Source organism: Vibrio sp. R78045, from assembly GCF_042466085.1.
Classification (GTDB): Bacteria; Pseudomonadota; Gammaproteobacteria; order Enterobacterales; family Vibrionaceae; genus Vibrio; species Vibrio cyclitrophicus.
In genome coordinates, this window is record NZ_JAXHBS010000013.1 from 230,687 (window position 1) to 288,357 (window position 57,671).

The 57,671-nt window shown below is 43.1% G+C and carries 50 protein-coding genes and 3 pseudogenes (2 of these 53 running past the window's edge); 29 read left to right on the plus strand and 24 right to left on the minus strand.

Annotated features, from left to right (window positions below; genetic code table 11):
* The 7 genes from SJY39_RS11540 to SJY39_RS11570 form a co-directional block, all read right to left on the minus strand.
* Positions 1–1,054, minus strand: the 5' portion of a protein-coding gene (locus tag SJY39_RS11540; protein WP_016793645.1) for an alpha/beta fold hydrolase. Its footprint begins 239 nt before the window's first position; the window shows 1,054 of its 1,293 coding nt (coding positions 1–1,054); the start codon lies at positions 1,052–1,054; its stop codon lies beyond the left edge, outside the window.
* 385 nt (positions 1,055–1,439) lie between these two features.
* Entirely contained in the window at positions 1,440–2,177 is a 738-nt protein-coding gene (locus tag SJY39_RS11545; protein ID WP_016766781.1) for a DUF3726 domain-containing protein, read from the minus strand.
* Entirely contained in the window at positions 2,174–4,015 is a 1,842-nt protein-coding gene (locus tag SJY39_RS11550; protein WP_016766780.1) for a hypothetical protein, read from the minus strand. Before SJY39_RS11550 ends, SJY39_RS11545 begins: the two co-directional genes overlap by 4 nt.
* Positions 4,016–4,293: 278 nt before the next feature.
* Entirely contained in the window at positions 4,294–5,901 is a 1,608-nt protein-coding gene (locus tag SJY39_RS11555) for a BCCT family transporter (protein ID WP_016786459.1), read from the minus strand.
* Positions 5,902–6,129: 228 nt separating this feature from the next.
* A complete protein-coding gene (locus SJY39_RS11560; RefSeq protein ID WP_016766778.1) occupies positions 6,130–7,125 on the minus strand; it encodes a membrane dipeptidase in 996 nt (331 codons plus the stop codon).
* A gap of 210 nt (positions 7,126–7,335) precedes the next feature.
* Entirely contained in the window at positions 7,336–8,796 is a 1,461-nt protein-coding gene (locus SJY39_RS11565; protein WP_016793644.1) for an aldehyde dehydrogenase family protein, read from the minus strand.
* Positions 8,797–8,995: 199 nt separating this feature from the next.
* Entirely contained in the window at positions 8,996–9,394 is a 399-nt protein-coding gene (locus SJY39_RS11570) for a RidA family protein (protein ID WP_010429168.1), read from the minus strand.
* Positions 9,395–9,551: 157 nt separating this feature from the next.
* Here SJY39_RS11570 and SJY39_RS11575 point away from each other — a divergent pair, with 157 nt between their 5' ends.
* From SJY39_RS11575 to SJY39_RS11620, 10 genes are all read left to right on the plus strand, one after another.
* The gene (locus SJY39_RS11575) at positions 9,552–10,433 is read left to right on the plus strand and encodes a LysR family transcriptional regulator (RefSeq protein WP_016766776.1); all 882 of its coding nucleotides are present in this window, start codon (positions 9,552–9,554) and stop codon (positions 10,431–10,433) included.
* Between the two features lie 792 nt (positions 10,434–11,225).
* Complete coding sequence (locus tag SJY39_RS11580; protein WP_016793643.1) at positions 11,226–11,627, plus strand: hypothetical protein; 402 nt, start codon at positions 11,226–11,228, stop codon at positions 11,625–11,627.
* A gap of 1 nt (position 11,628) precedes the next feature.
* Positions 11,629–12,399 carry a F0F1 ATP synthase subunit A gene (atpB, locus tag SJY39_RS11585; protein ID WP_016793642.1) on the plus strand — a complete coding sequence of 257 codons (771 nt, stop codon included), beginning with the start codon at positions 11,629–11,631 and terminating at the stop codon, positions 12,397–12,399.
* Between the two features lie 46 nt (positions 12,400–12,445).
* Positions 12,446–12,682, plus strand: coding sequence for a F0F1 ATP synthase subunit C (atpE, locus tag SJY39_RS11590; protein WP_004730405.1), 237 nt, complete (start codon positions 12,446–12,448; stop codon positions 12,680–12,682).
* Positions 12,683–12,736: 54 nt separating this feature from the next.
* Entirely contained in the window at positions 12,737–13,207 is a 471-nt protein-coding gene (locus tag SJY39_RS11595) for a F0F1 ATP synthase subunit B (RefSeq protein ID WP_004730401.1), read from the plus strand.
* 11 nt (positions 13,208–13,218) lie between these two features.
* Positions 13,219–13,770 (plus strand): F0F1 ATP synthase subunit delta, encoded by a 552-nt coding sequence (locus SJY39_RS11600; RefSeq protein WP_009844933.1) that lies wholly within the window; start codon positions 13,219–13,221, stop codon positions 13,768–13,770.
* Between the two features lie 9 nt (positions 13,771–13,779).
* On the plus strand, positions 13,780–15,321 hold the full coding sequence (gene atpA / locus SJY39_RS11605; RefSeq protein WP_016793641.1) for a F0F1 ATP synthase subunit alpha: 1,542 nt from the start codon (positions 13,780–13,782) through the stop codon (positions 15,319–15,321).
* 47 nt (positions 15,322–15,368) lie between these two features.
* Positions 15,369–16,238, plus strand: a complete 870-nt coding sequence (gene atpG / locus SJY39_RS11610; RefSeq protein WP_016793640.1) for a F0F1 ATP synthase subunit gamma — start codon at positions 15,369–15,371, stop codon at positions 16,236–16,238.
* A 44-nt stretch (positions 16,239–16,282) separates the two neighbouring features.
* Complete coding sequence (atpD, locus tag SJY39_RS11615; protein WP_004730394.1) at positions 16,283–17,668, plus strand: F0F1 ATP synthase subunit beta; 1,386 nt, start codon at positions 16,283–16,285, stop codon at positions 17,666–17,668.
* Positions 17,669–17,683: 15 nt separating this feature from the next.
* Positions 17,684–18,127 (plus strand): F0F1 ATP synthase subunit epsilon, encoded by a 444-nt coding sequence (locus tag SJY39_RS11620; RefSeq protein WP_010429133.1) that lies wholly within the window; start codon positions 17,684–17,686, stop codon positions 18,125–18,127.
* 157 nt (positions 18,128–18,284) lie between these two features.
* Here the strand turns inward: SJY39_RS11620 and SJY39_RS11625 are convergent, their stop codons facing one another.
* The 5 genes from SJY39_RS11625 to SJY39_RS11645 form a co-directional block, all read right to left on the minus strand.
* Positions 18,285–18,863: an RNA-binding S4 domain-containing protein gene (locus SJY39_RS11625; RefSeq protein ID WP_010429130.1), complete on the minus strand. Its 579-nt coding sequence runs from the start codon at positions 18,861–18,863 to the stop codon at positions 18,285–18,287.
* A 119-nt stretch (positions 18,864–18,982) separates the two neighbouring features.
* Positions 18,983–20,632 (minus strand): microcin C ABC transporter ATP-binding protein YejF, encoded by a 1,650-nt coding sequence (gene yejF / locus SJY39_RS11630; RefSeq protein ID WP_016793639.1) that lies wholly within the window; start codon positions 20,630–20,632, stop codon positions 18,983–18,985.
* A 9-nt stretch (positions 20,633–20,641) separates the two neighbouring features.
* The gene (locus SJY39_RS11635) at positions 20,642–21,664 is read right to left on the minus strand and encodes an ABC transporter permease (protein ID WP_010429111.1); all 1,023 of its coding nucleotides are present in this window, start codon (positions 21,662–21,664) and stop codon (positions 20,642–20,644) included.
* Positions 21,665–21,695: 31 nt separating this feature from the next.
* Positions 21,696–22,784, minus strand: a complete 1,089-nt coding sequence (locus SJY39_RS11640) for a microcin C ABC transporter permease YejB (protein ID WP_010429108.1) — start codon at positions 22,782–22,784, stop codon at positions 21,696–21,698.
* Between the two features lie 10 nt (positions 22,785–22,794).
* Entirely contained in the window at positions 22,795–24,690 is a 1,896-nt protein-coding gene (locus tag SJY39_RS11645) for an extracellular solute-binding protein (RefSeq protein ID WP_010429105.1), read from the minus strand.
* Between the two features lie 356 nt (positions 24,691–25,046).
* Here SJY39_RS11645 and SJY39_RS11650 point away from each other — a divergent pair, with 356 nt between their 5' ends.
* Positions 25,047–26,108, plus strand: a complete 1,062-nt coding sequence (locus SJY39_RS11650) for an endonuclease/exonuclease/phosphatase family protein (RefSeq protein WP_016766768.1) — start codon at positions 25,047–25,049, stop codon at positions 26,106–26,108.
* A 115-nt stretch (positions 26,109–26,223) separates the two neighbouring features.
* Here SJY39_RS11650 and SJY39_RS11655 read toward each other — a convergent pair whose 3' ends face one another.
* Entirely contained in the window at positions 26,224–26,844 is a 621-nt protein-coding gene (locus tag SJY39_RS11655; RefSeq protein WP_016793638.1) for a porin family protein, read from the minus strand.
* A 441-nt stretch (positions 26,845–27,285) separates the two neighbouring features.
* Here SJY39_RS11655 and SJY39_RS11660 point away from each other — a divergent pair, with 441 nt between their 5' ends.
* The 7 genes from SJY39_RS11660 (at position 27,286) to SJY39_RS11690 (ending at position 34,064) form a co-directional block, all read left to right on the plus strand.
* Positions 27,286–27,600: a winged helix-turn-helix domain-containing protein gene (locus tag SJY39_RS11660; RefSeq protein ID WP_081275641.1), complete on the plus strand. Its 315-nt coding sequence runs from the start codon at positions 27,286–27,288 to the stop codon at positions 27,598–27,600.
* Positions 27,601–27,801: 201 nt separating this feature from the next.
* Positions 27,802–28,221 carry a D-ribose pyranase gene (rbsD, locus tag SJY39_RS11665; RefSeq protein WP_029203033.1) on the plus strand — a complete coding sequence of 140 codons (420 nt, stop codon included), beginning with the start codon at positions 27,802–27,804 and terminating at the stop codon, positions 28,219–28,221.
* 100 nt (positions 28,222–28,321) lie between these two features.
* The gene (gene rbsA / locus SJY39_RS11670) at positions 28,322–29,827 is read left to right on the plus strand and encodes a ribose ABC transporter ATP-binding protein RbsA (protein WP_016793636.1); all 1,506 of its coding nucleotides are present in this window, start codon (positions 28,322–28,324) and stop codon (positions 29,825–29,827) included.
* Complete coding sequence (rbsC, locus tag SJY39_RS11675; RefSeq protein ID WP_009844905.1) at positions 29,824–30,816, plus strand: ribose ABC transporter permease; 993 nt, start codon at positions 29,824–29,826, stop codon at positions 30,814–30,816. Before rbsA ends, rbsC begins: the two co-directional genes overlap by 4 nt.
* A gap of 121 nt (positions 30,817–30,937) precedes the next feature.
* Positions 30,938–31,816 (plus strand): ribose ABC transporter substrate-binding protein RbsB, encoded by an 879-nt coding sequence (gene rbsB / locus SJY39_RS11680; RefSeq protein WP_016788188.1) that lies wholly within the window; start codon positions 30,938–30,940, stop codon positions 31,814–31,816.
* Positions 31,817–32,009: 193 nt separating this feature from the next.
* Complete coding sequence (rbsK, locus tag SJY39_RS11685) at positions 32,010–32,954, plus strand: ribokinase (RefSeq protein WP_010429073.1); 945 nt, start codon at positions 32,010–32,012, stop codon at positions 32,952–32,954.
* 108 nt (positions 32,955–33,062) lie between these two features.
* Positions 33,063–34,064, plus strand: a complete 1,002-nt coding sequence (locus SJY39_RS11690) for a substrate-binding domain-containing protein (protein ID WP_016788187.1) — start codon at positions 33,063–33,065, stop codon at positions 34,062–34,064.
* Positions 34,065–34,207: 143 nt separating this feature from the next.
* Here SJY39_RS11690 and SJY39_RS11695 read toward each other — a convergent pair whose 3' ends face one another.
* Complete coding sequence (locus SJY39_RS11695; RefSeq protein ID WP_010429067.1) at positions 34,208–34,633, minus strand: lysozyme inhibitor LprI family protein; 426 nt, start codon at positions 34,631–34,633, stop codon at positions 34,208–34,210.
* A 37-nt stretch (positions 34,634–34,670) separates the two neighbouring features.
* A complete protein-coding gene (locus tag SJY39_RS11700) occupies positions 34,671–35,318 on the minus strand; it encodes a hypothetical protein (RefSeq protein WP_016789883.1) in 648 nt (215 codons plus the stop codon).
* A gap of 312 nt (positions 35,319–35,630) precedes the next feature.
* Here SJY39_RS11700 and SJY39_RS11705 point away from each other — a divergent pair, with 312 nt between their 5' ends.
* From SJY39_RS11705 to SJY39_RS11715, 3 genes are all read left to right on the plus strand, one after another.
* The gene (locus SJY39_RS11705; protein WP_016785140.1) at positions 35,631–37,211 is read left to right on the plus strand and encodes an EAL domain-containing protein; all 1,581 of its coding nucleotides are present in this window, start codon (positions 35,631–35,633) and stop codon (positions 37,209–37,211) included.
* 192 nt (positions 37,212–37,403) lie between these two features.
* The gene (locus SJY39_RS11710; protein ID WP_016793635.1) at positions 37,404–39,866 is read left to right on the plus strand and encodes a CHASE3 domain-containing protein; all 2,463 of its coding nucleotides are present in this window, start codon (positions 37,404–37,406) and stop codon (positions 39,864–39,866) included.
* A 203-nt stretch (positions 39,867–40,069) separates the two neighbouring features.
* Positions 40,070–40,468, plus strand: a complete 399-nt coding sequence (locus SJY39_RS11715) for a hypothetical protein (RefSeq protein WP_016766759.1) — start codon at positions 40,070–40,072, stop codon at positions 40,466–40,468.
* A 67-nt stretch (positions 40,469–40,535) separates the two neighbouring features.
* Here SJY39_RS11715 and SJY39_RS11720 read toward each other — a convergent pair whose 3' ends face one another.
* Together SJY39_RS11720 and SJY39_RS11725 are read right to left on the minus strand one after the other, a co-directional pair.
* Positions 40,536–41,087 (minus strand): hypothetical protein, encoded by a 552-nt coding sequence (locus SJY39_RS11720; RefSeq protein ID WP_016793634.1) that lies wholly within the window; start codon positions 41,085–41,087, stop codon positions 40,536–40,538.
* A gap of 134 nt (positions 41,088–41,221) precedes the next feature.
* Positions 41,222–42,166 (minus strand): RDD family protein, encoded by a 945-nt coding sequence (locus SJY39_RS11725; protein ID WP_010429046.1) that lies wholly within the window; start codon positions 42,164–42,166, stop codon positions 41,222–41,224.
* Positions 42,167–42,273: 107 nt separating this feature from the next.
* Here SJY39_RS11725 and SJY39_RS11730 point away from each other — a divergent pair.
* Both SJY39_RS11730 and SJY39_RS11735 read left to right on the plus strand, forming a co-directional pair.
* Positions 42,274–42,464, plus strand: a pseudogene (locus tag SJY39_RS11730) (IS110 family transposase); the annotation flags it as partial.
* Between the two features lie 4 nt (positions 42,465–42,468).
* Positions 42,469–42,662, plus strand: a pseudogene (locus tag SJY39_RS11735) (IS110 family transposase); the annotation flags it as partial.
* A 12-nt stretch (positions 42,663–42,674) separates the two neighbouring features.
* Here the strand turns inward: SJY39_RS11735 and SJY39_RS11740 are convergent.
* Positions 42,675–43,127 carry a hypothetical protein gene (locus SJY39_RS11740; RefSeq protein ID WP_016785136.1) on the minus strand — a complete coding sequence of 151 codons (453 nt, stop codon included), beginning with the start codon at positions 43,125–43,127 and terminating at the stop codon, positions 42,675–42,677.
* A gap of 527 nt (positions 43,128–43,654) precedes the next feature.
* On the opposite strand from SJY39_RS11740, the pseudogene SJY39_RS11745 reads away from it, so the two are divergent.
* Positions 43,655–44,008, plus strand: a pseudogene (locus SJY39_RS11745) (DUF4870 family protein).
* A 213-nt stretch (positions 44,009–44,221) separates the two neighbouring features.
* Here the strand turns inward: SJY39_RS11745 and SJY39_RS11750 are convergent.
* The 3 genes from SJY39_RS11750 to SJY39_RS11760 all read right to left on the minus strand — a co-directional run bounded on the left by SJY39_RS11750 (position 44,222) and on the right by SJY39_RS11760 (position 46,380).
* Positions 44,222–44,524 carry a hypothetical protein gene (locus SJY39_RS11750; protein WP_010429037.1) on the minus strand — a complete coding sequence of 101 codons (303 nt, stop codon included), beginning with the start codon at positions 44,522–44,524 and terminating at the stop codon, positions 44,222–44,224.
* 170 nt (positions 44,525–44,694) lie between these two features.
* A complete protein-coding gene (locus tag SJY39_RS11755; protein ID WP_010429033.1) occupies positions 44,695–45,261 on the minus strand; it encodes a hypothetical protein in 567 nt (188 codons plus the stop codon).
* Positions 45,262–45,372: 111 nt separating this feature from the next.
* Positions 45,373–46,380, minus strand: coding sequence for a hypothetical protein (locus tag SJY39_RS11760; protein ID WP_016792432.1), 1,008 nt, complete (start codon positions 46,378–46,380; stop codon positions 45,373–45,375).
* Positions 46,381–46,499: 119 nt separating this feature from the next.
* Here SJY39_RS11760 and SJY39_RS11765 point away from each other — a divergent pair, with 119 nt between their 5' ends.
* The gene (locus SJY39_RS11765; RefSeq protein WP_016793631.1) at positions 46,500–47,525 is read left to right on the plus strand and encodes an IS110 family transposase; all 1,026 of its coding nucleotides are present in this window, start codon (positions 46,500–46,502) and stop codon (positions 47,523–47,525) included.
* A 379-nt stretch (positions 47,526–47,904) separates the two neighbouring features.
* On the opposite strand, the gene SJY39_RS11770 is transcribed toward SJY39_RS11765, so the two are convergent.
* The 3 genes from SJY39_RS11770 to SJY39_RS11780 form a co-directional block, all read right to left on the minus strand.
* On the minus strand, positions 47,905–48,351 hold the full coding sequence (locus tag SJY39_RS11770) for a DUF4262 domain-containing protein (RefSeq protein ID WP_016788902.1): 447 nt from the start codon (positions 48,349–48,351) through the stop codon (positions 47,905–47,907).
* Positions 48,352–48,471: 120 nt separating this feature from the next.
* Positions 48,472–49,098 (minus strand): hypothetical protein, encoded by a 627-nt coding sequence (locus SJY39_RS11775; protein ID WP_241805178.1) that lies wholly within the window; start codon positions 49,096–49,098, stop codon positions 48,472–48,474.
* Between the two features lie 411 nt (positions 49,099–49,509).
* Entirely contained in the window at positions 49,510–52,065 is a 2,556-nt protein-coding gene (locus SJY39_RS11780; RefSeq protein WP_010429002.1) for a molybdopterin oxidoreductase family protein, read from the minus strand.
* A 501-nt stretch (positions 52,066–52,566) separates the two neighbouring features.
* Between SJY39_RS11780 and nirB the strand changes: the two genes are divergently transcribed.
* The 4 genes from nirB to SJY39_RS11800 form a co-directional block, all read left to right on the plus strand.
* Complete coding sequence (gene nirB, locus SJY39_RS11785; protein ID WP_016793629.1) at positions 52,567–55,158, plus strand: nitrite reductase large subunit NirB; 2,592 nt, start codon at positions 52,567–52,569, stop codon at positions 55,156–55,158.
* A 249-nt stretch (positions 55,159–55,407) separates the two neighbouring features.
* Positions 55,408–55,752, plus strand: a complete 345-nt coding sequence (nirD, locus tag SJY39_RS11790) for a nitrite reductase small subunit NirD (RefSeq protein WP_010428996.1) — start codon at positions 55,408–55,410, stop codon at positions 55,750–55,752.
* A 141-nt stretch (positions 55,753–55,893) separates the two neighbouring features.
* Positions 55,894–57,363, plus strand: coding sequence for a NarK family nitrate/nitrite MFS transporter (locus SJY39_RS11795; RefSeq protein WP_010428993.1), 1,470 nt, complete (start codon positions 55,894–55,896; stop codon positions 57,361–57,363).
* A gap of 233 nt (positions 57,364–57,596) precedes the next feature.
* A protein-coding gene (locus tag SJY39_RS11800; RefSeq protein ID WP_016793628.1) for a bifunctional protein-serine/threonine kinase/phosphatase crosses the window boundary here: on the plus strand, positions 57,597–57,671 show its 5' end (the start). 1,716 nt of this gene lie beyond the right edge of the window; the window shows 75 of its 1,791 coding nt (coding positions 1–75); it begins with the start codon at positions 57,597–57,599; its stop codon lies beyond the right edge, outside the window.

Here is a 57,671-nt window from a genome sequence, read left to right on the forward strand (position 1 = left end):
AGTCCGACTTCTCGGCCAACATGTTTGCCGCTTCACGTAATGGTTTCAGCGTTTCTAGTTGGTCGAACATCCATGGGTACACCATTTCTCCGGTAAACCAGAACTCACCACCTGATTGGTAGTTAAAGTGTGGGTACTGCTCGCGTACTCGGTGTGCAGACCAGTTAGACGCTGCACCTTGGCAGTAAATAGATTCATGCAAAATCGCGTAGATTGGATTCGTCAGGTAGCCCTGCTCTTGCTGCATTTGATTTAAGAAGCTGTAGCTCAGCTGCTTATTTCCGTTCACTTCAACAAACGCACTCTCCAGTGTGAAGTACATAGGAAGGTTTGCTTCGCCGCCACCTAGATTAATACCGATCAACTGGAACTGTTCAACGGTAAACACCTGACCGTTTGGCAGCCTCACATCATTGCTAAGCAAGTAATCAGAGATTTCACGACACATAGCTTGAGCTTGTGGGAACTGAGCAAAAAAGGCTCTGTTTTTGTCTTCTACACGCTTGTAAGTCGCACGATAAACATCGTCAGCTTCGCGTTCAATAGAAGGAATGCCGCCCGTCACATAACAACGCTGCAAGCTCTGTGGGGACAGCGACAAATAGCTCAGTGTACAGAAGCCACCAAAGCTTTGACCAATTGTCGACCATTGTTTAATACCAAACTGTTCACGAATCGCTTCAGCGTCACGAACGATATTGTCGGCTCTGAAATGCGTTAAGTACTCAACTTGTTGCTCTGGAGACAGATGGGCCAACGTTTCATGGCTGATAACCGTGCTGTTGCCTGTACCACGTTGGTCCAGAAGCAGAACACGATAGTTTTGTAATGCACGCTTTAGCCAACCTGATTGACCGCTCACTCGTGGAGATGGAAAGCCTGGACCGCCCTGAAAGTAGATAAGCCACGGCAGTTCTTGCGAATCTTTAGCGAGATCAACTAGCTCACGTGCGAAGACTTGGATCTGTTGTCCATCTTTAGCTTGATAGTCAAGTGGCAACTCAAAAGAGTGCTGACGATACAGGGTGGTTCCATCAATAAAGTTAGCTTGCACGCTTCATTCCTTTTTATCTGATTCTAAAGTCATCGGTACGAATAAAAACGGTGCCCTTTGGGGCCCTAGTTAGCAAGATACGCATAGTGGCTTGTAAATGAAACCGTTTGTTTAACATGAATGTGAAAGTGCTTCGTTTAATTGTTCAATTACCTCTCAACGGGTAACAACGTATGTCAAAACAGTCAATTTAGAATAGGTAGATCCAGCGAGAGATCAAAAGAATGAGGTAAAGCAGACCCAAAGCGTGAGGCAAATAAAAAGAGCTTAACGAGGTGAGGATTCGTTAAGCTCTTTGGTTTTATCTGTGTTGATAAACTAACTCGCTTATTTGCCGTTAATCTATCGAACCTGTTAGTTCTAATGAACCTAATAAATCTAGCGACTACGAAGCCGTCAGTTCACCTGCACCTTGAGTCGAGCGTTCGCTGCTCTGAACTAGGATTGCGGTAGCGGTCTCTTTCAGTGCCGCCCACTCCCCATCATCAACCTCAATGCCATCGTTCCACGCTTTCTCTTGAGTTTTAAAAAGCGCTTCTGATTCAATGTGTGTGGGGTAGCCATCTGACAAACGTTCAATATCGAAATCCTGGACGGAAAGTTCGATGGTCATATTGTGGATATGTTCGTACGATGTCAGTGGCAAATCTGATAAAAACAGTTCTGGAGCAACGCAACCACGATTAAGCACATACAAAGTGCTCTTAGGGCTAGAGCCGTTATCCCAACGTGCCATGCACGCGATACCTTTCGCAGCCAGTTTTACAAGCTCGCTGTACGCTAACCAACGGTTGTGGCAGTTATTTAGCTCAATTTTCAGCGTCTTCTTACCAACCATTTTTTCAATCGAATAGTCCATAATCACAGGAAGATGACAAGCCAAACTAGCCTTGTGCAGGTCGACTTCAACCGTATTATCACTGCGCAGTTGAATATCTACAGGGCGGTCGTCCTCTAGCCCGATGAAGTTGCTCGCACTGTTAAAATGACGAACACCATCCAAACCGACCATTTGTAAATCTGCCACCATGTTCGCTATCACATCAGCTTCACCACATGTACGACGCATGCCTAAAAAGGCTTTATTGACGGCCGCTACCAGTTCATTGTGAGAAACGATCATAACGATTTACCTCCATGTTGGCCTTTCGCATTTGTACTGTGAGTTAGTGTGCCGTGAGTAGATGTGCTGTGAATTGAAACATTTTGAGAAACAGACAGTTCAGCTTCACTTGGTAATACAGGGAACACCCATTCGTCCTGATGAATCTCATCAAGCAGTGGCGCACCTTGGAAAAACGTCACTCGTACCCAGCGATCTGAGCGAGGATCAAATTTTGTTGCACCAAACATCGCAAGCTTACAGCGCAACAAGTGCATTGGGGGTGAATCTTGGTGAAGCACATTCATTTGAATGTCACCCATCGCTTTGTTACCCAGCGTCCACACACGGCGCGCAATTGCACGATGCTGCGGCTGTTTAACAAGGAATTCAGCCAATGAAAGCTCTGGCGCGAATTGCAATAAAGCATGGTACAAACGATAAGCTTGACGGCCAATATCCAACGGCAGTTCACGCTCCTCACCTAGCTCTTCGCCTCTAACACCGAGTCTTGGCTCTTCTTTGTCTTGAGAGCGATACCAGAACCAGTAGTTGTTTTCTGCTTTAGTAAAGTCGGTCGTGATCGCCCAACGGTACTTTTCTTCTAGTACAACAAGAAGGTCTTGAATCTTTTTGCCGCTAGGAAGCGACAGTGTTTCGCTGCAATTCATTTGCTCTTGATGGGCGTCCACTAATTCTGGGTACAATTCCATCAAACATGAGATAAGGATTTCTTGGGCTTCCATACTCATTTGCTTAGATTGCTCGACTAACTGCGACCATGTATCACACTGGCTGACAGACGTTTCTAGCGATTGCTCTGTTTCCTTCAAATCATCAACAGCGGCTTTGTTCAGCTCTTGCTGTGTTTCATTGATGGTAACAACTTGTTCTAAATGACAAATCGCTTTTTTAACTAATGTACGTAGTGGCTCGATCAACGCCGTATCAGTCTGACTCGCTAACACTTCAGCTAATGCATGCTCACGGGTCGTCATCCACTGATCGACAATACTTGGGTGGTTAATCAGGTATGGCGCCATGCCTAAACCTGTCGCATTACCAACGCCTAGGTAGCGTTGTAATCCACGATGTAAAGAAATCGCTTGTTCGCCACCTTGTTGCTCTGCTAGATAATGAACCCAATCTAGGCTGAACTCTCGCAGCATATACACCGCACACATTTGAGCGCTAAACGACTGATTGAAATCTTCATTTTTCTCTAAGATTTTAAAGTCAGCAATGCCAAATTTGCCATTACCGTAAACTGCAGTAGTTCGTAGGATGTAGCCCACTTCAGCCAGTTCTTTGGGTGTTGGTTGAACACCTTTAGCCAAGTGACTAACGATATGTTCAAACACACGCACACTTTTATTTGCACGCGCTAAAACAAGCACATTGTTAGGATTACGTCCCGCTTCTTGAAGCGGTACATTGGCACGAAGTCTTTCAAGTAGGGTGACATCAACATCACCAAGAACAAGCGCAAACGTTACGTCCCACTTTTCAGCAATTACACGGTCATTTCGTTCGTCGTCTGCAATTTCATCGCAAAAAACAACCAAATGATAGACATGGTTTGTCGTCGATAGCTTATAGATAACGTGACCAAAACCTCGAGCGTCTAATTGCCACTCATGTTTCGTCACTTTCCATTCTTGCTGCGCCATTTTACGAATCAGAGTTCTAACGAAGCTGATGCGTGTTTGGTGCATTGCACCTAGCCTTTCCGGTGCCATGACGACAGTCGCATCACGTAGTGCTGATTCAGTGTAGGTAGAACGATGTGCATCCATTTTGCTCACCACCTTATAGTTATAGGATTTTGCTAGCCATTCAGAACCGATCGTTGCCATCATTTGAAGCATTCGTTGTTACAGTATGCTGGTTAGCTTTCACGTTATGTGGGGCAAGCGAGCTCGCCCCTTATTATTTGTCCTGACTAGATCGATTGACCTAAATACTTTGCCGTCCGGTGTATTTTCACCAGTTCGGGTTTGCTGTTCTTTTCGGAATTTGCATAAGCCTTCTTTCAAAGGCTGATTTGTTCTTATTTAATCCGTTTCTTGTTTTACAGAGCTCTTGTCTTACAGAGCCATATCTTTATTGAACATTATCTTTTATAGACTTAGGCTTTTTATAAACCCTGTTCTTTTGCCATCTTGATTGCGATTTGAGGCGCATTCCAGAGCGATGGCAGTAAGATTATGGACACTGGTACCGCTGTGATTACGATGAACGATTGCAGCGCTGAAATACCGCCAGAACCTAGGGAAATCAGAATTAATGCTGTTACCCCCATCATCACCCCCCAGAAAGTACGAATAATTGCGTTAGGCTCAGTCTCTCCACTAACGACCACACTGATGGTGTAAGTCATCGAGTCACCGGTTGTTACGATGAAGATCGTGGTTAAGATCAAGAACAAAATCGAGATAAGCATTGGCATTGGTAGTTGCTGAGTTACAGCCAGTAGCGCACCGGGTAAGTTGAAGCCTTCGAATGCTTTACTTACGCTGCCTGGGTCTGCGATTTCGAACGCAAGGCCTGAGCCACCAACAATCGTGAACCAGAAACATGTTACAAACGGCGCAATAAGACTGATGGTTGATACCAACTGGCGAATACTACGACCACGTGAAATACGTGCGATGAAGATTGCCATCATTGGGCCGTAACCTAAGAACCAACCCCAGAAGAATACTGTCCACCAGCTTAACCAACCTTCGTCACCACGGTATGTTGCCATTGGGATGAAGTTATCTATCATGCTACCTACACCTTGGATGTAGCCATTGAAAATGAAGTTTGTTGGGCCGAAGATCAGGATATAGACCATCAATGCCATTGCTAAAATTACGTTGTAACGGCTTAGCATTTGCATCCCGCGGTTAAGACCACTTAATGCAGACAATGTGTAAAGAACGATAGCGAACAAGATGATGATCAACTGTGTCGTGAAGCCATCAGGAATACCAAACAGTTCATTCAGAGCATAGCTGACTTGCAAGCCTAAGAAACCGATCGGACCGATAGTACCCGCCGCTACAGCGACAATACAACATGCATCAATCAGCGCACCAGTGTGACCTTTCAGTGCTCTTTCACCCAAAACTGGGTAAAGCAAAATACGAGGTTTAAGAGGCAAGCCTTTGTCGTAGTGAAGGTGCATAACCACGATAGACGTTAAACTGCCAACGATAGCCCATGCAAGGAAACCCCAGTGCATGAATGATTGTGATAGAGCATTCACCGCGCCTTGTTGTGCGTTTTCTTGTGCGCCATATAATGGTGGGGGGCTAACGTAGTGAGCGATAGGTTCTGCTGCTGCCCAAAATACACCGCCGCCTGCAAGTAACGTACAGAAGATGATAGCCATCCAACGGAAACCATCCATCTCAGGTTTAGCAATGCCACCTAGGATAACCTTGCCTGTTCGCCCTGCCGCTAGACCAAGACCAATAAGAAAAGTCAGAAGAAGAAGCATTTGCCAGTAAGGCCCGAATACTTTTACAGACCATGCAAAGCCCGTATTTACAAGGCTTGATAACAGCTCGCCGTCAAATAGAGCAAGTGCAACGAACAGAGCGATAAAACCGCCGCTGTACCAAAGTGCTGGGTTGGTTAATCCCAATTTGTCTGACGTAGATTCAGACTGTTTGGTGTTGCTTGTTTTGCTACTTGCTGTGTGTACTTGACCCGCATTTAAGCTTGAAGGTTTCACGCTATTGGTTAAATCAGACATACTCTGACTCCAGAGGTTTCTTTGCAGCTGTCATTTGAATGATGACTACAAGGGTGTATTTAACACCTGCCCTATTGTTTTTTGTGTTGGGCAGGCTAATCCATGTTTGGGTTACCGCGTTGCGAAATAGACCGTTGTTCCTTTTAAATAGTGAAATTGGTTAAAACAGCATTTCCAAATGAACGTTAATTAGAAGTCTGCTAATTCGATGATGGCTTGAGAGAGCGCTTAACCCTTGCTTTGAGGCTCTAGGCCATCTTTCAAGAAATTAAACCAGTTTTCTCCCAAGACTTGCCCAGCTTCAGACTCGCTGAAACCATGACGCATCAATCCGTTATAAATATTTTCCATACCCGCACTACCACAAAACCAAGGCAACGCATCTGGCCAACCTGAGTTGTTTGCAGAGCCTTCGCCGTAGTCCATTGCTTTAGACCAACGACCATTTCTCATCCATTCAAGAACAGCTTGAGGTTGGTTTAAACAAAGGTCACTACCAATTCCCAGGTGCTCTACGCCGACCATATCAGCTGTCGTCGCAACCATTTGGCAGAAGTTTTCCAAAGTACATTGACTGCCGTTTGGTAGGTGGAATGGGTATAAACTGAATCCGATTAAACCACCGCGTGCAGTTAAGGCTTTAATCACATCGTTTGATTTGTTTCGTAGTGCATCATGAGCAAACGTTGGGTTCGCGTGGCTGATACAAATAGGACGAGAAGATAGGTCAATCGCCTCAAGCGTTGAACGCTCGGCACTGTGAGACATATCGATGATCATGCCCACTCGGTTCATCTCTTCGATAGCTTGCTTACCAAATCGAGTAATACCCGTATCGTTCTTCTCGTAGCAACCCGTCGCTAATAAGCTCTGGTTGTTGTACGTCAATTGCATGATCAGAAGGCCTTGCTTACGCATCACTTCGATAAGACCAATCTCATCATCGATTGGAGAACAGTTTTGAGCACCAAGGAAAATGCCGACTTTGCCGGTCGCTTTTGCAGTCTCAACATCAGCCATTGAGTTAATCGGCATGATAATGTCTGCATTCTGCTCAAATCTTAGGTTCCACTCTGCAAAGCGAGATAAGGTTTCACGAGCTGTCTCGTGGTAAACCGCGGTAGCGTGAACTGCTGTAATGCCGCTCGCCTTTAGTGTTTGGAAATATTCTCTGTTCCAATTGCAGTATTGCAATCCATCTATAACAATCCGTTGCTGGTACATAACCACTCCTATTGAAAGCTCAGTGTTCTAGCTCGGTTTTGAAAACACACTCAAATAACATGTTTTCAAAAATGGGTTAAATCACTTGTCTAAGTTCGTTTGCTGCTTTGGTTTGAATGTTGGCCCGACTCTGTGAATCAGACCAATTCGTTAGCTGGATAGCTAGGGACTTAATATCTTCAGCTATCCAATTCTTATATGGAAAGCTGGCTAGTAAGGACGCTGGTAAGCTGTCTTCACTACTGTGTAGAACTCTTTCGCATACTGACCTTGCTCACGAGGACCGAAGCTAGACTCTTTACGACCACCAAACGGTACGTGGTAATCTGTGCCCGCTGTTGGTAGGTTCACCATCACACAACCTGTTTGCGCTTGTTGCTTGAACATTGCGCTAGTACGTAGGCTTTGAGTAATGATGCCGCCCGTTAGACCAAAGCGAGTATCGTTGGTTGTCGCGATAGCTTCTTCTAGGTCGGCGACACGAATCACGCTTGCCATGGGTGCAAACACTTCTTCTTGGTTCACTTCCCAATCGTTCTTAGTATTCAAGAACAGCGTTGGAGACATGTAGAAACCTTCGTGTTTCATGCTTAGGCGCTCGCCACCAAATGCCAGCTCACCGCCGCTTTGACGTGCTTTCTCAACCCAACCTAGGTTTGCTTCAAGTTGGTTTCCGTCCACAACAGGGCCCATGAACACGCCCTCTTCCAGTGCGTGACCCACTTTCAGCTCACTCATACGCTTAATCAGTGCTTCAACGTACTGGTCGTGAATGCTATCCATAACCACTAGACGAGAAGATGCTGTACATTTTTGACCTGCGCCAGAGAACGAACCTGCGATAGTCGCATCAACAGCTGTTTGGATATCAGCATCATCAGCAACCACAAGTGCGTTCTTACTACCCATTTCTAATTGGCAACGAACGAAGTTTGGCGCTGTAGCCGCCGCAACCTTACGACCTGTATCAACAGAACCAGTAAAGCTCACACCGTTCACTTCTTTAGAGTTGATCAGTGCATCACCTACTTTCGAACCACTACCCAGTACAAGGTTAAACGTACCTGCAGGCATACCTTGACGGTGGATGATTTCAGTTAGTGCAACCGCACTTGCTGGCGTTAGGTTTGCTGGTTTCCAGATAACGCTGTTACCGAAAGCAAGCGCTGGAGCGATTTTCCAAGCAGCAGTCGCTGTCGGGAAGTTCCAAGGAGAGATGATGCCGATAACACCCACCGCTTCACGAGTCACTTCTACAGAAACGCCTGGGCGTACTGATTCTGCGTTGTCGCCAATTTGACGAAGCACTTCAGCCGCAAAATACTGGAAGAACTGACCTGCACGGTAAATTTCACCACGACCTTCAGCAAAAGGCTTACCTTCTTCACGAGAAAGCAACGTACCTAGCTCGTCACAACGTGCAATCAGCTCATCACCAATTGCTTGAAGTACCGCTTGCTTGCGTTCAATCGGCGTTTTTTCCCACTCTGGTTGAGCGTGCTTCGCCGCTGAAATCGCCTGTTGAACTTGGTCAGCACTTGCTTGTGCGAAGTTACCGATGTTTTCAGAAATATCTGATGGGTTAATGTTCGCAACGGTGCTTACACCCGCTTGCCATTCGCCGCCAATGTAAAGTGCGTTTTCTGCTTGAACATTCTGTAATAGAGTCATCATTCTGTCCTTGTAACGGTTAGGTTGCGGTTGAGTCTGGCAACCATCTGGTTAATTAATAAACTGTTAATATTCAGGTAATTAATTGCTAAAATAAGTCGTACATTTTGTATCTAGAGTGAACCCGTTCGCTTGTATCAATAAAACACTTCAATTCAAAAGAGTTTTGACCTGCAAATAGCCTTAGTTCACAGTCCGATTATTCAGGTTGAGACGCCGATGCATAAACAACGAATTCAACCAACATTTCTTCTCTTGCTAACCCTGCTACGACAACCGCAGCACGGTTTGGATAAGGTGCATTGAAGTATTCTCCGTATACGCTATTTACCGTTTTTAGATATTCACGGTCTGTCACGTAAATCAGAACTTGCAGCACTGAATCCATAGATTCGCCTGCACACTCCAACGTATGAACAAGGTTGTTAAAAGTCTGACGCGTTTGCGCTTCGATACCGCCGTCTACTACTGCGCCAGTTTCATCAATTGGAATCTGCGCTGTGTATAGAGTGCCGTTATTAACGATTGCCCACTCTAGTGGTGCTTTTGAAGCGAAAAGCTCGGTTTTTACTGGGTGTTTTTTAGTTTGTGCGTTCACGATTCCATCCAACTTTGTAACAACTATGTTTCAAGATGGTTAAATACTGCACCTTGACGACTGATAAATCTAACGGTAAATTTTGTGCATTTGATAAATAAAATCTATCACCTTGCGAAAAGTAAGGTATAGCAAGGGCTAGAGAAGGATCAGTGCCATGAGTATTAAGCTACAACAGTTAAAACATTTTGTTTTAGTGGTCGAAGAAGGCGGATTTCGAGCGGCATCTCACCGAGCAAATCGCTCGCAAGCGGCACTTTCTACATCGATAAAAGAGCTAGAAAAAATACTCGGTCAGCCACTGTTTGAAACAGGCAACAAATCAACCCTGACACCTTTCGGCGAAATATGCCTGCCAAAAATCATTCAATTCCTTAATGTTTACAAAGCATTAGACAACGACTTACGCGCAGCCGCGGCAGGACAACAAGGAAGAGTTAGAATAGCAAGCGTGCCATCAGTAGCGGCGAAATTAATACCTAGCGTTTTAGGGGCCTTTTGTGAGCAGTACCCTAATGTAGAAGTCAGCTTGATTGATGATAATGCGGCAGGTGTGGAAGCGAGATTATTGTCTGGAGAAGTGGACGTTGCCTTAGGAAATAGCTCCCATTTAGAAGAAGAGAGCATCGATTTCACGCCTTTACTTTCCGATCCTATCGGTGTGGTGTGCCTCAAAGACAACCCTATTGCCTCTCAACAGGAAGGAATCGAATGGCAAACGTTGTTAAAACAGCCCTTCATTCGTAACGGAACTTGTACCCTGCTCGACCCAACACCTGCGCGAATGCTCAGCGAACAAGCCCTGTATTCAGTAGAGAACATCACTTCCCTGTTTTCGGTGTTAGAGCTCGGAATAGGCGTGACCACGCTGCCTAGACTGGCTTTCCCGACCAATGAAACCCGCTTGGTGTGGATTCCATTGATTGACCCGCCTTTACAGCGTCAAATCGGTATTTTCAGATTGTCTGATCGTACGATCTCGCCACAAGCGCAAGCTTTTCATGACTTATGTATTCAATATCTAAGTTATGAGGCCTAATAGAGGGACATGATTGAATTTGTTTGCTTAAAAATCGGTTGATAGAGCAACACATCAAGAAATTCCAGTTCGAATCTCCAGACTTTTGACCTTTCTATCTTGAGCTTAGTGCCCTAACCTTCAGATTTTTGCCCTATCTTCAGCTCCTTACATCCATGTGAGGAGCTGAATTTCTTCCATAATATTCATCTTAAACGCCGATTTATCCGTTTCGAATAGTTTGAAAGACGTTAAGAATGAAGTCGTGACAAACTATTTTGAAAAATAACCACTTCTAGATAGAGAACGCCGTATAGATAAATCACTCAATGCACGAAGGCTTTCATCGCTGACTAAAACTGGCTTTATCCACTTGTAAAATGGCACTCAATAATCAACTCATAAATGACGCTAAGTGTTTGAATAATAATAATTGATAAGCTCGTAATCGGCCAAAATAACTCTCTAAATTCTACTAAAACCCCCCTCTTACCATTGAAAATAAAGCATCTGAAATTTTCATGAATATACTAATAGAACTATTACTTTCATAAATGAAAAATACATCTTTCAAAAATGGAATTATTGATGTCGATATTTGTCGTTTTGATCACATAATTTTAGGCGTAATTTATATTTTGTCGAAACGATAGCGAATTAGTTTATATCCGTTTAATTTCTTCAAGCGATATAAAACCAGAAAGGGTTTTTCTTTAAAGCAAGTCAAGTGTTATCAACAACTGAAATGTCGTAACAAGTTAAATTTAAACTGTGTTTTATATTTACTTACACTGTTTAACATAAGGTTTTATTATGAGGCTTAATGGGATAAGTAGCGACATCCTTGTTGCCGCTAAAAGAGTTGTTCTCTGCCAAATAGTATTAGCCATCGGTGTGGTTTTATATGAAGTGTTTTTTGGTAATAAAGTAGATATGGAATCATCAGCTTTAGGGATCGTCATCGCGATGCTACCCCCGCTGTTTGGATTTATATATGCAAGCCTAAAGGTGCGTAAGAACCCTAATTATAGTTTACGTGACTTAATGCAAATGAGTCGTGTCGTGAAAATAACCTATACGTTCTTAATGTTTATCCTGGCATTCCAGTTTTTTAAATTGGATAACCCAGTAATATTATACGCGTACATTTTCACAATGATTGGGTACTTCTTAACACCATTTATTACTGCCTCAACAAGATCGGAGTACGTGTAGTATGGATCAAGTCACTACCGCTCACGAATACATAGAGCATCACTTAACCTTCTTAACTACAGGTGATGGTTTCTGGGCGTTCAACATTGACTCAATGTTGGTATCTTGGATCACGGGTTTACTGTTTATTGGAGCTTTTCGATATGTAGTGACCAAGGGCACTAGCGGTGTTCCAGGTCGTTTTCAATGTTTTATCGAGCTTATCTTTGATTTCGTTAACAACCTAGTCAAAGAGATTTTTCAAGCGGAGGATAAATTAATAGGGCCACTGGCATTAACCACTTTTGTTTGGGTGTTGTTAATGAATGCAGTCGACCTTTTTCCTATAGATTTAATACCAGGGTTAACTCGTGTAATGGGTTTAGAACACTTTAGAGATCTACCGACAGCGGATGTAAATATCCCAATGTCGATGGCACTCGGTGTGTTTATTTTATTGTTAACTTATACGTTTAAAAATAAAGGTTTGAAAGGCTTTATCAAAGAGCTAACTACTCAGCCATTTGATAACCCTCTTTTATATCCTGTTAACTTTGTTCTTGAATTAATAACATTAATTTCAAAGCCAATATCGCTAGGCTTACGATTATTCGGAAATATGTATGCAGGCGAGATGATATTCATCCTTATCGCACTAATGCCTTGGTGGATGCAATGGGCACTAAGTGTTCCATGGGCCTTATTCCACATATTAATCGTATTCTTGCAAGCATTTATATTTATGGTACTGACCGTTGTTTATTTAGCAATGGCAACAGAAGAACACCATTAATTAATAACTAAAAAATTAACTAACACATTATTTATCGGAGATACAAATGGATATCGTAAGCGCAGTTTTATATGTAGCAGGTGCATTACTGATCGGTTTAGGTGCAGCGGGTGCAGCATCTGGTATTGGTAACTTAGCAGGTAAATACCTTGAAGGTGTTGCTCGTCAACCAGACCTTACTCCAATGCTTCGTACTCAATTCTTCATCATGATGGGCCTTGTTGATGCTGTACCGATGATCGGTGTTGGTATCGGTCTATACATCATCTTTGCCGTTGCTTAATTGAAAGCTTTGAAAAGATCGATTTGTAAATAATCAAGATTTAGTGAGGAAGGTATGAATTTAAATGCCAGCATGTTTGGTCAAGCAATCTCATTCGTGATTTTTGTTTGGCTATGCATGAAATATGTATGGCCCCCTCTCACCGCGATGTTAGACGAGCGCCAAAAAGAAATCGCTGATGGTTTACGCCACTCAGAGAATGCAGCGAAAGAGCTAGAACTAGCAAAATCAAATGGCGCACAACTCGTCGCAGATGCGAAAAAAAATGTGACCGAACTGATTGAGCAAGGCAAAAAACGCCGCAATGAAATCATCACCTTAGCTCACCAAGAAGGTGAGCAAGAAAAAGCGCGCATCTTAGAGCAAGGTAGAGCTGAGCTAGAAGGCGAACGTCAAAAGTTACGCCGTGAACTTCAGGCGGATATGGCAGACGCTGTTATTCAAAGTGCACAGAAATTGATCAGCAAGAACCTAGATTCTGAAACGAACCGAGCGTTAGTTGATCAAATGATAAGCGAACTCTAAACGGAGGCAATATGTCAGATTACACCAATATTGCTCATCCCTACGCTAAAGCATCGTTCGACTTTGCTTTAGGTGAAAACAAGTTACAAGAGTGGCACTCAATGCTGTCCATTCTTGTGACAGTAGCGGAAGAAGAAACGATCGCTAAGCAGATTTCATCAGCAGAAGGTGTTCACACACAGCAATCTGAAGAACTGGTCAATCTCATCATTCACGTATGCCAAGGACTCGTTGATGACCACGTCATTAATCTCATTAAAGTCTTGGCTGAGAATGGCCGTCTTGCAGTGATCAGAGACTTGTTTAACTTGTTCAGCGACCTAAAGGACGAACATGAACGTGTAATCCCTGTCACTGTCACCAGTTCAGAATTGCTTACACAAGATCAAGTTACATCACTCACTGCTGCACTTGAGAAGAAATTAGAGCGTCAGGTTGAAATGGAACAGGTTATTGATGACTCGCTGGTTGGCGGGATCGTAATCAAGGCGGGTGAAACCGTCATCGATGGTTCTTTGAACACATCAATTAACCGATTAGCTCATCAACTTCACGCGAGATAGGTAACAATTATGCAATTAAATTCAAATGAAATCAGCGACCTGATTAAAGATCGCATCTCGAAATTTAATGTGAGCACCGAAGCTCGCAACGAAGGCACTATAGTCTCGGTTCGTGACGGCATCATTACCATAAACGGCCTTGCGGATGTCATGCAGGGTGAGATGATCGAGCTTCCAGGTGGCAAATACGCTCTTGCTCTTAACCTTGACACGCACTCAGTCGGTGCCGTGGTTATGGGTCCCTACACTGACCTGTCTGAAGGTATGAAAGTGAAAGGGACAGGTCGTATCTTGGAAGTACCAGTAGGTAACGGACTTCTTGGCCGTGTAGTGAACACACTAGGTGAGCCAATCGATGGCAAAGGCCTAGTGAGTTGTGACCGACTCGACCCTGTAGAAGTAATTGCGCCCGGCGTAATCGAGCGTAAGTCCGTCGATCAGCCAATTCAAACCGGTTATAAAGCCGTTGATACCATGGTGCCTATCGGTCGTGGTCAACGTGAACTTATCATCGGTGACCGTCAAACTGGTAAAACAGCGTTAGCTATCGATGCGATCATCAATCAGAAAGATTCTGGCATCAAATGTGTGTATGTGGCTATTGGCCAGAAAGCATCTACTATCGCAAACGTTGTTCGTAAACTCGAAGACCACGATGCACTTAAAAACACCATTGTTGTTGTGGCATCAGCTTCAGAGTCTGCCGCGCTTCAATACCTAGCCCCTTATGCGGGTTGCACCATGGGTGAATACTTCCGTGACCGCGGCGAAGATGCACTGATCATCTACGATGACCTATCAAAACAAGCCGTTGCTTACCGTCAAATCTCATTGCTACTGAAACGCCCACCGGGTCGTGAAGCCTTCCCTGGCGACGTATTTTACCTTCACTCACGCCTACTAGAACGTGCTGCACGAGTGAATGCGGAATATGTAGAGAAGTTTACAAACGGTGAAGTGAAAGGCCAAACAGGCTCACTGACAGCACTTCCTATCATTGAAACTCAAGCGGGTGACGTATCTGCGTTTGTACCAACCAACGTAATCTCAATTACTGATGGTCAGGTTTTCCTACAAACCCAACTGTTTAACTCAGGCCTACGCCCTGCTGTTGACCCAGGTATCTCGGTATCTCGTGTAGGTGGCGCAGCTCAGTGCAAGATCATCAAGAAACTGTCTGGTGGTATCCGTACATCGTTAGCTCAATACCGCGAATTAGCCGCATTTGCTCAGTTCTCTTCTGACTTAGATGACATGACGCGTAAGCAGCTTGACCATGGTGAGCGTGTAACCGAACTGATGAAGCAAAAACAATACTCTCCAATGTCTGTCGCTGAGCAAGCAACAGTTATCTACGCAGCAGAAAAAGGCTATTTGGCTGACGTAGAGTTGCACAAAGTTGCGCGTTTTGAAGAAGAGTTAATTGCTTACGCAAAAGGTCAAAACCCAGAGTTGTTCGACACCATTAACGCTAACGGTGACTACAACGATGAAATTGATGGCGCTCTTGCAAAGCTTCTCGGTGACTTTGTAGCGTTGAAAGCTTGGTAAACGCTCCGGTTTGTTGGCTGGAAATCAAAACAAATTAGGAGCAGATAATGGCAAATACTAAAGAAATTCGCACCAAGATAGGCAGTGTTAGTAACACTCAGAAAATCACCAGTGCAATGGAGATGGTTGCGGCAAGTAAGATGCGTAAGGTTCAAGACAATATGACGCTAACACGTCCATATGCCGAGAACATGCGCAAAGTTATCTCTCATGTCGCATCAGGGTCGCTTGAATACCAGCACCCCTATCTTCAACAGCGTGAACCAAAACGTGTTGCTTACATCATTATTTCGTCCGATCGGGGCTTATGTGGTGGCTTGAACTCGAACTTGTTCAAGAAAGTGCTAGAAGAAATGGAACAGTGGCGTACCAAAGGTGTTGAGGTAGAGACCACCTTAATTGGTTCAAAAGCTATCTCATTTTTCCAACGCAGCGGCAATGTTATCGCGCAGACGTCAGGTCTTGGTGACGCACCTAAATTAGAAGACATCTTAGGTACAGTTAACGCGATGCTAGGGCATTACGACGACGAAAAAATCGACAGTTTGTATCTCGTTTATAACCAGTTCATCAACACCATGGTTCAAGAACCAACGACCTTGCAGTTGCTGCCCCACCCTTCAGATTCTGAGGCCGATGGAGGCGCGAAAAAAGCACGTCGTTGGGACTACATCTACGAACAGGCACCAAGAGACATCCTCTCTGAGCTGTTACATCGATACATTGAATCACAAGTGTATCAAGGCATCGTAGAGAGCATTGCCTGTGAGCAAGCAGCTCGAATGGTGGCCATGAAAGCGGCGACCGATAACGCGGGCCAACTCATCGATGATTTGCAGTTGGTATACAACAAAGCGCGACAGGCTGCCATTACCCAAGAACTGAGTGAAATAGTCTCAGGTGCTCAAGCTGTCTAAGGGCAGAAAAGAGTGGGTTAAGAATAGAATTTGAGGATTTAGAGATGAGTGTTGGAAAAATAGTTAAAGTTATCGGCGCGGTGGTAGACGTCGAGTTCAGCGGCGGCAACAGCCCACGCGTTTATGATGCATTGAAAGTGACGAGCGAGGAAGCAAGCTCTCTCGTATTGGAAGTTCAGCAACAACTGGGTGGCAGCATCGTTCGTTGTATTGCAATGGGTACGTCAGATGGCTTGCGCCGCGGCCTCACTGTTGAAAACACAGGCTCTCCGATCACGGTTCCTGTGGGCGAAGAAACCTTAGGCCGTATCATGAACGTGCTTGGTCAGCCTATTGATGAATGTGGTGAAATCGGCCAGAAAGAGAGCTATGAAATTCACCGTGAAGCGCCCTCTTATGAAGAACAAGCCAACAGCACTGAACTTCTAGAGACAGGTGTTAAGGTTATCGACCTTATTTGTCCGTTCGCTAAGGGTGGTAAAATCGGTCTGTTCGGTGGTGCGGGTGTAGGTAAAACCGTCAACATGATGGAGCTTATCAACAACATCGCTAAAGCCCACTCAGGTCTTTCTGTATTTACCGGTGTTGGTGAACGTACTCGTGAAGGTAACGATTTTTACTACGAGATGAAAGAAGCTGGCGTGCTAGACAAAGTTGCCATGGTTTACGGCCAGATGAACGAGCCACCGGGAAACCGTCTACGTGTTGCACTGACAGGCCTGACTATGGCTGAGCGCTTCCGTGATGAAGGTCGTGACGTACTCTTGTTCATTGATAACATCTACCGTTACACGCTTGCGGGCACAGAAGTATCAGCACTGCTAGGTCGTATGCCATCAGCAGTAGGTTACCAACCAACGCTGGCTGAAGAGATGGGTGTGCTTCAAGAACGTATCACATCAACCAGACAAGGTTCGATCACGTCTATTCAAGCGGTATACGTACCTGCGGATGACTTGACCGATCCATCGCCAGCAACAACCTTTGCTCACTTAGATGCGACCGTTGTACTGTCTCGTAACATCGCGGCATTGGGCCTCTACCCTGCGATTGATCCATTGGATTCAACCTCTCGCCAGTTGGACCCACTTGTGGTTGGCCAAGAGCACTACGACATTGCACAAAAAGTACAAACCACGCTACAACGCTACAAAGAGCTAAAAGACATCATCGCGATTCTTGGTATGGACGAGCTATCGACTGAAGATAAGCAGACGGTATCTCGCGCTCGTAAGATTGAACGTTTCTTAACTCAGCCTTACCACGTAGCAGAAGTATTTACTGGTCAGAAAGGTGTATTTGTACCGCTAAGTGAAACACTGAGAGGCTTTAAAGGCCTGCTAGGCGGCGAATACGACGATATTCCAGAACAAGCATTCTTGTACTGTGGTTCTATCGACGAAGTGCTTAACAAAGCAAAATCACTCTAAAAAGGTAGGTGCATCATGGCTATTGGAGTTACAGGCAATACATTTCAACTTAATATCGTAAGTGCGGAAGGTACACTGTTTTCAGGGCCGGCACATGCCCTAGCTATTTCTGGAGCAGACGGTGAACTGGGGATTCGCCCAGGCCACTCCCCTCTTCTGAGTAAGATAAAACCGGGCGTGTCTGTGTTCGTTACCGACCTTAAAGCCGAGGAGCAAGTACTGTACATCTCTGGTGGTATGGTCGAAGTGCAACCAGATGTGGTAACCGTGTTAGCCGATACGGCCTTGCATGGTAAAGACATTGACCGTGCTCGCGCGGAAGAAGCGAAATACGCAGCCCTAGAGAACATCAACAAAGGCAATGTCGACATCAACTTTGCACAAGCTCAACTGGAGCTGGCGAAAGCTGTCGCTCAGCTTCGTGCATCAGAATTGACATCTTCTCGCACTCGTCACTGAGAAGAAGCGTTATTTGCCGTTAGCTGTGCTAGCAAACAAATACAAAAAAGGCTCACTGAATAGTGAGCCTTTTACTATCTGCTTAACGCAAAACCGAAGTTTAACGTTGCTCGAATTTCAAAAGAATAGTTTTAGATCTGTAGTTTAGAGCTATAGTTTAGAAGAATTCAATCGAGTTACGGCCGCTTTTGTCGTCACGTTGTGGCTTAGGCGTATCCGCTTTCTTTTTCGCTTTGTTATCTTTCTTCTTTTCTTTTTTCTCTTTCTTAGGTTCTGCCTTTGCACTTAGCATTTCAGACATGCTTTTCTTAGACTCTTTCTTTTTTGAGTCTTTGCTTGGCTGATCTTTTTTAGCCTGAGATTTTTTAGACTGACCTTTCTTCGCCTTGCTGTCTTTTTTAGGCGCATCTTTCTTTTTCGGCTTGTCTGATTCTTCCTGTACTGGCTGGTCACACACCACTACATAGTATTCTTGATTGAATTCAAAGAAATCGCCATCGTACATTTTGCGGCGTTTTCGAGTTTCAAGCTCACCATTTACTGCTACGTAGCCTTCAGAGATGATGTGTTTAGCTTCACCGCCACCACTCACTAGGTTAGCTATTTTAAACACTTTGTAGAGCTCGATTGGCTGTGATGAAACATCGATACCAATTGCTTCAATTTCAATCTCTTCGCCTTCTTCGCCCAGCTCTTGGCCTTCGTAGTCAGCGTCTTCGTAATGTTCTTGGTCCATGGTGACCTCTACCTAAATATGTACTTCTGAAATATTGGGCGCAGTGTAATCGTAAAACAACAAAATGACCATGTTGAATTCATCCAGCGCCCATTTGTTCTCGTTACGCACCGACTTGGCTACAAACCACCCACATTGGAGAGGCTGACAAGCTGCTTGGTATATTCATGTTGCGGATTACCAAACAAAGTCTCAGTGTCACCCTTCTCAATCACCTCGCCAGCTTTCATTACAATGGTGTAATGACACAAGGATTTCACGACATTCAAATCATGACTGATAAACAAATAGGTCAGACCGTACTTTTCTTGAAGTGACTTGAGTAGATCTAACACTTGCGCTTGTACCGTTCTGTCTAATGACGATGTTGGTTCATCTAGCAAGATAAACTCTGGCTTAAGGATCAGAGCTCGTGCAATGGCGATACGTTGCCTCTGCCCGCCAGAAAACTCATTCGGGTAACGGTGGCGAGTTTCTGGGTCTAAGTCGACCTCTTTCATTACGTCACAGATACGTTGGTCGAGTTCAGTGTCATCCAGTTGTTGATGAACCAATAGACCTTCACCAATCACTTGCGCAACCGACATTCTAGGATTCAATGCAGAAAACGGGTCTTGAAAGACGACTTGCATACGACTTCGAAACGGTAGCATCTGCTGGCGGTTTAAGCCTTGAATTTGTTCGTCAGCGTAAGTTATTGAACCTTCACTCTCCACCAACTTCAATATCGCCATACCGGTTGTTGATTTGCCAGAGCCACTCTCTCCCACTAGGCCTATTGAGTGCCCCTTTTTCAAGGTGAATTCCATGTCGGTGACAGCTTTAACATGTGAAATCGTACGCTTGAATAAACCGCCCGTAATCGGGAACCAAACACGAAGTTGATTAACATCGAGCAGAGGTTCACTTTCCGGAGAAACTGGAACGGGCAAGCCTTTCGGATCAGAGTTAATAAGCTTTTGGGTGTAAGGATGAGCTGGCGCATTAAACAGAGTATGACAGTCGTTGCTTTCGACTAAGCGACCATCTTTCATTACCGCGACTCTGTCGGCAATTTGACGAACAATACTTAAGTCATGGGTGATAAAAAGCATCGCCATACCAAGCTCTTGTTGCAGGTCTTTTAAAAGGTCTAGAATTTGCGCTTGCACCGACACATCTAATGCCGTTGTTGGCTCATCAGCGATAAGCAACTCTGGTTCATTAATCAGCGCCATCGCAATCATCACACGCTGACGTTCGCCACCAGATAACTCATGTGGGTACGCTGAAATTTTTTGCTCGGGGTAACGAATACCCACCTTTGAAAGCCACTCTATAGCCAAGGCTTGCGCTTTGTTAGTTCGCATTCCTCGGTGAATAGAGAGAGTTTCAACCAGCTGTTTACCGACTCTATGAAGCGGATTAAGCGAAACCATAGGTTCTTGAAAGATCATACCAATGCGGCCACCACGAATCCCGCGCAATTGTCTTTCAGAACAACTCAGAATATCGGTGCCAGAGAAATTGATCTTACCGTTCAAGTAATGCGACGAGCCTTTAGGCAGCAACTTCAACACGGAGTTAGCTGTAACCGATTTACCGGAACCACTCTCGCCCACCAGCGCGAGTGTCTCACCTTTGTATATTTCTAAAGAGACATCTTGCGTCACTTGTTCTATCGAATCTTTTCGCCCAAAACCGACTGATAATTTTTCTATGGTCAGAACTGGAGATGCATTAGCAGCCTCCATTGTTGACCCTGAAGTAGGAACTGTATTTGAAGTCATAACTTATCCTTACTTCTGTTGATGTGGATCGAAGGCATCACGTACTGCTTCACCAACGAAGACAAGTAATGTAAGCATCAAAGAAAGTACGACAAAGGCAGAAATGCCAAGCCAAGGCGCTTGTAAGTTAGCTTTACCTTGCGCTAACAACTCACCCAACGAAGGCGAGCCCGCAGGCAAACCAAAACCCAAGAAATCTAATGAGGTTAACGTGGTAACCGAACCTGAAAGAATGAACGGCATCATGGTTAACGAAGCCACCATTGCGTTGGGCAACATATGACGAAGCATAATACGTTTATCATCAACGCCCATGGCTTGCGCAGCACGCACATAATCAAAGTTTCGACAGCGTAAAAACTCGGCTCGAACAATCCCAACCAAACTCATCCAACTGAAGAGCACCATAATACCCAACAGCCACCAGAAATTAGGCTCGATAAAGCTAGAAAGGATAATCAGTAAGAACAGAGTCGGCATACCAGACCAGACTTCAATAAAACGCTGCCCGAACAAGTCGACCCAACCACCGTAGTAACCTTGGGTCGCACCGACGACTACGCCGACCACGCTCGATACAATCGTCAGAATAAAACCAAACAGAACAGAGATACGGAACCCATAAATAATACGAGCTAATACATCCCGCCCTTTATCATCGGTTCCTAACCAGTTCACCGAATCAGGTTCCGATGGCACCGCACCTGAAATGTCGAAGTTTATCGTGTCGTAACTAAACGGAATGATTGGCCACACGATGTATCCATTGTCTTCAATGAGTTCGATAACATATGGGTCTTTATAATCGGCTTCCGTTTCGAATTCACCACCAAATTCAGTCTCAGAATATTCATTGATAACGGGTACAAACCACTGATTATCATAAGAAACCAAAAGTGGTTTATCGTTGGCAATGATCTCTGCGAACAGGCTCAATCCAAACAAAATGGTAAATATCCAAAGGGAGATAAAACCACGCTTGTTTGCTTTAAAACGTAACCAACGAGCTTCAGCTAAAGGGTTGTTAAACATTTATTATCAATACCTTGTTATTCATTCGCCATTAACGCGCTTCAAAATCAATTCGAGGATCAACCCAGGTATAAGTCAGGTCGGAGATAATGCTCAGTACCAAGCCAAGCAAGGTCATGATATAGAGAGAACTGAACACCACCGGGTAATCTCGCTGAATGGTCGATTCAAAGCCAAGCAGGCCAATACCTTCGAGTGAAAACATCACTTCAATCAACATAGAACCCGTGAAGAAAATACTAATAAATGCACTAGGGAAACCCGCAATAATAATCAACATAGCGTTACGGAAAACGTGCTTGTAGAGAATACTGCTCTCGTCCAAACCTTTTGCTCGCGCCGTCACCACATATTGCTTGTTGATTTCATCAAGGAAGGAGTTTTTGGTCAGCATACTGAGTGTCGCGAAACCGCCGATGACCATAGCGAAAATAGGCAAAGCCAAATGCCAGAAGTAATCGCCAATTTGTTGATACCAATTCAGTTGGTCGAAGTTACTCGACACTAACCCTCGCAATGGGAACCAACTGAAGTAGTTACCACTGGCGAACAAAATAATCAGAATGATCGCAAATAGGAAGCCCGGCACCGCGTAGCCGACAATCACCACCGCACTCGACCAAATATCAAAGCGAGATCCGTGATGTATCGCCTTCATGATGCCTAAAGGTATCGAAATCACATAAATGATTAAGGTACTCCACAACCCTAAAGAAATGGAGACTGGCAGCCGATCGATGATGAGATCAATGACGTTACCGCCCTTAAACAAGCTTTCACCAAAGTTAAAGGTCGCGTAGTTTTTCAACATATCGAAGTAGCGAACGTGAATTGGCTTATCAAAACCAAACTGCTTTTTGATCTCTTCAACCACTTCAGGATCAAGCCCGCGTGAGCCTTTATAACCACTGGCAGATGCTTGGTCACTTTCGCTTAAATCAACTTCTTGCCCACCGCCAGAAAAGCGTTCCATGATTCCGGAGTTATGCCCTTCTAATTGTGCAACGGCTTGCTCTACCGGACCACCAGGCGCGATCTGAATAATGAAAAAGTTGATGGTGATAATCGCCCACAGCGTGGGGATCACCAATAATAAGCGTCGAAATATATACGCGGCCATTAACTAACTCCTAGCGACGTTTTTCAGGAAGCAAAGCCGCCTTCTCTTCTGAAATCCACCATGTATCGATACCTAAATCGTATTTAGGCAATACATCTGGACGCTCAAACTTGTCCCACATTGCTACGCGGTACTCACCAACGTGCCATTGCGGGATATTGTAGAAATTCCACTGCAATACACGGTCAAGTGAACGACCTAGCGTAAGAAGCTTTTCAGGATGTTGTTGGTTACGCGCAATTTCTTCTGTTAACGCGTCAACCACCGGATCCATTACACCAGCAGTATTGTAAGTAGAATCAATGTAGTTAGAGTTCCAAACAATCATTAAGTTCGGGCTAGGATAAGGGTTTGCAGAAAATGACGACGAAACCATTTCGAAGTCACGATCACGCAAGCGTTTGATGTACTGAGTAGTATCAATAGTACGGATCTTCATCTCAATACCCATGCGCTTAAGGTTCTTTTGAACCGGCGTTGCGATACGCTCCGTAGTTGGACTGTAAATCAACAACTCAAATGACATCGGCTTGCCGGTCTTTTCGTTGGTCATTACTTTGTCTTTCAGTACCCAACCTGCTTCTTTCAAAAGTTTGAAAGCAGTACGCATTTGGCTACGAATACGGCCGCTACCGTCGGTGACTGGCGGTTGGAATTCTTCTGTGAACACTCTCGCTGGAATTTGGTCTTTATATTGAGACAACAACTCGACTTCAGCTTCGCTTGGTAAACCTTTCGCTTCATAATCTGTATTTTGGAAGTAACTACGAGTACGTTTGTACTGGCCATAAAACATGTTCTTGTTCATCCACTCAAAGTCCATCGCGTACGTTAATGCTTCACGAACTTTAGGGTCAGAAAACACAGGAGACTGAATATTGAAGACAAAACCTTGAGTCGTTTCAGGCTTCTCGTGGTTAATCTCTTCTTTAATGATATAGCCTTTATCGAAGTTTGAGCCCGTGTAAGAGTTGGCCCAGAACTTAGCTGAATTTTCGGTTCGAAGATCGAACTCCCCTGCTTTGAAAGCTTCCAGCATTACGGTGTCATCACGGTAGTAATCGTATTGCACTTGCTTGAAATTATTGCGACCCACGTTAACTGGCAGATCTGCAGCCCAGTAATTTTCATCTAGGCCGTAGGTAACACTTTGACCCGATTTATAGCTGATGATTTTATATGGACCACTGCCGACTGGCGGCTCACTCAGCGGCTCAGACAACTTTCTGTCTTTCCAAAAATGTTGGGGTAATACGCGAGTGCTTTGTGCAAAGCTAAACAGCTTCTCACGATTTGGCTTGCTCATCTCAATACGAACAACCAAATCAGAGACTGCCGTTACTGATTCGATCTCTTTGTAATACACGCGATATTGAGGCACGCCCTCTTTTGAAAACTTATCAAAAGTGAATGCAACATCGTGCGCGGTGATAGGCTCGCCATCTTGGAATTTAGCATTTGGGTTGATATCGATTTCCATCCAAGTGAAATCACTGGCGTAGCGAACTTTTGAAGCAATTAACGGATAATACGCATCAATCTCGTCACTCGGAGAAAACATCAATGTATCGTAAATTTCCCCTGTGTAACTCGCAGCAACGCCGCGGGAACCGAATCGATTGAAGCTATCGTAAGTACCTATGCTGCCATAGGTCACTTTACCCTGCTTTGGCGCATCAGGATTAACGTAATCGAAATGAGTAAAATCGGTAGGATATTTTGCTTCACCAAAACCAACCAGTTGCGTGGTTTCAATAACGGTGATGTCGGGAGTTGAATCGGTATCAGAAGCGAAAGTGATAGAGGGTTGTAAAGCAATAAGCGGCAGCATGACTGCACATTTGGCTAAGTTAAACCTGAAAAACTGAGTGCGCTGCGAGGCTTTGTGTCGAAAAACTGTTCCCATTTGACTCTCCCTTCAAATGTCATGAATTCTATATTCACATTGATTAATCGGCTTTAATGTAGGCCGTTAAAACAAGTATAGGTTCAAATCTAACATCATGTAATAACTAATAAAACCATCAGCACTCTATCTCTTACCGTTTATTTACAAATTACTCGGTTCACGCGGAGCTAGTGGGTGCACGGTCTAAGAAAAGAACGCTATAATTTGTCTACCTGTTACGGCATAAAGTTCCATTGTTATAGGACATTCAATTGAACAAACCATACCTACAGATGATACGTAGCCCACGAATTGTCCAACAATCAGTGCGTTAGTGGAGTATCATTATTACCTGGTCTAAATGGGATGACACTTTGAACAAACCAAACCAAATAACATTCGCAACGTTCAATCTTTTGAACTACCTCGAACCACCGAATGCTTACTATGATTTTGAGAACATTTACAGCTTCGAGGAATGGAAGAAGAAGCAACACTGGATGGCTCAAGCGATTAAATCATTAGATTGTGATGTGATTGGCTTCCAAGAAATATTTAGCCCGCGATCTTTAGAGCAGTTAATGAATGAACTTGGTTATCCTTACTTTGCTGTGGTCGATAGCGCGCATGTTGAAGATGATTACCTGTATACCTCGCCTGTCGTGGGTATCGCCTCTCGCTACCCGATTGAAAAAGTGCAGCCGGTTAAACCCGATTTAGAGTTGCTTTCAGCCTTCAATCTTAGTGACAGTTTTTCATTTAACCGAACGCCAGTACACGCCACAATTACCTTACCCCATTTGGGCTCAACCGACTGTTATGTGGTGCACTTTAAATCTCAGCGACCAACCGAGCCCAAAAGTCACATTCTAGATAATGCTGATAGATCTAAAGTCTCTCAAATTTCAGACAACCAAAAGCCCAAAAGCGACACGTTAGTTAAGCTTCATCAAGAACAACTCGGATCTTGGTTATCGAGCGTTCAGCGTGGTTTAGAAGCTCAGATGCTTCATCAATACATTACCAATCAGCGCTACCAAACCGATCAACCCGTTGTGTTGATGGGTGATTTTAATAAGCCTTTGTTTAATGATGAGTTTAAAGGGCTGTTGAGTTACTCAATCAACCGAGACGAAAACAGCAAGCATTGGCTGTCCCATTTTCGATTAAAAGACAGTTGGGATCTTTACCATCAACTGCATGAAGAAGACTTGCTTGAACTGCGTAAACCAACCCATTACTACGGCGCCTCTGGGTCTGTACTGGACTATATTTTAATGTCGAATGAGTTCGATTGTCAGAACTCTTCAAGTTTAATGGAGATCTCTAGCTACACAGTGTTAGACCATCACCTGATTAATCCAAGCTTCGAGCATGACCAATTCAGTACGGACCATGCCATCGTTGCTGTAACCGCTCATATCCGTGAAGCCTAGAGTTGAACATAAAAAAGCCGCAGTCAAAAACTGCGGCCTTCCACTTTAGCCAAACGGGTTGAGCCAACCGACGCCCCATTTAGAAACCGATTTACCGTTTAGCAAAGTGTGAAACTTAGAATGTGTACATTGCGCCTAAGTAAAAAGAATCCAGAACAACAGTATCTTCTGTCTTGTGTCCGTTTTCGTAATCTTCGATATCAAAAGCATCAGCTTCGTATGCTAGGCGAAAGCTCAACGAAGACATTGTAGGTGGCGTATATTCAACACCAACACCCATACGGATGCCATCTCCCGAATCATCAAAACCATCTCCTGAAGGGCGAGAGCCATCAGCAAACTTCATGTCTAGATCAATAGTCGATAGACCGATAGTGCCAAATGGACGAATGCCATTATCAAACGTGTAACCAAGGTTAGCCGTTACCGAAAAGATTTGAGGTGTCCAAGTGAAAACCTTATTACCAGATTTTGTTTTCAGGGCTATATCACCAAAATCTGTGTATTGAGCTTCAACCGAAACAATACGGTTAAATTTGTAACCAGCAATTAATCGGTAAGTATTGTCTTCGGCTTTAAAAGTAATAGGCTCATTGATCGTGTCAGTTAGCCCGCCATCATCAATACCAGATGTGCCGATTGCGCCGCCTAGGTAAAATCCACTGTCTGCTGCCATTACATTACTTGCTGCCACTGCTGACATCATCGCGATACTTAGAATAAATTTGTTGTTCATTACTGCTTGACCTTACTTATAGCAATCAAGATTGTTCCGCCTTCCTCTGCTGCACAATCTTGTTAGAGTTATCCGACACCCCGTCGAATTCGCAAGCAGGTTAATCTCACAGAAAACAAAAAAATAAATAGAAATATAATCACTTTGTAACTTCAGCCAACATAATCAGTAAAAACCTAATAAACCACTGAATAAACTAGAAATAAAAAACTTTCATTTGTTCAGAATAATCTTCCTTCTATTTTTCAAACCATCCCATTTTTAGATTTTATTCTCATGAGCTTACGCAGGCTTACTTTCAAGCGTGGTGTGATTTTGCATAATCTGCGCGCTTTAACCATTAGTACACTTAAATAAGAACACTTAAATAGTTACCCGCTCCAAAAGCAGGCCAGTTTTGCTCAATCTCCACAATTCAGAATAAGACGAACAGAAAACACGATGACCCACACCATAGACCTCAACGGCTTAATCATTGATACCGACTCTCGAACCATTACTAATCAGCAGGGAAACAAAATCACCTTGCGCCCTCACCTATTAGCAGTGCTCTGTTTGTTATTGGATAATGTGGGAAGACCGATTTCAAGAGAGCATATTGTTGATGTGTGTTGGAACGGACAACTCTCGTCACCACATGTTCTTGCAAACGTCGTCTATAACCTACGCAATGTCTTCGCGCGATTGAGAGCACCCAACGTACAGATCATTACCATCAGTAAGTTCGGATATGCGCTATCGATTGAACCCACATAAAAGGATTTATGCAATCAATGTCGGTGACTGAGATCACCAAAAAACACCCCATCGAAACGTTTCGATGATCGTTATCACACTCTAAGAAAGTGAATAGTGCAAATGATAAATCAGACACTATTATCACTATCGAAACGTTTCGATGGCTTTTTCTTGAGTTGTTCTCAACCCATCAAACGTTATTTTTCGATAGGTCGTGATATGAAAAAAAGTACTCTAATAAACTCTGAACTCTCTTACCTAGTGGCGACTCTTGGCCACACAGATGAAATTACGATTTGTGACGCAGGCTTACCGATTCCAGACCACGTAACTCGCATTGATCTTGCTCTGACTCATGGTGTACCGAGCTTTCAACAAACAGTAAAAACCATGCTGGATGAATCTCAAATTGAAGGTGTTGTGATTGCAGAAGAGTTTGCAAAAGTCAGCCCTGAACATCACGCTGCGCTGATTGATTTGATCAAGACAGAAGAAGCGCGTTGCGGCAAATCGCTTTCGATTACGTACATCACTCATGAAGAATTCAAAGAGCGTACGCATGAAAGCCGCGCGGTAATTCGCACTGGTGAATGCACACCATACGCAAATGTTATTTTTCAAGCTGGCGTAACGTTTTAGCTCAAGCGAAACGCAACGACAGTCCAGTGTCATCACTGAACCAAAAACAGTACATATACAGAACAATCAAATACAACTGGCCCCGAGTAAAGGAACCGACATGACTCAAGCCATTTTAGAACTTAGCTCAATTGAGAAAGCCTTCCCTGGTGTGAAAGCACTGGATAAGGCAAGCCTCAACGTTTACCCAGGACGCGTCATGGCGTTAATGGGTGAAAACGGTGCAGGTAAATCAACGCTCATGAAAGTGCTTACCGGCATTTACCACTTGGATGGCGGCACTATCGCCTACCAAGGTAAACCAGCAGCATTTAAAGGACCTCGTGATTCACAACAAGCTGGCATTAGTATCATTCACCAAGAATTGAACCTAATTCCAGAGCTAACCATCGCCGAGAACATCTTCTTAGGTCGTGAAATCACAGGGACTATGGGTCGCATCTTGTGGAACGAAATGTACCAAGAAGCGGACAAGCTACTTAAACGTCTTAATGTAAAACACAGCTCGAAAACACTTTTAGGTCAGTTAAGCCTTGGTGAGCAACAAATGGTAGAGATCGCGAAAGCCCTATCGTTTGAATCTAAGGTCATCATCATGGATGAACCAACGGACGCACTAACCGATACCGAAACTGAGTCGCTATTTAAGGTGATTAACGAGCTGCGTTCTGAAGGCTGCGGCATTGTTTATATCTCTCATCGCTTGAAAGAGATCTTCGAAATTTGTGATGACATCACCGTACTTCGTGACGGTAAGTTCATTGGCCAATGTGAAGTAAAAGACACCGACGAAGATGGCCTGATCGAAATGATGGTGGGCCGTAAGTTGGACGAGCAATATCCACGTATAGGGCAGAGCCACGGTGAAACCTGCCTTGAAGTGATTGGCCTGACGGGTTCTGGTGTTCATGACGTGAGCTTTACTCTAAAGCGTGGCGAGATTTTGGGTGTGTCTGGCTTGATGGGTGCTGGTCGTACTGAACTGATGAAAGTGATTTACGGTGCCCTTCCGAGTGAGCGCGGTGTCATCAACCTAGAAAACAAAACCATTAACCCTGTAAGTCCGAAAGATGGCTTAGCAAATGGCATCGCTTACATCTCTGAAGACCGTAAAGGCGATGGCTTAGTTCTAGGGCTTTCTGTTAAAGAAAACATGTCTTTATGTTCATTGGATCAATTGACTAAAAGCGGTCAAATCCAACATAAAGATGAAGTGATGGCGGTTGATGACTTCATCAAACTATTCAACATCAAAACCCCGACTCGCGAACAAATTATTGGCAACCTTTCTGGTGGTAACCAACAGAAAGTGGCTATCGCTAAAGGCTTGATGACCAAACCAAAAGTACTGATTCTCGATGAGCCAACGCGTGGTGTCGATGTCGGTGCTAAAAAAGAAATTTACCAACTCATTAATAAATTCAAAGCTGACGGTATGAGCATTATTTTGGTCTCATCTGAAATGCCAGAAGTGTTAGGAATGAGTGACCGCATCATGGTGATGCATGAAGGCCGTGTAAGCGGTGAATTTGATGCTAAAGAAGCAAACCAAGAATTATTACTGGCGTGTGCGGTCGGTAAAAAGATCAACGAGGACGCAGCATGAGTACTAAAACCATGAGCAAAACAACTGAAACTGAAGCGCCAAAGAAAAAACCGTTAATCAGCAAAGAGTGGCTGATTGACCAAAAGTCATTGATTGCTTTGATCTTCCTGATTGTTGTCGTTTCTTTCTTAAACCCAAACTTTTTTACTGTCGACAACATCCTAAACATTCTGCGCCAAACCTCAGTTAACGCAATTATCGCTGTAGGCATGACGCTGGTTATCTTAACCGCAGGTATCGACTTGAGTGTCGGCTCTGTACTGGCACTTTGTGGTGCATTCGCAGCCAGCATGATTGGCATGGAAATCCCAGTGATGATCGCAGTGCCAACCGCTCTAGTAGCAGGTGCAGCATTAGGTGCTATCAGTGGTGTGATTATTGCCAAGGGTAAGGTTCAAGCCTTCATAGCAACTCTTGTGACTATGACACTACTTCGCGGCGTAACCATGGTTTACACCGACGGTCGTCCTATCTCTACTGGTTTCACTGACACAGCAGACGCCTTCGCTTGGTTCGGTACAGGCTACGCAATGGGCATCCCAGTTCCGGTATGGATCATGGTCGTAGTGTTCGCAGCGGTATGGTACCTACTTAACCACACACGCTTTGGTCGCTATGTTTACGCACTAGGTGGCAACGAATCAGCAACTCGCCTATCAGGCATCGACGTAGACAAAGTGAAAATCGGCGTTTACGCAATCTGTGGTCTGTTAGCAGCGGTAGCTGGCATCATCGTGGCATCTCGATTGTCATCAGCTCAACCAACAGCAGGTATGGGTTATGAATTAGACGCCATCGCAGCCGTAGTTCTTGGCGGCACAAGCTTAGCCGGCGGTCGTGGTCGTATCATGGGCACATTGATTGGTGCACTGATTATCGGCTTCCTAAACAACGCCTTAAATCTATTAGACGTATCTTCTTACTACCAGATGATTGCAAAAGCAGTGGTTATTCTTCTGGCGGTATTAGTCGACAACAAAAACAAGTAAAACTCTGTTTTATATTAAAAATATCTATCAGTAACAAACCTATAAACATTAAATCTATAAATAATGTAACAACGAGCTAGGGTTATCCAACCTAGCTCACCCTACATAAAGGACTTACACCATGAAAAAATTAGCGACTCTTATTTCTGCTGCTCTTCTTTCTACAACGGTATCTGTATCTGCACAGGCGCAAGATACAATGGCAATCGTTCTGTCTACATTGAACAACCCATTCTTCGTAACCATGAAAGATGGCGCAGAAGCGAAAGCGGAAGAGCTAGGCTACAAGCTTATCGTTCTTGATTCTCAAAACGACCCAAGCAAAGAGCTTTCGAACATTGAAGATCTAACCATTCGTGGTGTTAAAGCAATCCTGATTAACCCAACGGATTCAGACGCTGTGTCTAACGCTATTCGTATTGCTAACCGCTCAGACATCCCCGTATTAACGCTAGACCGTGGTGCAAGCCGTGGTGACGTAGTGAGCCACATTGCTTCTGATAACGTAATCGGCGGTGAAATGGCGGGTCACTACATCATGGAAAAAGTGGGCGAAAAAGCAAAAGTAATACAACTTGAAGGTATTGCTGGTACATCAGCAGCTCGTGAACGTGGCGAAGGCTTCATGAACGCAGTAAACGGCAGCGACCTTGAGCTTCTTGCAAGTCAACCTGCTGATTTTGACCGTACTAAAGGTCTGAACGTAATGGAAAACTTACTTGCTGCAAACCCAGACGTACAAGCAGTATTCGCTCAGAACGATGAAATGGCGCTAGGCGCACTGCGCGCAGTTCAAGCTTCAGGCAAAGACGTAATGATCGTTGGCTTTGATGGCACTGACGACGGTATTGCTGCTGTTAATCGTGGCCTACTTGGTGCAACGGTAGCACAACAGCCTGACCTAATCGGTTCTCTGGGTATCGAAATGGCAGACAAAGTACTGAAAGGCGAAACAGTAGACGAGTACGTACCAGTACCTCTAAAAATTGTTGCTAAGTAATTGAATCCAAAATCGATTAAATAAAGCAAAAAATAGAGCGACACATAGGCAGGGATTCCCCTATCCCTGCCTTACTTACCCACCCCAGACAATGCATCGCTGTTTCTCAATAAGTCGTCTAAAAAGGCGTGTAATTAACGTAATGAGAAAGACCCATGCATTTTCAAATACGATATATCATAAGGCTCGTATCATGACTCAACTGATTGTTTTAGGTAGCGTTAACGCTGACCACGTATTGCAAGTTCCTTCGTTCCCTCGTCCGGGTGAAACCTTGATTGGCGGTAATTATCAGGTCATTCCTGGCGGCAAAGGTGCAAACCAAGCGGTGGCTGCTGCGCGATTAAACGCAGATATCGGCTTTATCGCCTGTGTTGGTGACGACCCATTTGGTATCAACATTCGTCAAGATTTTGCTAAGGACGGCATCAACATCGACGGCGTTATCGTTGCAAACAACACCCCGACTGGCATCGCGATGATCCAAGTATCCGCAACAGGCGAAAACAGCATCTGTCTTTCTGCGGAAGCAAACAACAAGCTGACTTGCGACCAAATCAAGCCGCACCTAGAGAAGATTCGCAATGCTAAGTACCTGCTGACTCAACTTGAAACGCCAATTGAAGGCATTGAGTTCGCTGCAAAAGTGGCCAAAGAGAGCGGCACGCAAGTGATTCTTAACCCGGCTCCTGCTCGTCCATTATCGGATTCACTGCTTGCTTGTGTCGATGTGATAACACCCAACGAGACCGAAGCGGAAGTCCTAACAGGTGTGACTGTAACTGACAACCAGTCCGCTCACCAGGCGGCTTTAGCTCTGCATGCGAAAGGCATTGAGACTGTGATGATCACACTTGGCGCGAAAGGCGTTTGGGTTAGTCATCACGGTCAAGGTAATGAAGCTAGCGAAGGCGAATTAATTGCCGGTTTTCGTGTTGATGCAACGGATACTACCGCTGCTGGCGACACATTTAATGGTGCATTAGTGACAGGCTTACTTGAAGACATGCCATTACAACGCGCGATTAAGTTTGCTCACGCCGCGGCTGCCATTTCAGTAACTCGCTTTGGCGCCCAAACATCTATTCCAAGCCGTGCTGAAACGGATGCTTTCCTAGCCGAGCAGGTTTCGGCTTAGTGTATTGTTTGGTCTGTAATTAGACCGCACAAATACCCAAGCATAAGCCCCTGTTTTCAGGCAGAATATTGCGCAACGTGGACAAGTTATTCCCACAAGGATTTTTTTATGGCAACAATGAAAGACATCGCACGGCTCGCAAAGGTTTCTACATCGACCGTGAGTCATGTGATCAACAAGTCACGTTTTGTCAGTGAAGAAATCGCTGAGCGTGTTAACAGTGCGGCTAAAGAACTCAACTACGCGCCTTCTGCACTGGCTCGTAGTTTGAAAATGAAGCAAACCAAAACCCTAGGTATGTTGGTTACCACGTCTACTAACCCATTCTTTGGTGAAGTAGTGAAAGGTGTGGAACGTCGTTGCTATGAAAAAGGCTACAACCTAATCTTGTGTAACACGGAAGGCGACAGTGAGCGTATGAAGTCATCCATTGACACTTTGCTACAAAAGCGAGTCGATGGCTTAATGCTGATGTGTTCAACTCTTGAGGGTCAACACATCGATGTCTTCGAGCGTTACCCTGAGTTGCCTGTCGTAGTCATGGACTGGGGCCCTATGTTATTTGCGAGTGACAAAATTCAAGATAACTCCCATCAAGGTGGTTACATGGCAACTAAGCACTTGATTGATAATGGGCACTCTCAAATCGGTTGTATCACAGGTCCACTGCATCGCAATCAAGCTTCTTCTCGTTATCAAGGCTTCCAACAAGCAATGGAAGAAGCCAATTTAACGATCAATCCTCAATGGATTGTTGAATCAAACTTTGAATGCGATGGTGGCTTTGATTCTTATCAAACACTAAAAACTCGTGGCGGAATGCCGTCAGCCTTGTTCGTCAGTAACGATATGATGGCGATGGGTGTAATTCACGCTGCGGCGCAAGATGGCACATCGATTCCAAACGATCTTTCCATTATTGGCTACGATGATATTCATCTTTCTAAATACATGACGCCAGCGTTAAGTACGGTCCACCAGCCAAAACACCGTTTAGGTAAAGCTGCTGTAGACACGTTACTTAACCGACTAAAAACACCTGACGCGTCTCCTCAAGTTGTTGAGTTAGAACCAACGTTAGTTGAACGAAGCAGCGTAAAAGTGATTTAGTGCGCCTTCAGACTAAAGCAAAGCCGTAAAGCACAGAAACAGTGTAAATTAACTCGCTAAAGCAACAATCCAAACAACAGACCCCAATAACAAAGGGCAAGGTTAGTCACCTTACCCTTTTCGTTCCAGTTTTAAGTCTAATGCTATGTTGAGTTAAGATTTGGTTCTGGTAAAACTGGCGGTGTGCTGTCCATGTAGGTTAAGAAGTTTCCCCACACCTCATGCGTTCTTTTTTTAGTCAGCTCGGTTTTGCAAGACAATGCCATGAGGCCTCTAATAGATCCATCACGCCATTGGGTATACACCGAGTCACAATGTGCAGTCATGTAAGCTTGCCAACTGTCCTGAGCAACCTTGATTGAATTCACCAATTCCTCATCATAAGCATTGTGCTTAAAGCTAGCTTCAAGGTATTGGTCAAGTTCCAGTTGTGCAGATTCCAGACTAATAGATGCACATTGGTTAATCTCTAATGTTGTCATCGCATTTTCGCAATCGATAGCATCATCTGATGCTGATACCAGCAAAGGCACACAAGTTAATAACACGGCCGATAAAACCTTTTTCATTGCCTTCTCCTACTCCCAAAGCACATATATACCCCTATTATTGCCACGTGTTACGAAACTTAGATACATGAGTGGCCAGTTTCCGATAGCTGCGTTTGGGGTTATGACACAAGATGACAAAAGCATATAGCCACAGCACAAGAAACATCGAAAACAAGCCTGATTGAAAAGCACTGAGGTACAACTCCGGAAGCAAGCCTATTACCTTTTGGTATTTATCGATTGGAATGGTTGTCTTACTGCTCATCAAATCATACGTTAAGCTTATTGGACCCAGGAAAGTCCAAACTAAAAACCAAGATACCCCAGCGACAGGAACTAAGCTCAGTAAAGGCTTAAATTGCTTAACTGGAAAAATGAAGTACAAAAGCATTAACAAATACAGAGTGGCCAAAAATAAGCTCCATGCATTGACACTGATTTCAAAAATCCAATAACGCTCGTCTACATACATGATTAAGACTATCGCCCCAAAAACACTAAGTGATAATAATTTTCCTATATTTCTCGTTTTAGAAATCCTGATTAGTATATAGCCAATCAAAAGAAGGAAGCACGAAAGCCAAACTAACACTTCTGGTTTAGTCCCTAAAAGATGAGGCTCGGCTATATTCGTTAAAATCAGAATTGCGTAGGTAGGAGCAATCATCAAATAGACGATTAAAATTCGTAATAACATCCACATTAATTTTCTTATCATTGTTACCAAGTCCGCTTACTTCGCATTACTTCTAAAGCCTCATATCAAAATCTAATGATGGAAAGATGCACAATGTACTACCTCATAAACCCCAAAAACCGTTGAACAAAAAGTCATCACATCTAACCCTGAAGGCGCATCTAACATTCTGATTTTTATACTAAGACTAGAAAAGCCTCTATTTCAATAAATAACTCATGCGTTTATTCACAATATTTATGAATAAGCTTGCGTTATTATCGTTAAATTTATAAATTAAATTGAATACTCACGATAATCGGCAATACTTTTCCAATTATGGACATTAAGTATCAACACTTCGCTAAAACATCATTCTACTTTGCCATTTCGTTCTTTTTTTCTATGGCTTTGCTTATTCCTTTTACGCCGCTTCATTATCAAACGTTAACCGAAGACTCATCGAAATTAGTCGAAACAAGGCTTGCGGGAATACAATCAAGGTTTGACCTTTTTCTCTCAGAAATTTCGCCAGACCAACCTTGTGACTCGATTGTTATGCAGCTTCGTCAAAACGTTTTTGATGCAGATTGGGTAAAAGAAGCGGCGGCTTTTAACAAGGACGACCAGTTTTACTGTTCAACCACCGATGGTGAGGTTTCGTTTCGCTTGTACAAAACGATTAGGCAGCGACTCAATGACAGTCCGAATTTAACCACGCTATCGTATTCAAATTCAGCCATTACTCAGGTTCAATCCATCATGCTCATTTTCTCAAATAAGGAAGATGTAGGGGTAAGCCTGATGATACCGCCCCACTTCATCTATGATCTCGTAGAAAAAAACCTGAGCAATTATGGAATTCAAGCCAAAGTTGAAGTGATAAAAAGGGATATTTACCCATCAGACACTGGGGCACACATTGCCAAAGTGCAAATACACTCAAATACTTACCCACTCACTATCACGTCATACATTGGGTATCAGTATTACTTAAACTTCTTATTGAGCTACTCATGGTTTGGCTTTCTGATGGCTGGAATCATTACTATCAGCCTTATCTCGATCAAGTATAAAAAACAGAGCCAACATAGCTTAGAGTACTCACTTTCTAGTGCGTTAAAAAACAAACACCTCCATGTACACCTGCAACCAGTCGTTAACCAACATACCACTGAAATAGTGGGCTGTGAGTCACTCCTTAGGTGGAGCGACCCTGTTGAGGGTAACGTGTCCCCTGCCATATTCATTCCACTTGCAGAAAGCTTAGGATTGATTGAGGACCTGACTTACTTTGTGTTGCGCGAAGTACTCAACACGATAAAACATAATCAAGAGTTATTTGATTCAAAATATATTAGCGTCAATATAAGCCGAAATGTCGTTTCCAATAGTAACTTCGCGAATAAAGTGATGAACATCTACAAGAAACACCCAGACATTCTAAAACGTGTGGTTTTTGAGGTTACTGAAGACGGCGAATGTTCTGACGCCGATATGGTCAAGATAAGAAGTAACCTAACCAAACTGTCTGAGTTAGGTGTGAGAGTTGCAATTGATGATTTTGGGACAGGCTATGCGGGCTTAGATTTTGTGAGACAGTTTCCGTTTAGCATTCTTAAAATTGACCGTGTGTTCGTAAAAAACATATCTGACGAGTCCAGCTTTGGCTTGCCTTTACTTGAGTCTATGTTGCAGCTTGCTCACACGTTAGGGATGCAAGTCATCGTTGAAGGAGTCGAATACGAATCACAAACAAAAATCCTCTCTAAACTGGGCGTCGACTACATTCAAGGCTTCTATTTTTATAAGCCAATGCCGATAAACCTAGCGCTAAGCTTACTCAAGCAGCAGCATTTCGAGCTTAGTCGTGGCTATCAAGCGCCGGCTCCTTCTTCATCAGAGTTAGGCCATTCTTAAATCAGACTGATACGTTTTGTGCCACTCTGTTCTTACCTTCATTCGTATACCAAGGTAGTCAGAGCTCTATTTTTAGAGCTCTGACTACCTTTTTAGGTTCAAAAATAGCTCAACCACACACTATGCATTTGTACACCTAACAATCTAATCTACAATAACTATAGGTTTTTATAGTGTGGAATACGTGACTTTATGTTTGCGAGTTGGTTTGATGATATTTCTCTGCAGAGAAAGCTCTTAGTTAGCTTTTCAATTCCAATCGCATTGATGGTTCTTGTTTCATTCTCTGTCCATAAAAACACCCAATCTATGGTAGAAGATAACCATTGGGTGGTCCACACTCACAAAGCAATTGCTCGAGCTCAAGAACTGTTAAACCTAGCCATTGATATGGAAACGGGTCAAAGGGGCTACCTCATTACGGGTGACCCTGTATTTCTTGAGCCTTATCACCTTGCACTTGATGTTTGGAACCAAAAAGTTCATACCCTTTGTGAACAAGTAAGCGATAGCCCTAAACAAGTCGAGCGTCTCCGAAAGATAGATGCGCTTCATAAGCAATGGCTTAAGGAAGCAGGTGAAAAAGAAATCGCCCAACGTAGTTTAGTAGGCAATGGCACAACTACGATGCAAAATGTGATTGCTTTAACTCAGAAACAAACGGGCAAACAACTTATTGATAAAATTCGTAACGAGATAGCCGAGTTTATTTCAATCGAACAAAAGCTTATTCAAATTCGAGTGAAAGAATCCGATCACTCCGCCAATCAAACCAGTTATGTGCTATTTCTAGGAACGCTATTTTCAACGTTCATTTCTCTGCTCGTAGCAGCATGGTCATCCAATCGCATCAAGAAACGTATTCACCTACTCCTTAACGCGGCGAATCAAGTGGCGGCTGGTCATTTAAAGCAAGTCGCTTCCATGCTTGACCGAAGCCCCTCGATGAGTGGTAACGATGAAGTTGCTCAACTCACCCACAGTTTTCAAAAAATGGCGACGACTCTGGTTAAAAGCAACAATCAAATGCATGCCTCAAACCGTGATCTTATCGCTGAACGTAAAAAAGCCGAAGCCGCCGCTAAAGCGAAAAGTGAATTCCTTTCAACGATGAGCCATGAAATACGCACCCCTATGAATGGTGTGCTTGGCATATCGCAGATCATAGCTTCCCAGACTAAAGAACCGGCTACCAAAGAGAACATCGAAGTCATTCTCGATTCAGGCCAACACCTGATGACAATACTCAACGACATCCTAGATTTCTCTAAAGTGGAGGAAAACAAACTCGAATTGGATATTGCTCCGTTTAACTTTGAACAAGTTATTCGACCAGTCTGCAGTGCAATTAAACCGATGGCAGACGAAAAGAGTATCCGTTTAATCGTCGATAACGAGGTGCCTAACAACATAGACCTTATTGGGGATTGCGCGAGGTTGCGCCAAATATTGTTTAATTTGGGGGGCAACGCGGTCAAGTTTACCAATGAAGGCCACGTATTGTTCCAGTTAGCCCTTAATCATCAGGACAACAAGCTCCTTCTGACCATAACGGATACTGGCGTCGGGATCCCGAAAGATAAGCACCAGCATATATTCAACTCGTTCGAACAAGCGGATGCATCCACAACAAGAAAATTTGGAGGCACAGGGCTTGGGTTAGCTATCGTTAAAAAGCTCGTGGAGTTAATGGGAGGTGAGATAACTCTAAACAGTGCCGTAGGGCTTGGAACCAAGTTCCACGTATCATTACCTATCACCTGGCAAGTACACAAAGCAACAGAAACCAACTCAGATCTGATCAGCACGGACGAACCATTCAATAATCCACTGAACGTGCTGCTAGTAGAAGACAACCGCATTAACGCCATTGTTGCTAAAGGCTTTTGTGAAAACTTCGGATATCATGTTGAACTGGCAGAAAACGGAAGAATCGCGACGGAATACCTGAAAACAGCAAAATATGACCTCATCTTAATGGACAATCACATGCCTGAAATGAATGGAGTTGAAGCAACACAATTTATTAGACAACAGCTTGGCTTAAACACTCTGATATTTGCTTACACCGCCGATGTGTTTCGCGAGGCTCACGACAGCTTTATTGAAGCGGGTGCAGACCACGTTTTAACAAAGCCGTTGCAGCAAGAGAGTTTCTTCGATGCCCTACAGCAGTTTTCTTCACGGCTGCCTAAACACGCTAATAGCGAATCCACGACTGATATAACAAGCAATGTTATCGAACTTCACAGAGAGCCCATTGATAAACTAAGCCTAACAGAAGAAGAGATTAGCCAATCAGAGGTTATTCAATCGTTTAAAGAAAACCACCACGACCTGATTGTGCTTTTGAAATCAACATCGAGAGAACTTGAAGAGTCCATCGATCAACTCATCGAGGCTTACATTCAGCAGGACCTTAAATCTATAAAGAATACTTTACACTCAGTAAAAGGGATGGCTTTGAACCTCGGGCTAAACATGTTGGCACACCAATTGACCGCTCTAGAAAAGCAAATAAAGCATCAGCAGCTGCCAGAAATAGATCAACTTCAAAAGCTCATCAACCGCATCTTAGTCAATGAACATCAGGCTCAACGAATGATAATGGCTTATGCTGCGCCAGTAACTTATATACACGGCCAAGTACATTAAGATCGAGAATCTAAGCCTGACTTCTCGTCGCATATAAGCTCTACCTAAGTCTGCATTAACGTTACCCACCATCAAACCCACTAAGCAGACACTCCTTGTTACATAAGGCACTAAAAAATAACGAAAGAAAACGCGAATACGATGGGTCTTCTTTGAAGAACATTTAATTTAATCGCATCGTTGAGTGCATCACAAGGGATATCATGGAAAAGAAACTTCAAACCAAACTGGCGACTAGCCTACTGCTGCTGAGAATCGGCATTTTTATCGTCTTCTTGTTCTGGGGCTTGGATAAGATCCTTGTACCTGAGCATGCAACAAAAGTACTGTCTGGCTTTTACGGCATCGACATCTCGGACAACGCAATAATGGCTATGGGTGTCGCGCAGCTAGGATTCTTAGGCGCGTTTGTTGTCGGCATGTGGAAAAAGTACACCTACGGCGCGATTTTAGTCCTGCACGCAGGTTCAACTTTCGCCTCTTTTGGAAAATACATGGACCCGTTCAATAACCTACTGTTCTTTGCCTCTTGGCCAATGTTCGCAGCCTGTATCGCACTCTTCTTACTTCGCGATTACGACACTTACAGCGTTACCAACTAACACAAAGGGCGCCGGCTATCGGCGCCCTCGTTGATTGTCTTGATTCTTAAACGTTTGTAATAACTCTTTATCTGCGGGTGAAAGCTTTAAGAACGTTATCTGCTACAGAGTTACTTTCTAAGTAATACTCTAACGAAACGTATGGGGAGCTTTCATAAACTGAACATGAAGCACCAACTCGTAAATCTCCAACGGTTTTCGAGTAGCTTGATTTACCAACTTCAAATTGGAATTCTGGATAATACTCCTGAAACTTGTCAACCAAATAGCCTAAAGCTGAAATACATTCGCTCTTACTGATAAAACCCCGCTCGATTTTAACTCGCCCCACCAATCCAGAGCCATTGTCAATTGTAACTTCGTAGTCAGATATAAAACTAAGCTTTGAGTCAGTATCTAGATCTAGAGGCACTCGAAAATTAGTAATTGGACTATCAGTGGCAATATTGAAGTTTTTCAAAGGTTCGACTGGGAAAGGTTTAGCTACTTCAACTGCAAATAAAGAGAGTCCTTCACCTGGAAACGTTGTGTGTTGTTCCATTGAGCTAAAGTCACTCCCCATCATATAACCAAGGGCGGTCATGCAGGCCATGACTAAACCTATTTGCATTTTGTACATCTAAATCCTTAGACTATCGATGAGCTATAACGAATGACAGGGATCCCCTTTCCAAGGATCTGCCACACTTGTGTAATAGCTAATTGCACCGAAGCTATCATTTGAACAAAATTTAAAGTCTTGTTAGATGACGATTACTCCAAAATTTTGAGCTCTTGCGGATTAAACTTGTAGTTGTAACTATTCCATTTTGAAGCAATACCAATATCATAACCGTAGGTAAGAGTTACTTTAATCAAGTTTTTATTTAGCGACTCTGGGTAAGTATAAATTATAGTTTGGACTAGTTGCTTTGCGATCTCTGAATCTCGAACACTATCTTTATAAAGAAAAGCTTGAGCTTTCACATATGTCGTTGTTTTACTCCCAGAGTTTGATGAAGTGAAAGTTGTTGCACCTTCTGTGACCCCTGCATATTTTACTGACTCATTATTATTGATTGCTTTCTGTGTTACTAACAGTCCCTTGAACGATTCTGATTGCGTTAAGTCAGAAGTAAGAACGGGGACAAGGACCGCTGTAACAAATAAGCCGGTAACCACTACTAAGTGAGGTCTCCAGACTGATGGCAACTTTTCAGAACTAGCCTCTGCATTTACGACATAAGTGCCTACGGCAAGATCATGTAATGACTGTCGAGTTACGCGATTAAAAATATATAAGTAAGTAATTGAGCATAAGCCACCAAATACGATAAACGATAACAGGTACATTAAATATGGGATTACTGCTTCGTTAGTAATTTGTGCTCCATTCAGAGAAAATGGAACGGCAAGGAAGCTATACCTCAAAAAGGACTTTGGTAGGCTGATAGTTGAATTGCATGAGTCAACAACTCTTATATTTAGAAGCTTTTTCCCTATTGTCTGGCCATTTAATAAAGAGCTATTCATTACACCAAAATATGTAATTGACACAACAAAGCCAATCAACCTTCCCCACTCACCAAGCTGGACGAAAACATCTTCTAGAAATAAGCCGACAACATACCCCAATACACCTAAAAATATTGTGTCAATAAACAAGGCTCCGATTCTCGTCCAAAAACCACAAATCCATTTTTGTTGTACTTCTTCCAAAATATAATCCTTACTATGATGCTTGAAAGTAATTTAGCAAATGACATGGACTCCACTTTTCGAGGATCTACCATACGTATGTAGTACCTAATTTCACCGCAGGTACCATATCTGATCATTCTTATTTCTACACAATCGAGCTAGTTAAATCCTATCTCAATCTTCATGTTGAAGGCCAAAATGTTAAGGTCATTCTTCATAAATCAGCAATAGAGCTAAGCTACTGACTACAATAGCAAATATACCACTCATGCGTATAGCCGTTGAAGCGTGTGATGGTGCACATTATTGGGTAAGGAATACTTGGCATAGTGTCTGATATCCAATGTAACCCAGTTTTTAAGGCTACTTATGAACCATTACTTACGACAGGAAAATCTACAAAGTAGCGATAATTGCCTGCATTAACAAGATAGCTGTAATACTTAATTCAATGCTAAGAGACGGTGTAATGTGGGATAAGAATAGCGTCAAAAATTGGCTATTGACGCTATAGTAGCTAGCTAGGCTAAATTTCTGCTAGCGACTTTTTACAAGTAATTGAGAATTCGTGGTTTTCTTTTGCGATAATTTTAGCTTGGATAAATAATTCACTCTGAATGTCTTTAGCTTGTTCTTTAGATAAATCCGGCCAAATTAAAGTAGGTAAGTCAGAAACCACATTCAAAGCACCTAGTTTAATAAACAATGAGTTACACTCATCCTTGGTTACTTTTTTTACAGGCTGAAAACCCGAGATCTCAAGACCGAGAGTTGATTCATCTTCAAGGAGATTGAATGTAAACTTTTGCTTACCTTCAAGTTTAGTAAACAGATTTATCGCTGCGGTGAATGTAGCCAGTTGATTTCTTCCCGCCTCATAAGATGTTAGGGGGGTGGACTTCAAGTCCTCTAATACGCTAATTTCCGCTGCAGCCACAGGCGCGGCTACTAGCATAGCAGACAGCACTAATTTCTTCATTTCTTACTTCCTTGTTACATGGACACTAAACATTATTTATAACAATAACTTACAAAATACGAACAGCCAAAACTAAATATTCAACTTGTTGCATTTTTTGCACTTTAGCTCACACAACACTTACATTCACAAGAAGAATGCTTAATTTCCACTATTTGCTTTAACGAATAAGGCAACTGCAGCCGAAAAGTAGCCAAGGCCACGACGTATGCGAATCGTCGATAAATAGGCGAACGTATAGCGTCAGTCCAATAACACAAGATGAGCGGATGTTTGACTGCCAGGGGAGTCCATGTGGCCCTGTTAAGGGGTGATCAACGTAATACCGATGTCGCCGCTGCATACCACCTTAATCACTAAACCCAACGCATAGTAGACATACCGAGCGTTGCGAATCGATCTTCAACGCTTTGTTATAAAGCTTTCCCAACAAAATGCGAATTCAAACACATTTTTATAAAAATGACTTACCAAACACATATTAAATCAGCAACATAGCATCCAATTTCACTTAAAGGACTAAAAAAATGGAAAATGTACAACCAGTCAATTCTGAACTAACTCAAGTAGACAAAAACGCAAAAACTCATGCTATTGTCGCATACGCGCTAATGCTCTTAGGCTTTTTTACCGGTATTAGTTTTCTAATTGGCGGTATCTGGGGAATAGTCAAAAAGTCCGATGCTCAAGGGACAATTTTTGCAGACCACTACGACAATATTACTAAAACCTTTTGGGTTTCTATCATTTAAACAATCTTAGGTGCTGTTACAGCTGTATTTGTAGTCGGTTATATTTTCCTATTGGCAGCTGCTATTTACACTCTTTGGAAGGTAATCTCTGGTTTAGCGAAGATAACGTCAGATAAAAGCTTCAGCTAAGTTAATTAGAAGGCAGGTAGCTGATTAGCTTCCTGCTTTATAGCGAATTATATGGATTTTCTTCTAATTTTCATGCTTTAGCCAAAGTCGATTCCTTCAATTATTTTCATCGGTATAACACCGTACTAAGCGAGCCAAAATAGTGGTTTAAAATGTTTAGCGAAACGAAAGATAAACCAATATTTGAGCTACGTTTAAGTGCCTTGTTAGCTTTTACTCTGATGCTACAACAACATTTTCTACTGGCTTGAATAAACACACAGCACCTCCATTAGTTAAGCTCACGTTATAGCGCATGTCACAGTTCACTGCTATAAACATAATTGGGAGTTGTTCGTTTCCAAATGAGTTGGGCAAAAATGCGATTTTTTGGCCCGTCTTACACTTTCCAACATTATCAGCCACCTTCCAGCTAACAGCCGTACACACTGTCTGCTGATCAATGTCAGTTGCGTGTACTTGTAATGGGCTAAATAAAGCAATTGATGCTAGGAAAAGATTGGTAATGACTTTCATATAAAAACTCCCTTTATTTTGAGATGTTCATTTATTAACTAGAATTACAGAATGGTTTTTAAAGCTGACGAATGACATGGATTCCCCCTACCGAGGATCTACTACACTTATTCAGTGCTCAATTACACCGGGTCAACTACAGAATCTGTCTTGAACGCTTTGTTATATTTTTATTGCTTGCCTATGATTGGATTAAACACTTCCCTGAGAGCTTTTTCTATAACTTCGACACCAAAATATGCTCTCGGATTTATATTAAATTCATGAAAACTATACCTTAATTCGACACCAGAAAGTAATTCAGGGCGACTTCTAAGTTTTAACGCATATGTACCCGACTCTTCGCTTCCATCTAAATGATTGATAATCCTATCACTCAAATTGTCACGCTTACCGAGGTATAACGGTATAAATTTCCCTTGCTTTAAACGGGAGATATGATTCTTCGCTCGACTCGGATAGTACCTAGAAACCCCTTTAGGAAGGTTTTTTGATCTAATTACTCCCCAACTATTACCAAAGTCTTCAAGATATTCATAATCTTTGAAGTTAAATTTAGCTTCAAAGTAATAAATCCCAGGATTTGATGGTAAAGACAGATCACTATTTGGGGCATTTAACGCTAAAGTTCGGCTCTGTTGTTTCAGTTTTCTTGCTAATGACCAAATAGATTTTGGATCTACTAAAGAATCCCGTATTTGTCCCAGCTTATCCAGATTTACATCAAAGTCGTTCATCATACACTCCGAAAATATAACGCCTCATTAAGTGGAAATTAATGGTTGGCTATAATCGCGTAGCGATGGCCAACTGTTAATTTTCCATTTAAATGACTTGTTATACATTTTCTATTTCCACGTTACTTTTCTTAATTCTTCAGCCATTAATTTCAGATCATTGTAATCATTAATAGTTAAGTAATCTCTAAGATCTTTATATCTGTAACCTTGAATGCCTCCGTGAGATGCTTTTTTAAAATCAGTTTCATAAGTACTGTTTTCAGGAAGGAGATAATATTTTAATCCAGAATGATCTTCGCCTAATTCAGACAATCCCTTTTGAAGACGTTCTTTTTGTTCATTTGTATGCCCTTTACTATGAATATCCAATGAGCCTGTATTAGAATCATAATCTGCAATTATTATCGTCTCGATTTCAGATATTGTTCTTACAGACTTGCTGTTATATAAACCGAAGTATTTAAACTTCTGACTGTGCCAATTAGTTGGACAATAGTATATTTTGTGTTTTTTGTTCCAAGTATATGAAAAACCAGTAGGTGCGAATAATAATTTATATTCTTCATTAGAAATCAAATCACTTCCAATACAGTAACCACTAAAATCATCAAGAAGTAAGCGCAGTTCCATATCATGTGTATTTTCTTCGTAAATACCTGCTAAATTCTCAATCAAATCATTAAACAATAAATTAATAAATTGAATTTTTAAGTTCGGATATGATTTTTTTAGCTCTCTATTTATTTTAATAACTTCATCTTCATCGAATTTTAGTGAACTTAAATGCCATAGTTGATTGTGGCTATTTGCATTAAACACTTCTCCATATTTAATTAACTTTCCGATCAATTCCTTACTATTCAATTTAGTTTCAATGACTATCTTTGATGGTTTTACTTCAATATGACCATCAATTATTCCTTTTCCCATACCAACCTGTTGTGTGAAAATAGGTTGAGGATAATAATCCTGCCGAATATTTCCTTCATTTGAACGCTCAATTATTGATTTGTAATAACTTACATTTAGGTCATTCAACCTAGAGAGCATCAATAAAACATTGTTCGTAACAGTATTTTCTTTTTGTGAGTATTTTTGAAATTGGCTTATTCTCATTTTCTTCTCATATTTACAATAAACTCATAAATTACAACTTTATGTATAACGAATGACATGGATTCCCCCTACCGAGGATCTGCCACACTTATGTGGTACTTAAATGCATCGGAGGCACCATGTCTGATTATTCTTATTCCTGCGGTATCGACCTAGCCAAAAACCACTTTAGTCTTCATGCCGTAGACCAAAATGGTAAGGTCATACTTCATAAGTCAGTAACCCGCTCTAAACTACTGACTACAATAACAAATATGCCACTCATGCGTATAGGCGTTGAAGCGTGTGGTGGTGCACATTATTGGGCAAGAACACTCAATAAACTGGGTCATGACGCCCGCATCATGGCCGTTAAATACGTGGTTCCTTATCGAACTAAAGGGAAGAACGACCTTAATGATGCAGTAGCTATCTGCGAAGCTGTTCAGCGACCATCCACTCGCTTTGTGCCCGTAAAATCACCAGAGCAACAAGCCATCCTATCGGTACATAGAATGAGAGAGCATTGGGTTCGTGAACGCACCGCGCTTATGAATCGCATGCGCGCCCTACTTTCTGAGTTCGGGTTGATCATTCCCGTTGGTCGCTCTTCGTTGATGAAACAGATTCCCTTAATGCTCGAAGATGCAGAAAATGAACTGCCACATCTCGCTAGAACGGTGATTGCCGATGCTTATCACCACCTTGGTGAATTAAATCAACGTATCGCCGATACTGAACAAGTCTTCGACTCTTTTGCTAAGGTCAGCGCTAATGTTCAACGAGTGATGAAAGTTCGAGGTATTGGGCCGCAAACCGCGACTGCGATACTTGCTTCGATAGGCAATGGTTCTCAATTTGATAAAAGCCGTGATTTCTCTGCTTGGCTAGGACTCGTACCAAAGCAATATTCCACCGGAGGAAAACCTCGCTTAGGCCGAATAACCAAACACGGTGATAAATACTTACGAACACTATTAGTTCATGGCGCAAGGACCGTGATTGCCAATCTTGGCGACAAGCAAGATAAGTTAAGTCAGTGGTGTCGAGGCGTTCTAGAACGAAGAGGAATGAACCGAGCAATAGTGGCACTGGCCGCGAAGAACGCACGAATTATATGGTCACTTTTACACAATCAAACAGAATATGAAAACTATGCTGCTTAAGTAAAAATCGAAGCAGCATAAAGAGTTAAACCCACCGGGTCATTGCAGACGCTAATGATGGAGATAGGTTAAGACCACTTGCGGAGAGCCTGTTAATGCGGCGGACACACTAGATGTCATCTAACGAATAAGGCACCGCAGTCGCGTAAAGTCATCAGGGCCACGACGTATGCGAATCGTCGATAAGTAGGCCGAATGTAGAGCGGCAGTCCAAAACCCATCAACATAAGTTTAGCGGATGTTTGACAACCGGGGGAATCCATGTAGCCTTGTTAAGGTGTGAGGCACACAATACCTGAGCCTCCGCATACCACCTTAACCACTAAAATCAACGCATAGTAAAAATGCCACACGTGCCGAATCACTCTTGAACAATTTGTTAGTTTGCATATAGCTTAGGTAAAAACCATTTAAAATTTGCGGATGCTTCAGAATCCCAAGGCCAAACACCAGAAGTATCCGGATAGATGAACTGAAGGACTTTGAAATTATTGCCTTTGTAAAGCCAGTTAGCCCAACCAAAGTATTCAGCGTAGTATTCTGGACTTACTTCTTTAAAAGTTATATCAAATCCTTCAAGGAAGTCTGAATAGTATTCATCTGGCTTAAATATCTCACCAGCTTTAACTCTATTGTTGTATTCGTTTGCAATCCAATGTGCTACTTCTTGATTTAAACCGGTGATTATTATCTCTGGTTGACTGCTTGTTTTCTCTATACCAATTGAATAAGAGAATCCTGGGTACTCATCCTCTTCCATTATATGGAGAATATGACATCCGCACTGTTCTATATCTTTAAGCGCTTTTTCTTCGTATTGATCCATAATCTACCTTTGTAAAACTAACGCCGCATTAAGCGGACTAAAATTGTGGGTTATACTGTGAAGCGAAGCGGAACGTAACCCACTGTTTTAGTTCCGTTTAAATGCCTTGTTAGAAATTCTTTACGCCATATAGTTACAGGCAGAACATCTCCAGTTCCCAAATTCACGAAAATCTTGTGGTAATGCACTCAAATAAATTGGTTTTGCTTTAGTCGTACAATTTGGACAAGTTGGTTTATCTGGGTCAACTTCGGCTGTGACACCAAAGTTTGAATTGCCCGACTCACAATTTGCTCGCCACTTTTGGATTGCGCCATTTAAAGCAGAATCCATACTCCAAGTTGGAGATTTGAAATCAACTTCATGAACAAAGGCGTTCATAACACCACGATCAAAAACTCCGCGAGATACACCTTTATGATGAAACATTATTAAAGGAATACCTTTAGAGTAAGCTAAAGCAGCTTCAATATGATTCCATTCTGTTGGAAGCATTAGTTCAGACTCAATCTCTGAATCTTTAACTTTTCCTTCAGAGATTAACAGTTGAGGATACCCTAGAATAATTGCGCCTTGGCACTCCTCCATTATTTCAATAACTTCATCCAAAGGAGCCTTACTTGGATAATCTGTACTACCAAGTGTGCGAGCTGTTAACCCCATATTTTTTATTGAAGTTAAAAAGACTTCCAAACCAGCATCAAACTCAGGGGAAACCCAAGTAGGTCTACTTACAAAAATGTGCACTATTACTCTCCTGAATTTCTAACAGCTATATTAGACAGAATAATTCTGTATTTTGTCCCTGAAACAATTCTGTCTAGTCATCTCAACAGTTCAGGCTCGGTCTAATAACCCATTTAATAACAGAACCTTACCTGATTACTGCTTTATCGAACATGACCAAAAGCAGAAATTTTCCATATAGTTCCAGTAAAATGCAGAAAACACCTCAATGTGTGAGTTAATCGTTACCTTCTTCGGTGATTTACTGGCCAAATCCTAGGCAGTTTTGACCTAAGTCTTTGGGTTAGTTGATGATTGAACCACAGTTCAGGCAATGAATTGTCACGGACTGGGGAGCTGTACACTCAAACAAAAACGCCGACATGATTGTCGGCGTCTACGCTATTGGTATGGATGAATGTGAGGTAGTAACTACTTCGCCATGGTACTCAAAAACTCGGCTTCGAATTCTTCATCGGCTTCTCGGGTTAGGCATTCCACCAGCCAGTTGATACTTTCATGATCTAGGTTACTGTTAACCACGAACGCTTGTTTCACACCAAACTCACCAAGCTTGGCTGAACCGTAGTTCTTGAACGATTTATTGCCGTGATAATGGAGTGATTTCACCGCTTCTGCGTTGGGTTCAGGTAATTCGTCCAGTGTGTTGGCAAGCTGAATCACCAACTCCATAGGATTCTTAGATGACGAGATACGATACAAAAATCCGCCCTCGACTTTCTGTCTAACCCAGTAATCAAAGCTGCTGCAATCCATCACCTTATCACTGACCAGTGCCGCTTCGCTGCGATAAGCACATGCTTCTAACATCACAGGTGTGTGTTTAAATTCTGGCTGTCCTGAATTGGAATCGGTGTTAGGTAAAATCAGGTCACACGGCTTGCTGTCTTTGGCCGTGGTGCCGTTCCAGTGAATCGGCATAAACACCTGCTCTTTACGCATCTCTTGGGTTAATACCAAGCGCGCTTGAGACTCACCTTGAGCGCTTTTCACTTTAACAACCTGGTTGGTTTGGTTTGTGCCCGTTTCCAATCCAAATCTCTTGGCGGTTTCAGGGTGAACAGCAATGAACGGCTCGGGTGTGTGGTCTCCAAGTGATGAGGCAAGCCCTGTTCTACTCATTGTATGCCATTGATCGCGCACTCGTCCGCTGTTCATAATAAGCGGATAGTCTGGTGACGACGTCGTTAATGGTAAAGCATGTTCAACCGCAACGAACTGGGCTTTTCCGGACTTAGTGAAAAATTCGCCATCAGTGAACATTCGTTTATTTACGATATCTTGCTGTAATTCTAGTACGGGCCATTGCTGGGGTTTTAGCTCGCTATAACCTTTATCGTCCAATTTGGTTAGACCAATTAAACACAGGTCTCGCGTTTTACCGTTAGTATTATCAAGCCCCGTCATTTGACAGTACTCTTCAAATATCTGCCCTTCATGACGATAATCAAAGGCATGTTGATGACCCATTTTCTGCGCCACTTCTTTAATCATCCACCAATCAGGTTTAGCTTCACCCGGGCTTGGCAATATGCGGCGCTGCCTTGATATACGGCGCTCGGAGTTGGTCACGGTACCCGATTTTTCACTCCAACCTTGCGCAGGTAACACAACATCGGCCAAGCGTGTGGTTTCAGTATCGGCGATGCAATCTGACACCACCACAAATGGACAGTTTTCTAGCGCTGCTTTCACTCTCGCACTGTCTGGAAGGCTCACCACAGGGTTGGTCGCCATGATCCACACCGCTTTGATCTTGCCTTCAAGCATGTCGTCAAACAACTCGACTGCTTTCAAGCCGGGTTGGGTTGCTAAGTTATCGGTTTGCCAAAAATCACTCACCGTTTGGTGTGATTTCTCATCCCCAAACTCAAAGTGCGCCGCTAGCGTATTCGCTAAACCACCAACTTCGCGACCGCCCATTGCGTTGGGCTGCCCTGTCACAGAGAAAGGCCCCATACCTGCTTGTCCGATTTTTCCGGTGGCTAAATGACAGTTGAGAATAGCGTTCACTTTGTCACAACCTTGGCTCGACTGATTCACGCCCTGAGAATAAATGGTGACGACTTTTTGTTTAGAAGCGAACGCGCGATAGAAGCGCTCAACCTCTTGTTCCGCTAACCCGGTCAGTTGGCTGACGCTTTGCTCTGAATTGATGCTTGAATCAGCGTGGTAAACATACTTCTTTGCTGACTTGATCGCTTGTTGGAAGCCTTCTGTATGTTTGCTTATATAGCCTTCATCAAGTGCATCATTATCCGCTAAGTATGAAAGTAACCCGTTAAACAAGGCCACGTCAGAGCCCGATTCAATCGCTAAATGTTGATCTGCTATTTCACATGTGTCGGTATAACGAGGATCTATGACGATCACTTGCAGTTTGGGATTCGCTTGCTTAGCTGCTCTTAACCTTTGAAAAAGAACCGGATGACACCATGCTAAGTTTGAGCCAGTAATCACGACCAAGTCGGTTTGCTCTAAATCTTCATAACAAATAGGAACCGTGTCGCTACCAAATGCACGTTTATGTCCAACAACGCTCGATGCCATGCAAAGCCTTGAGTTACTGTCAATGTTTCCGCTACCAATAAAGCCTTTCATCAGCTTATTAGCAACGTAATAGTCTTCTGTTAACAGTTGGCCAGAGACATAGAACGCAACTGAATCAGGACCAAACTCTTCAATGGTTTGGTTAAACCTATCAGCGACCAATTGAGTGGCGTCATCCCATACGAGTTCGTGTTTTTGTTGATTCTTAATATGAGTAGGCTGAGTAAGACGACCTAGAGGTGTTACGGTTTCACCTAGAGCAATACCTTTAGTACATAACTTTCCATAATTCGACGGGTGTTCTTTGTCACCACGTACTTCAAGCTTACCTAATGCAGTGGGCCTCGCTTCTATTCCGCATCCAACACCACAATAGGCACATGTCGATTTTATCCAGCCACTGTTTGAATCACTCATCCGTTTCTCGCTCAATTATCCAAAATTGCATTTATTTAACTAAAGCAAATAGCACGCCATTAAATCCAAGAATCAAACAAATAAGAAAAACCGATATAAAACAATAATTTAGCGGAATAAAAACAATAATAAACCAGTTACTAAGAACTGGTTGATATCAAAAACTTATTTTTTGCACCATCTTGCGGAAAGTTGCACCACAAACGTTCATTTTCATAAATTTAACAAAAAAATTACATACCACTTTAGGGGTAATTGCGTTCTACCTATAATTTTTAATTTATTGAAAAATATAAATTTTATTTTATTTATTTTGCTAAATCACAATTTGGCACCCTCCTTGCTCTACTAAAAACCAAGAGTTAGAAAAACAATTTTTGTTTTCTTGATAATGATGAATTGAGTGGAATCTCAACCCGGTATTCATTTGTTAACCATTAGAAGTTAAACGCTATAAACGTTAACGCTATAAACAATGAAGCCGAGAATAAGGAATGGATTATGAGCAAGAAGAAGATCGTCGTCGTTGGTAACGGTATGGTTGGACACAAATTTATCGACAACATTTTACAATCAGAAAGTGATGATTTTGATGTAATTACTTTCAGCGAAGAACCTAGGTTAGCCTATGACCGAGTCCAGCTTACAGCTTACTTCAAACGTGGAAATGCCGAAGATTTGGCATTGACCAGCGAAGAGTATTACCAAAGCAATGGCGTCAACTACCTATTGAACGCAAAAGTCGCTCAACTAGACACTGACAATAAGTGCGTTGTGACAGAGTCGGGACATACCGAGAGTTATGACACATTAATTCTAGCGACGGGTTCATTTCCTTTTGTTCCTCCTATTCCCGGTAACGACCAAGAACATTGCCACGTTTATCGCACCATCGAAGACTTAGACGCTATTGAATTATCAAGCAAAAGCAGTAAATCGGGCGTGGTTATTGGTGGTGGCCTGCTTGGCTTAGAAGCCGCAAATGCAGTTAAAAACCTTGGTTTGGAAACCCATGTGGTGGAGTTCGCTCCTCGCCTGATGGCCGTACAGTTGGATGACGGTGGCGGTGCGCTTTTACGCCGTAAAATTGAAGACCTTGGTGTTCAGGTTCACACTGAGAAGGCAACCTCTGAGATAGTCGCGGGTGAGACTTCTCGCTACCGTATGAACTTCGCAGACGGCACCCATCTTGAAACCGATATGATTGTGTTTTCTGCGGGTATTCGTCCTCAAGATGCCCTAGCTCGTAGCTCTGATATTGCCATTGGTGAACGTGGCGGCATCGTGATTAACGATCATTGCCAAACCAACATTGACAATGTGTATGCGATTGGTGAATGTGCACTTTGGGACAACAAGATCTTCGGCTTAGTGGCTCCTGGCTATTCAATGGCGAAAGTCGCAGCAGCGCATATCATCTCTGATGGCGCGAGCGACGCTTCGTTTACTGGTGCCGACATGAGCACTAAGCTCAAACTGCTTGGTGTTGATGTCGCAAGTATAGGTGAAGTACACGGCCAAACAGAAGGTGCTCAATCGTATACTTATAACGACGAAATCGAGCAAGTTTACAAACGCCTTATCATCTCAGCTGATGGTAAAAAGATTGTTGGTGCAGTATTGGTGGGCGACGCAGAGGCTTACGGGTCACTACTGCAAATCAAACAAAATGATATGCCTCTTCCTGAAAACCCATCCGTGCTTATTCTGCCAAACCTCGCGGACGATTCTGGTTCAGCAATGGGTGTTGAAGCCCTGCCTGACAGCGCAGTGATTTGTTCGTGTTTTGATGTGACCAAAGGCGATATCAAAGACGCAGTATCTGCTGGATGCACCACCATGGCAGCATTAAAAGAAACAACCAATGCTTCAACAGGTTGTGGTGGTTGTTCTGCGCTTGCTAAACAAGTTTTAGACAGTGAACTAAGCAACCTTGGTGTGGAAGTCTCAAACGATATTTGTGAGCACTTTGCCTATTCTCGACAAGAACTTACCGACATTATCCGCGTCAACAAAATTAAGACATTCGATGAGCTATTGGATTCTCATGGCAATGGATTAGGCTGTACAGTTTGTAAGCCTGCAGTCGGTTCAATTTTGGCTTCTTACTGGAACGATTACATCCTAGAAGATCAGCATATTGAACTGCAAGACACCAACGATATCTACCTAGGCAACATGCAAAAAGACGGCACTTATTCAGTTGTGCCACGTATTGCAGGCGGTGAAATCACACCTGACAAATTGATCGTGCTTGGCGAAGTCGCGAAAGAGTTCGACCTTTACACCAAAATCACCGGTGGTCAGCGTGTCGATTTGTTTGGTGCGCAGCTTAACGAACTGCCTATCATTTGGAAAAAGCTGATTGATGCAGGTTTCGAAACAGGCCACGCCTACGGTAAGTCGGTTCGTACTGTTAAGTCGTGTGTGGGCAGCACTTGGTGCCGATACGGTATCGACGACAGCGTAGGCTTAGCGATTCGATTAGAGAACCGCTACAAAGGGCTACGCTCGCCACATAAAACCAAGTTTGCAGTTTCTGGCTGTACTCGTGAATGTGCAGAAGCGCAGTCGAAAGACTTCGGCATTATCGCGACCGACAAAGGTTGGAACCTCTACATCTGTGGTAACGGTGGTATGCGCCCTCGCCATGGTGACCTTTTTGCTACCGACCTTGATGAAACCACCCTTCTGCAATACATAGACCGCATTCTAATGTTCTACACACGTACTGCAGATCGCCTGCAACGCACATCAGTATGGATGGAAAACCTTGAAGGCGGCATTGAATACCTCAAACAAGTCGTGATTGAAGACAAGCTCAATGTTGTTGAAGAACTTGAAGCCGACATCGCGCTCAACATCGAGAAATACCAGTGTGAATGGAAAACCACCATCGAAAACCCTGAAAAGATGAAGCGCTTCCAGCACTACATCAACAGCGAAGAGATGGACACTAGCCTTTCATTCATCAAAGAACGAGAGCAGCGCTTTCCTAAACCAAACATTAGAAACATTAGCGCGTCTTTAGATTCGCAACGCGATGAAAAGCTAACCAAGGCTGACCAAATCGAAGTGACTGAAGTTTCATAAATATCAGTTTCATCAGCTTTATAAACAACAGTAGTCGTACCCCCAAAAAACAGTTGAGTAAGGTAAAGCATCTAACATAAAACGCTAGGAAGTGACTGGCATGCTCAGCAAGTCGCTCCCGCCGCTCAGCTATAAAGACAAGAAAGACGACTCAAATGACAAAGATTACAGCAGCTCGGAAACGAACTGCTTAGAAACGAAAAAATTAGAGAAATGATTAAAGACTCAATTTTAGACTAGGAGAAAGTCATGGAAAATTGGACAACCGTATGCAACACCAAGGACTTAACCCCAAACGGTGGTATTTGCGCCAAAGTAGACGATAACCAAGTGGCTATTTTTTACTGCAAACGCAGTGACACACTGTATGGGCTATCTAACTACGACCCTATCGGCAAAGCGAATGTGATGTCTCGTGGTATCATTGGCTCATTAAGCGGTGAACCGTATGTCGCGTCGCCCTTATACAAGCAGCATTACCACTTAGAAACTGGAGCATGTCTTGAACAACCAGAACTCAAGCTCATGAAATTTGAAGTTCGCAAGCAAGGTGAACATGTACAAGTTCTCGCACCGCTTGCTATCGCCAGTTAATAAACAGCCGACATCATCCTCAAAACGCTTTAAGGCGTGAGTAATTTCGGCATAAAGGTTTAGCACATTTAAGCGTTCGAATTTCGGAAGTAACGCACGTGCTCAAGCCAGGTAATTTTCCAGATTTAAAGGATTTAAACCATGGATAACACAAAATTTTCGCTGCTTTCATTTACGGGTAAGATGAAAACCTTACACCTAAGTTGGATGGCCTTTTTTATCACCTTTGTTGTATGGTTCAACTTTGCTCCCCTACTGCAAATGGTGAAAACCACGCTTGGTCTTTCTACTGAAGAGATCAAAACACTTCTGATCCTCAACGTTGCATTGACTATTCCAGCGCGTGTCGCGATTGGTATGTTAACCGATAGGTATGGCCCAAGGTTGGTCTACTCTTCACTACTGGCTGTCTGTTCAATTCCTTGTTTTATGTTTGCGATGGCAGACTCTTTCATTCAAGCGGCGATTGCACGTTTCCTATTAGGTTTCATTGGCGCAGGCTTCGTTGTTGGTATTCGCCTTGTGTCTGAGTGGTTCCCACACAATGAACTGGGTACAGCAGAAGGTATTTACGGCGGTTGGGGTAACTTCGGTTCAGCAGCGGCAGCATTCACACTTCCCACATTAGCTCTAGCGTTTGGTGGTGAAGATGGCTGGCGTTATGCAGTCGGTATTACTGGCGCAATGAGCTTAGCGTTCTCGTTTATCTTCTACAAAAACGTAACAGACACACCAAAAGGCTCAACATACTTCAAACCGGCTCAAGTAACAGCGATGGAAGTAACATCAAAGGGTGACTTTTTCTTCTTACTTATTATGAAGATCCCGATGTATGCCGCTCTTGCTCTACTAACATGGAAACTATCGCCAACCAACATTAACATGCTTTCTGATATGGCGGTTAACTCGGTTTACGTGGGTTTAGCCGCACTTTACGTATATGAAGTTTCACAAGTTTGGAAAGTGAACAAAAACGTATTTAAAGAAGAAGTACCAGAAATTCACCAGTACAAATTTAAGCAAGTAGCGGTACTGAACGTATTATATTTCGCGACATTTGGTTCTGAGCTGGCTGTTGTTTCTATGTTGCCACTGTTCTTCTCTGAAACCTTTGAATTAACACCCGTTCTTGCAGGTATGGTTGCATCGGCTTATGCCTTTATGAACCTAATGTCTCGCCCAGGTGGTGGTTGGATTTCAGATAAATTCGGTCGTAAACCAACCCTGCTTATTCTAACGATTGGTCTTGCTGTAGGTTACTTCGCAATGGGTCAAGTAGACAGTACATGGCCTGTATGGCTAGCGGTTGTCGCAGCAATGGCGTGTTCTTTCTTCGTTCAAGCGGGTGAAGGTGCGGTATTTGCGACAGTTCCTCTAATCAAACGACGCATGACAGGTCAGATTGCAGGTATGACTGGTGCTTACGGTAACGTTGGTGCGGTAGTTTACCTAACAGTATTGTCTTTCGTGAGCTACCAAACGTTTTTCTTAGTGATTGCTGCAACAGCGGTACTTGGCTTTGTGACTCTATTGTTCATGGAAGAACCTAACGGTCAAATTGCTGAAGTTAACGACGATGGCAGTGTCACGCTTATCAATGTTTCGAGTTAGTCTGAGCACTAACGGTTAACGTAGATATTATCAAATCGGGAGGAGCACCTTAGCTGACATATTTATGCTTGAATCTTTAATGCTTAAATGTACTAACGCTTAAGTTTATTCAAGTTTCGATATATCAATGCTGGGTGCTTCGTTCAAAGGCTCTACGTTCACTAGGGCTTTTGTTCTTCCTAGGGGGTTCTGTCAAGGAAGCGGGAAGAAGAGCAGTTAAGAGAAGAACAGTTATGACAATTTCATTCAGCCAAGGGCAAGTCATCACACCGGAATCGAACAACCAACTAACGCTCAAGTTTGGTGGC

Coding starts and splice junctions, on each gene's coding strand:
- yejF (WP_016793639.1), bottom strand. CDS start 20,632: ATGACTTCAAATACAGTTCCTACTTCAGGGTCAACAATGGAGGCTGCT.
- SJY39_RS11620 (WP_010429133.1), top strand. CDS start 17,684: ATGGCTATTGGAGTTACAGGCAATACATTTCAACTTAATATCGTAAGT.
- SJY39_RS11765 (WP_016793631.1), top strand. CDS start 46,500: ATGTCTGATTATTCTTATTCCTGCGGTATCGACCTAGCCAAAAACCAC.
- SJY39_RS11640 (WP_010429108.1), bottom strand. CDS start 22,784: ATGGCCGCGTATATATTTCGACGCTTATTATTGGTGATCCCCACGCTG.
- SJY39_RS11740 (WP_016785136.1), bottom strand. CDS start 43,127: ATGAAGAAATTAGTGCTGTCTGCTATGCTAGTAGCCGCGCCTGTGGCT.
- nirD (WP_010428996.1), top strand. CDS start 55,408: ATGGAAAATTGGACAACCGTATGCAACACCAAGGACTTAACCCCAAAC.
- atpA (WP_016793641.1), top strand. CDS start 13,780: ATGCAATTAAATTCAAATGAAATCAGCGACCTGATTAAAGATCGCATC.
- SJY39_RS11625 (WP_010429130.1), bottom strand. CDS start 18,863: ATGGACCAAGAACATTACGAAGACGCTGACTACGAAGGCCAAGAGCTG.
- SJY39_RS11560 (WP_016766778.1), bottom strand. CDS start 7,125: ATGTACCAGCAACGGATTGTTATAGATGGATTGCAATACTGCAATTGG.
- SJY39_RS11580 (WP_016793643.1), top strand. CDS start 11,226: ATGAGGCTTAATGGGATAAGTAGCGACATCCTTGTTGCCGCTAAAAGA.
- SJY39_RS11750 (WP_010429037.1), bottom strand. CDS start 44,524: ATGAAAGTCATTACCAATCTTTTCCTAGCATCAATTGCTTTATTTAGC.
- SJY39_RS11710 (WP_016793635.1), top strand. CDS start 37,404: ATGTTTGCGAGTTGGTTTGATGATATTTCTCTGCAGAGAAAGCTCTTA.
- SJY39_RS11565 (WP_016793644.1), bottom strand. CDS start 8,796: ATGACTCTATTACAGAATGTTCAAGCAGAAAACGCACTTTACATTGGC.
- nirB (WP_016793629.1), top strand. CDS start 52,567: ATGAGCAAGAAGAAGATCGTCGTCGTTGGTAACGGTATGGTTGGACAC.
- rbsA (WP_016793636.1), top strand. CDS start 28,322: ATGACTCAAGCCATTTTAGAACTTAGCTCAATTGAGAAAGCCTTCCCT.
- SJY39_RS11700 (WP_016789883.1), bottom strand. CDS start 35,318: ATGTGGATGTTATTACGAATTTTAATCGTCTATTTGATGATTGCTCCT.
- SJY39_RS11575 (WP_016766776.1), top strand. CDS start 9,552: ATGAGTATTAAGCTACAACAGTTAAAACATTTTGTTTTAGTGGTCGAA.
- SJY39_RS11550 (WP_016766780.1), bottom strand. CDS start 4,015: ATGATGGCAACGATCGGTTCTGAATGGCTAGCAAAATCCTATAACTAT.
- SJY39_RS11720 (WP_016793634.1), bottom strand. CDS start 41,087: ATGTACAAAATGCAAATAGGTTTAGTCATGGCCTGCATGACCGCCCTT.
- SJY39_RS11795 (WP_010428993.1), top strand. CDS start 55,894: ATGGATAACACAAAATTTTCGCTGCTTTCATTTACGGGTAAGATGAAA.
- atpE (WP_004730405.1), top strand. CDS start 12,446: ATGGATATCGTAAGCGCAGTTTTATATGTAGCAGGTGCATTACTGATC.
- SJY39_RS11660 (WP_081275641.1), top strand. CDS start 27,286: ATGACCCACACCATAGACCTCAACGGCTTAATCATTGATACCGACTCT.
- atpB (WP_016793642.1), top strand. CDS start 11,629: ATGGATCAAGTCACTACCGCTCACGAATACATAGAGCATCACTTAACC.
- SJY39_RS11655 (WP_016793638.1), bottom strand. CDS start 26,844: ATGAACAACAAATTTATTCTAAGTATCGCGATGATGTCAGCAGTGGCA.
- SJY39_RS11635 (WP_010429111.1), bottom strand. CDS start 21,664: ATGTTTAACAACCCTTTAGCTGAAGCTCGTTGGTTACGTTTTAAAGCA.
- rbsK (WP_010429073.1), top strand. CDS start 32,010: ATGACTCAACTGATTGTTTTAGGTAGCGTTAACGCTGACCACGTATTG.
- SJY39_RS11780 (WP_010429002.1), bottom strand. CDS start 52,065: ATGAGTGATTCAAACAGTGGCTGGATAAAATCGACATGTGCCTATTGT.
- rbsB (WP_016788188.1), top strand. CDS start 30,938: ATGAAAAAATTAGCGACTCTTATTTCTGCTGCTCTTCTTTCTACAACG.
- SJY39_RS11715 (WP_016766759.1), top strand. CDS start 40,070: ATGGAAAAGAAACTTCAAACCAAACTGGCGACTAGCCTACTGCTGCTG.
- SJY39_RS11755 (WP_010429033.1), bottom strand. CDS start 45,261: ATGAACGACTTTGATGTAAATCTGGATAAGCTGGGACAAATACGGGAT.
- SJY39_RS11690 (WP_016788187.1), top strand. CDS start 33,063: ATGGCAACAATGAAAGACATCGCACGGCTCGCAAAGGTTTCTACATCG.
- SJY39_RS11695 (WP_010429067.1), bottom strand. CDS start 34,633: ATGAAAAAGGTTTTATCGGCCGTGTTATTAACTTGTGTGCCTTTGCTG.
- SJY39_RS11705 (WP_016785140.1), top strand. CDS start 35,631: ATGGACATTAAGTATCAACACTTCGCTAAAACATCATTCTACTTTGCC.
- atpG (WP_016793640.1), top strand. CDS start 15,369: ATGGCAAATACTAAAGAAATTCGCACCAAGATAGGCAGTGTTAGTAAC.
- SJY39_RS11595 (WP_004730401.1), top strand. CDS start 12,737: ATGAATTTAAATGCCAGCATGTTTGGTCAAGCAATCTCATTCGTGATT.
- SJY39_RS11645 (WP_010429105.1), bottom strand. CDS start 24,690: ATGGGAACAGTTTTTCGACACAAAGCCTCGCAGCGCACTCAGTTTTTC.
- SJY39_RS11760 (WP_016792432.1), bottom strand. CDS start 46,380: ATGAGAATAAGCCAATTTCAAAAATACTCACAAAAAGAAAATACTGTT.
- SJY39_RS11600 (WP_009844933.1), top strand. CDS start 13,219: ATGTCAGATTACACCAATATTGCTCATCCCTACGCTAAAGCATCGTTC.
- rbsD (WP_029203033.1), top strand. CDS start 27,802: ATGAAAAAAAGTACTCTAATAAACTCTGAACTCTCTTACCTAGTGGCG.
- atpD (WP_004730394.1), top strand. CDS start 16,283: ATGAGTGTTGGAAAAATAGTTAAAGTTATCGGCGCGGTGGTAGACGTC.
- SJY39_RS11555 (WP_016786459.1), bottom strand. CDS start 5,901: ATGTCTGATTTAACCAATAGCGTGAAACCTTCAAGCTTAAATGCGGGT.
- rbsC (WP_009844905.1), top strand. CDS start 29,824: ATGAGTACTAAAACCATGAGCAAAACAACTGAAACTGAAGCGCCAAAG.
- SJY39_RS11770 (WP_016788902.1), bottom strand. CDS start 48,351: ATGGATCAATACGAAGAAAAAGCGCTTAAAGATATAGAACAGTGCGGA.
- SJY39_RS11545 (WP_016766781.1), bottom strand. CDS start 2,177: ATGATCGTTTCTCACAATGAACTGGTAGCGGCCGTCAATAAAGCCTTT.